This window comes from Streptomyces flaveus (assembly GCF_014647675.1).
Lineage (GTDB): Bacteria > Actinomycetota > Actinomycetes > Streptomycetales > Streptomycetaceae > Streptomyces > Streptomyces flaveus.
In genome coordinates this window covers 378449-436119 of record NZ_BMPQ01000003.1, presented here as the reverse complement: position 1 = coordinate 436119, position 57671 = coordinate 378449, and the positions used below count along the sequence as shown (strand labels likewise).

The 57671-nt window shown below is 69.7% G+C and carries 50 protein-coding genes (1 of these 50 cut by a window edge); 15 read left to right on the top strand and 35 right to left on the bottom strand.

Annotation, left to right across the window (positions count from 1 at the left end):
• The 7 genes in view from IEZ21_RS08695 to hisD are tightly spaced (at most 4 nt apart) and all read right to left on the bottom strand, a layout consistent with a single transcriptional unit that may run on beyond the window.
• Nucleotides 1-253, bottom strand: the 5' portion of a protein-coding gene (locus IEZ21_RS08695; protein ID WP_189321271.1) for a RidA family protein. 137 nt of this gene lie to the left of the window's left edge; the window shows 253 of its 390 coding nt (coding positions 1-253); it begins with the start codon at nt 251-253; the stop codon falls past the left edge of the window.
• Complete coding sequence (priA, locus tag IEZ21_RS08690; RefSeq protein WP_189321270.1) at nt 250-990, bottom strand: bifunctional 1-(5-phosphoribosyl)-5-((5-phosphoribosylamino)methylideneamino)imidazole-4-carboxamide isomerase/phosphoribosylanthranilate isomerase PriA; 741 nt, start codon at nt 988-990, stop codon at nt 250-252. Before priA ends, IEZ21_RS08695 begins: the two co-directional genes overlap by 4 nt.
• Nucleotides 990-1640, bottom strand: a complete 651-nt coding sequence (hisH, locus tag IEZ21_RS08685; protein WP_189321269.1) for an imidazole glycerol phosphate synthase subunit HisH — start codon at nt 1638-1640, stop codon at nt 990-992. Before hisH ends, priA begins: the two co-directional genes overlap by 1 nt.
• The gene (locus tag IEZ21_RS08680) at nt 1631-1795 is read right to left on the bottom strand and encodes a CG2302 family histidine operon protein (RefSeq protein ID WP_033318048.1); all 165 of its coding nucleotides are present in this window, start codon (nt 1793-1795) and stop codon (nt 1631-1633) included. The genes hisH and IEZ21_RS08680 overlap by 10 nt, the downstream gene beginning before the upstream one ends.
• 4 nt (nt 1796-1799) lie before the next feature.
• A complete protein-coding gene (gene hisB / locus IEZ21_RS08675; protein WP_151479224.1) occupies nt 1800-2393 on the bottom strand; it encodes an imidazoleglycerol-phosphate dehydratase HisB in 594 nt (197 codons plus the stop codon).
• Entirely contained in the window at nt 2390-3502 is a 1113-nt protein-coding gene (locus IEZ21_RS08670; RefSeq protein ID WP_189321268.1) for a histidinol-phosphate transaminase, read from the bottom strand. The genes hisB and IEZ21_RS08670 overlap by 4 nt, the downstream gene beginning before the upstream one ends.
• Nucleotides 3499-4839: a histidinol dehydrogenase gene (hisD, locus tag IEZ21_RS08665; protein ID WP_189321267.1), complete on the bottom strand. Its 1341-nt coding sequence runs from the start codon at nt 4837-4839 to the stop codon at nt 3499-3501. The genes IEZ21_RS08670 and hisD overlap by 4 nt, the downstream gene beginning before the upstream one ends.
• A 182-nt stretch (nt 4840-5021) precedes the next feature.
• On the opposite strand from hisD, the gene IEZ21_RS08660 reads away from it, so the two are divergent.
• The 4 genes from IEZ21_RS08660 (at nt 5022) to ybaK (ending at nt 9079) form a co-directional block, all read left to right on the top strand.
• Nucleotides 5022-6614: an oxidoreductase gene (locus IEZ21_RS08660; protein ID WP_189321266.1), complete on the top strand. Its 1593-nt coding sequence runs from the start codon at nt 5022-5024 to the stop codon at nt 6612-6614.
• A 148-nt stretch (nt 6615-6762) separates the two neighbouring features.
• Nucleotides 6763-7809: a hypothetical protein gene (locus tag IEZ21_RS08655; protein ID WP_189321265.1), complete on the top strand. Its 1047-nt coding sequence runs from the start codon at nt 6763-6765 to the stop codon at nt 7807-7809.
• 11 nt (nt 7810-7820) lie between these two features.
• On the top strand, nt 7821-8561 hold the full coding sequence (locus IEZ21_RS08650; RefSeq protein ID WP_033318054.1) for an LON peptidase substrate-binding domain-containing protein: 741 nt from the start codon (nt 7821-7823) through the stop codon (nt 8559-8561).
• A gap of 17 nt (nt 8562-8578) precedes the next feature.
• Nucleotides 8579-9079, top strand: coding sequence for a Cys-tRNA(Pro) deacylase (ybaK, locus tag IEZ21_RS08645; protein WP_189321264.1), 501 nt, complete (start codon nt 8579-8581; stop codon nt 9077-9079).
• Nucleotides 9080-9474: 395 nt separating this feature from the next.
• Here ybaK and IEZ21_RS08640 read toward each other — a convergent pair whose 3' ends face one another.
• From IEZ21_RS08640 to IEZ21_RS08625, 4 genes are all read right to left on the bottom strand, one after another.
• The gene (locus IEZ21_RS08640; RefSeq protein WP_189321263.1) at nt 9475-10161 is read right to left on the bottom strand and encodes an AAA family ATPase; all 687 of its coding nucleotides are present in this window, start codon (nt 10159-10161) and stop codon (nt 9475-9477) included.
• A gap of 34 nt (nt 10162-10195) precedes the next feature.
• Nucleotides 10196-11020: an ABC transporter permease gene (locus IEZ21_RS08635; RefSeq protein WP_189321262.1), complete on the bottom strand. Its 825-nt coding sequence runs from the start codon at nt 11018-11020 to the stop codon at nt 10196-10198.
• A 64-nt stretch (nt 11021-11084) separates the two neighbouring features.
• Complete coding sequence (locus IEZ21_RS08630; protein ID WP_189321406.1) at nt 11085-12065, bottom strand: ABC transporter ATP-binding protein; 981 nt, start codon at nt 12063-12065, stop codon at nt 11085-11087.
• A 250-nt stretch (nt 12066-12315) separates the two neighbouring features.
• Nucleotides 12316-13533, bottom strand: a complete 1218-nt coding sequence (locus IEZ21_RS08625) for an NYN domain-containing protein (protein ID WP_189321261.1) — start codon at nt 13531-13533, stop codon at nt 12316-12318.
• A 226-nt stretch (nt 13534-13759) separates the two neighbouring features.
• On the opposite strand from IEZ21_RS08625, the gene IEZ21_RS08620 reads away from it, so the two are divergent.
• Nucleotides 13760-13933, top strand: a complete 174-nt coding sequence (locus IEZ21_RS08620) for a hypothetical protein (RefSeq protein WP_189321260.1) — start codon at nt 13760-13762, stop codon at nt 13931-13933.
• A 129-nt stretch (nt 13934-14062) separates the two neighbouring features.
• Here the strand turns inward: IEZ21_RS08620 and dnaE are convergent, their stop codons facing one another.
• Nucleotides 14063-17602: a DNA polymerase III subunit alpha gene (gene dnaE / locus IEZ21_RS08615; RefSeq protein ID WP_189321259.1), complete on the bottom strand. Its 3540-nt coding sequence runs from the start codon at nt 17600-17602 to the stop codon at nt 14063-14065.
• Between the two features lie 225 nt (nt 17603-17827).
• Between dnaE and IEZ21_RS08610 the strand changes: the two genes are divergently transcribed.
• From IEZ21_RS08610 to IEZ21_RS08595, 4 genes are all read left to right on the top strand, one after another.
• Nucleotides 17828-19156, top strand: a complete 1329-nt coding sequence (locus IEZ21_RS08610; protein WP_189321258.1) for a DUF2252 domain-containing protein — start codon at nt 17828-17830, stop codon at nt 19154-19156.
• A 98-nt stretch (nt 19157-19254) separates the two neighbouring features.
• Nucleotides 19255-19944, top strand: a complete 690-nt coding sequence (locus IEZ21_RS08605) for a hypothetical protein (protein WP_189321257.1) — start codon at nt 19255-19257, stop codon at nt 19942-19944.
• Nucleotides 19945-20000: 56 nt separating this feature from the next.
• Nucleotides 20001-20813: a thioredoxin domain-containing protein gene (locus IEZ21_RS08600; protein WP_189321256.1), complete on the top strand. Its 813-nt coding sequence runs from the start codon at nt 20001-20003 to the stop codon at nt 20811-20813.
• A gap of 120 nt (nt 20814-20933) precedes the next feature.
• The gene (locus IEZ21_RS08595) at nt 20934-22625 is read left to right on the top strand and encodes an alkaline phosphatase D family protein (protein ID WP_189321255.1); all 1692 of its coding nucleotides are present in this window, start codon (nt 20934-20936) and stop codon (nt 22623-22625) included.
• Nucleotides 22626-22641: 16 nt separating this feature from the next.
• Here IEZ21_RS08595 and IEZ21_RS08590 read toward each other — a convergent pair whose 3' ends face one another.
• Nucleotides 22642-23211, bottom strand: coding sequence for a dienelactone hydrolase family protein (locus IEZ21_RS08590; protein WP_189321254.1), 570 nt, complete (start codon nt 23209-23211; stop codon nt 22642-22644).
• 102 nt (nt 23212-23313) lie between these two features.
• Between IEZ21_RS08590 and IEZ21_RS08585 the strand changes: the two genes are divergently transcribed.
• Entirely contained in the window at nt 23314-24429 is a 1116-nt protein-coding gene (locus IEZ21_RS08585) for a mechanosensitive ion channel family protein (protein ID WP_189321253.1), read from the top strand.
• Between the two features lie 354 nt (nt 24430-24783).
• Here the strand turns inward: IEZ21_RS08585 and IEZ21_RS08580 are convergent, their stop codons facing one another.
• The 4 genes from IEZ21_RS08580 to IEZ21_RS08565 form a co-directional block, all read right to left on the bottom strand.
• On the bottom strand, nt 24784-25251 hold the full coding sequence (locus tag IEZ21_RS08580) for a GNAT family N-acetyltransferase (protein WP_189321252.1): 468 nt from the start codon (nt 25249-25251) through the stop codon (nt 24784-24786).
• Nucleotides 25248-26192, bottom strand: coding sequence for an RluA family pseudouridine synthase (locus IEZ21_RS08575; protein WP_033318066.1), 945 nt, complete (start codon nt 26190-26192; stop codon nt 25248-25250). The genes IEZ21_RS08580 and IEZ21_RS08575 overlap by 4 nt, the downstream gene beginning before the upstream one ends.
• Nucleotides 26193-26262: 70 nt before the next feature.
• The gene (lspA, locus tag IEZ21_RS08570; protein ID WP_189321251.1) at nt 26263-26937 is read right to left on the bottom strand and encodes a signal peptidase II; all 675 of its coding nucleotides are present in this window, start codon (nt 26935-26937) and stop codon (nt 26263-26265) included.
• Nucleotides 26938-27024: 87 nt separating this feature from the next.
• A complete protein-coding gene (locus IEZ21_RS08565) occupies nt 27025-28053 on the bottom strand; it encodes a TraR/DksA family transcriptional regulator (protein ID WP_189321250.1) in 1029 nt (342 codons plus the stop codon).
• 612 nt (nt 28054-28665) lie between these two features.
• Here IEZ21_RS08565 and ileS point away from each other — a divergent pair.
• On the top strand, nt 28666-31830 hold the full coding sequence (gene ileS / locus IEZ21_RS08560; RefSeq protein ID WP_189321249.1) for an isoleucine--tRNA ligase: 3165 nt from the start codon (nt 28666-28668) through the stop codon (nt 31828-31830).
• Nucleotides 31831-32019: 189 nt separating this feature from the next.
• Here ileS and IEZ21_RS08555 read toward each other — a convergent pair whose 3' ends face one another.
• From IEZ21_RS08555 to rsmH, 16 genes are all read right to left on the bottom strand, one after another.
• Nucleotides 32020-33237, bottom strand: a complete 1218-nt coding sequence (locus IEZ21_RS08555) for a DivIVA domain-containing protein (protein ID WP_189321248.1) — start codon at nt 33235-33237, stop codon at nt 32020-32022.
• Nucleotides 33238-33292: 55 nt separating this feature from the next.
• Entirely contained in the window at nt 33293-33577 is a 285-nt protein-coding gene (locus tag IEZ21_RS08550) for a YggT family protein (protein ID WP_189321247.1), read from the bottom strand.
• Nucleotides 33578-33626: 49 nt separating this feature from the next.
• A complete protein-coding gene (locus IEZ21_RS08545; RefSeq protein WP_033318071.1) occupies nt 33627-34268 on the bottom strand; it encodes a cell division protein SepF in 642 nt (213 codons plus the stop codon).
• 129 nt (nt 34269-34397) lie between these two features.
• Nucleotides 34398-35117: a YggS family pyridoxal phosphate-dependent enzyme gene (locus IEZ21_RS08540; RefSeq protein ID WP_189321246.1), complete on the bottom strand. Its 720-nt coding sequence runs from the start codon at nt 35115-35117 to the stop codon at nt 34398-34400.
• A 6-nt stretch (nt 35118-35123) separates the two neighbouring features.
• A complete protein-coding gene (gene pgeF, locus IEZ21_RS08535) occupies nt 35124-35831 on the bottom strand; it encodes a peptidoglycan editing factor PgeF (RefSeq protein WP_189321245.1) in 708 nt (235 codons plus the stop codon).
• Between the two features lie 26 nt (nt 35832-35857).
• Nucleotides 35858-37048, bottom strand: a complete 1191-nt coding sequence (gene ftsZ / locus IEZ21_RS08530) for a cell division protein FtsZ (protein ID WP_189321244.1) — start codon at nt 37046-37048, stop codon at nt 35858-35860.
• 278 nt (nt 37049-37326) lie between these two features.
• Nucleotides 37327-38133, bottom strand: coding sequence for a cell division protein FtsQ/DivIB (locus IEZ21_RS08525; protein WP_189321243.1), 807 nt, complete (start codon nt 38131-38133; stop codon nt 37327-37329).
• Nucleotides 38134-38156: 23 nt separating this feature from the next.
• A complete protein-coding gene (gene murG, locus IEZ21_RS08520) occupies nt 38157-39245 on the bottom strand; it encodes an undecaprenyldiphospho-muramoylpentapeptide beta-N-acetylglucosaminyltransferase (protein ID WP_189321242.1) in 1089 nt (362 codons plus the stop codon).
• A 6-nt stretch (nt 39246-39251) separates the two neighbouring features.
• Entirely contained in the window at nt 39252-40610 is a 1359-nt protein-coding gene (gene ftsW, locus IEZ21_RS08515; RefSeq protein ID WP_189321241.1) for a putative lipid II flippase FtsW, read from the bottom strand.
• 95 nt (nt 40611-40705) lie between these two features.
• Nucleotides 40706-42127, bottom strand: a complete 1422-nt coding sequence (gene murD / locus IEZ21_RS08510) for a UDP-N-acetylmuramoyl-L-alanine--D-glutamate ligase (protein ID WP_189321240.1) — start codon at nt 42125-42127, stop codon at nt 40706-40708.
• Complete coding sequence (gene mraY, locus IEZ21_RS08505; protein ID WP_033318150.1) at nt 42124-43194, bottom strand: phospho-N-acetylmuramoyl-pentapeptide-transferase; 1071 nt, start codon at nt 43192-43194, stop codon at nt 42124-42126. Before mraY ends, murD begins: the two co-directional genes overlap by 4 nt.
• Complete coding sequence (locus tag IEZ21_RS08500) at nt 43194-44615, bottom strand: UDP-N-acetylmuramoyl-tripeptide--D-alanyl-D-alanine ligase (RefSeq protein WP_189321239.1); 1422 nt, start codon at nt 44613-44615, stop codon at nt 43194-43196. The genes mraY and IEZ21_RS08500 overlap by 1 nt, the downstream gene beginning before the upstream one ends.
• 4 nt (nt 44616-44619) lie before the next feature.
• On the bottom strand, nt 44620-46137 hold the full coding sequence (locus tag IEZ21_RS08495) for a UDP-N-acetylmuramoyl-L-alanyl-D-glutamate--2,6-diaminopimelate ligase (protein ID WP_189321238.1): 1518 nt from the start codon (nt 46135-46137) through the stop codon (nt 44620-44622).
• Between the two features lie 185 nt (nt 46138-46322).
• Entirely contained in the window at nt 46323-48281 is a 1959-nt protein-coding gene (locus tag IEZ21_RS08490) for a peptidoglycan D,D-transpeptidase FtsI family protein (protein ID WP_281399401.1), read from the bottom strand.
• A 5-nt stretch (nt 48282-48286) separates the two neighbouring features.
• Complete coding sequence (gene ftsL, locus IEZ21_RS08485; RefSeq protein WP_246567414.1) at nt 48287-48769, bottom strand: cell division protein FtsL; 483 nt, start codon at nt 48767-48769, stop codon at nt 48287-48289.
• Between the two features lie 31 nt (nt 48770-48800).
• Complete coding sequence (rsmH, locus tag IEZ21_RS08480; protein ID WP_189321236.1) at nt 48801-49802, bottom strand: 16S rRNA (cytosine(1402)-N(4))-methyltransferase RsmH; 1002 nt, start codon at nt 49800-49802, stop codon at nt 48801-48803.
• Nucleotides 49803-50228: 426 nt separating this feature from the next.
• Here rsmH and IEZ21_RS08475 point away from each other — a divergent pair, with 426 nt between their 5' ends.
• From IEZ21_RS08475 to IEZ21_RS08460, 4 genes are all read left to right on the top strand, one after another.
• A complete protein-coding gene (locus tag IEZ21_RS08475; RefSeq protein ID WP_189321235.1) occupies nt 50229-50777 on the top strand; it encodes a beta-class carbonic anhydrase in 549 nt (182 codons plus the stop codon).
• 193 nt (nt 50778-50970) lie between these two features.
• Nucleotides 50971-52008 (top strand): AAA family ATPase, encoded by a 1038-nt coding sequence (locus IEZ21_RS08470; protein ID WP_033318080.1) that lies wholly within the window; start codon nt 50971-50973, stop codon nt 52006-52008.
• Nucleotides 52008-53360: a DUF58 domain-containing protein gene (locus tag IEZ21_RS08465; protein ID WP_189321234.1), complete on the top strand. Its 1353-nt coding sequence runs from the start codon at nt 52008-52010 to the stop codon at nt 53358-53360. The genes IEZ21_RS08470 and IEZ21_RS08465 overlap by 1 nt, the downstream gene beginning before the upstream one ends.
• A complete protein-coding gene (locus tag IEZ21_RS08460; protein WP_189321233.1) occupies nt 53357-55771 on the top strand; it encodes a transglutaminase TgpA family protein in 2415 nt (804 codons plus the stop codon). The genes IEZ21_RS08465 and IEZ21_RS08460 overlap by 4 nt, the downstream gene beginning before the upstream one ends.
• Nucleotides 55772-56129: 358 nt before the next feature.
• On the opposite strand, the gene IEZ21_RS08455 is transcribed toward IEZ21_RS08460, so the two are convergent.
• A complete protein-coding gene (locus tag IEZ21_RS08455) occupies nt 56130-56537 on the bottom strand; it encodes an SCO2097 family morphological protein (RefSeq protein WP_033318083.1) in 408 nt (135 codons plus the stop codon).
• 276 nt (nt 56538-56813) lie between these two features.
• On the bottom strand, nt 56814-57584 hold the full coding sequence (locus tag IEZ21_RS08450) for a class I SAM-dependent methyltransferase (protein ID WP_189321232.1): 771 nt from the start codon (nt 57582-57584) through the stop codon (nt 56814-56816).
• Nucleotides 57585-57671 lie beyond the last annotated feature (87 nt).

Below are 57671 nucleotides of genomic sequence, written 5' to 3'. Positions count from 1 at the left end.
GTGCGTGGGTGAGATACAGCCGCGTACGGAGCACGGAGTCGACGCCGAGGCCGAACTCGCCGAGTGCGTCCAGGGCGTTGGCGAACGCCACCCTGGCCTGCTCGTACGGGTCACCCTCCCCGTACAGCACGCTGCCCTTGAAAGACGTCGTGCCCGCCACCAGGACCCGGTCGCCCGCCGCGACGGCGCGTGCGAAACCGAAGGACTCCTCCCAGGGGCTTCCGCTCTGCACGCGCCGCACGGCATCGCTCATGACGCCACAGCCTCCAAGGCCTCTTCCAGGGTGAACGCCTTCGCGTACAGGGCCTTCCCGACGATGGAGCCCTCGACACCGAGAGGTACGAGCTCGGCGATGGCCCGCAGGTCGTCCAGGGAGGACACCCCGCCGGAGGCCACCACCGGGCGGTCCGTCGCCGCGCACACGTTGCGCAGCAGTTCCAGGTTCGGGCCCTGCAGCGTGCCGTCCTTGGCGATGTCCGTCACCACGTACCGCGCGCAACCCTCCTTGTTGAGGCGCTCCAGCGTCTCGTACAGGTCGCCGCCGTCTCGGGTCCAGCCGCGCCCGCGCAGCGTCGTACCGCGTACGTCGAGACCGACCGCGATCTTGTCGCCGTGCTCGGCGATGACCTTGGCGACCCACTCGGGGGTCTCCAGGGCGGCCGTGCCCAGGTTCACGCGCGTGCAGCCGGTGGCCAGGGCGGCGGCCAGCGAGGCGTCGTCCCGAATGCCGCCGGACAGCTCGACCTTGATGTCCATCGCCTTCGCGACCTCGGCGATCAGCGTCCGGTTGTCGCCCGTTCCGAACGCCGCGTCCAGGTCCACCAGATGCAGCCACTCGGCACCCGCCCGCTGCCAGGCGAGAGCGGCCTCCAGAGGAGAGCCGTACGAGGTCTCCGTACCGGACTCGCCGTGCACCAGGCGGACCGCCTGGCCGTCACGGACGTCGACAGCGGGGAGGAGTTCGAGCTTCCCAGAGGGATTCGACGTCATCAGAGGGTTCCGATCCAGTTCTTCAGCAGCTGCGCTCCGGCGTCGCCGGACTTCTCGGGGTGGAACTGCGTCGCCCACAGGACGCCGTTCTCCACGGCCGCCACGAACGGCTTGCCGTGCGTCGACCAGGTCACCACGGGCGCCCGCATCGCCGCGTTCGCGGTCTCCATGGACCAGTCGTGGACGGCGTACGAGTGCACGAAGTAGAAGCGGGCGTCGGCGTCCAGGCCCGCGAACAGCTCCGAACCGGCCGGTGCCGTCACGGTGTTCCAGCCCATGTGCGGGACGATGTCGGCCTGGAGCGGCTCGACCGAGCCGGGCCACTCGTCCATGCCCTCGGTCTCCACGCCATGCTCGATGCCGCGCGCGAACAGGATCTGCATACCGACGCAGATGCCCATCACCGGGCGCCCGCCCGACAGTCGGCGATCGATGATCCAGTCACCGCGGGCTTCCTTCAGTCCCTGCATACAGGAGGCGAAGGCGCCGACTCCCGGCACCATCAGCCCGTCCGCGTTCATGGCCTTGTCGAAGTCGCGGGTTATCTCGACCTCGGCGCCCGCGCGCGCGAGAGCGCGTTCGGCGGACCGTACGTTCCCAAAGCCGTAGTCAAAGACGACTACTCGTTTTGAAGGGGTACTCAATTCCATACCTCCAGCCGGAGGATCCCCGCCACGAGACACATCGCGGCACCGATGGAGAGCAGCACGATGAGGCTCTTCGGCATCTGCTGCTTGGCGAAGGAGATGATGCCGCCGACCAGGAAGAGCCCGACGACGATCAGTACGGTGGACAGGCCGTTCATGGCTTTACAGGGCACCCTTCGTGGACGGAAGGATGCCGGCGGCCCGCGGGTCACGCTCGGAGGCGTAACGCAGCGCCCGCGCCAGCGCCTTGAACTGGCACTCCACGATGTGGTGCGCGTTGCGCCCGTAGGGCACGTGTACGTGCAGCGCGATCTGAGCCTGGGCGACGAAGGACTCCAGGATGTGCCGGGTCATCGTGGTGTCGTACTCGCCGATCATCGGCGCCATCTTCTCGGGCTCGGTGTGCACGAGGTAGGGGCGGCCTGAGAGGTCGACGGTCACCTGGGCGAGCGACTCGTCCAGCGGGACCGTGCAGTTGCCGAAGCGGTAGATCCCCACCTTGTCGCCGAGCGCCTGCTTGAAGGCGGCGCCCAGCGCAAGAGCCGTGTCCTCGATGGTGTGGTGCGAGTCGATGTGCAGGTCGCCCTCGGTCTTCACGGTCAGGTCGAACAGACCGTGGCGGCCGAGCTGGTCGAGCATGTGGTCGTAGAAGCCGACCCCGGTCGACACATCGACCTTTCCGCTGCCGTCGAGGTCGATCTCGACGACGACGGACGTCTCCTTGGTGTTCCGTTCGACACGGCCTACGCGGCTCATGCGTTCTGCTCCTTCTTGAGTTCACGTACCGCGTCGAGGAACGCGTCGTTCTCTTCGGGCGTACCGGCGCTGACCCGCAGCCATCCCGGTACGCCGTTGTCCCGGACCAGGACGCCCCGGTCGAGGATCTTCTGCCAGACCTCATGGGCGTCGGCGAACCGCCCGAACTGCACGAAGTTGGCGTCGGACTCGGTCACTTCGTAGCCGATCGCGCGCAGCTCGCCGACCAGCCGGTCCCGCTCGGCCTTCAGCTGCTCGACGTACTTCAGCAGCGTCTCGGTGTGCTCCAGGGCAGCCAGCGCGGTCGCCTGCGTGACCGCCGAAAGGTGATACGGCAGCCGTACGAGCTGGACGGCGTCCACCACCGCCGGGTGCGCGGCGAGATAGCCGAGGCGCAGCCCGGCCGCGCCGAACGCCTTCGACATGGTCCGCGAGACGACCAGATGCGGCCGTCCTTCGAGCAGCGGCAGCAGCGAGTCGCCGTGGCTGAACTCGATGTACGCCTCGTCCACGACCACCATGGACGGCTTCGCCGCCTGCGCGGCCTCGTACAGCGCGATGACCGTCTCGGGCGGAACCGCGTTGCCCGTGGGGTTGTTGGGGGTCGTGATGAAGACGACGTCGGGTCGGTTCTCGGCGATCGACTCCTCGGCGGCGGCGAGATCGATCGTGAAGTCCTCGTTGCGGGGCCCGGAGATCCATCCTGTCCCCGTACCGCGCGCGATCAGGCCGTGCATCGAGTACGAGGGCTCGAAGCCGATCGCCGTACGGCCGGGCCCGCCGAAGGTCTGCAGCAGCTGCTGGATGACTTCGTTCGAGCCGTTGGCCGCCCAGACGTTCTCGAGGCCGACCGCGTACTTACCGGTGTCCGTCAGGTACTTGGCCAGCTCGGTGCGCAGCTCCACCGCGTCCCGGTCGGGATAGCGGTTGAGGTTCCGGGCGGCTTCGCGCACCCGCTCGACGATCCGCTCGACGAGGGGTTCGGGCAGCGCGTACGGGTTCTCGTTGGTGTTCAGGCGTACGGGAACGTCGAGTTGGGGCGCGCCGTAGGGGGACTTGCCGCGCAGCTCGTCGCGTACGGGGAGATCGTCAATACCGAAGGAACTCACTTGCTCGGCACCTTCCAGTCGAAGCGTGCCTTGATGGCCGCACCGTGCGCCGGCAGGTCCTCGGCCTCGGCGAGCGTCACCACGTGGTGCGCCACCTCGGCGAGGGCCTCGCGCGTGTAGTCGACGATGTGAATGCCGCGCAGGAAGGACTGGACGCTGAGTCCCGAGGAGTGGCAGGCGCAACCGCCGGTCGGCAGGACGTGGTTGGAGCCCGCCGCGTAGTCGCCCAGCGAGACGGGCGCCCAGGGGCCGATGAAGATCGCGCCCGCGTTCGTCACGCGGTCGGCCACCGAGGCAGCGTCGGCCGTCTGGATCTCGAGGTGCTCCGCGCCGTACGCGTTCACGACCCGCAGGCCCTCGTCCACACCGGAGACCAGCACGATCGCGGACTGCCGGCCCGCGAGCGCCGGGGTGATCCGGTCCTCGATGTGCTTGGTGGCCGCGACCTGTGGCTGAAGCTCCTTCTCGACCGCGTCGGCCAGCGTCACGGAGTCCGTGACGAGGACGGCTGCCGCGAGCGGGTCGTGCTCGGCCTGGCTGATCAGGTCGGCGGCGACGTGCACCGGGTCGGCGGTCTCGTCCGCGAGGATCGCGATCTCGGTCGGGCCGGCCTCGGAGTCGATGCCGATCTTGCCGGTGAAGTAGCGCTTGGCGGCGGCGACCCAGATGTTGCCGGGGCCGGTGACCATGTTGGCGGGCGGGCAGGACTCGGTGCCGTACGCGAACATCGCGACGGCGGTCGCACCGCCGGCCGCGTACACCTCGTCGATCCCGAGCAGCGCGCACGCGGCGAGGATCGTGGGGTGCGGCAGGCCGCCGGCTGGGTCATTTTCAAAAGCGGAGGCCTGCGCCGGAGAGGCGAGGGCGATCGACTGGACGCCGGCCTCCTGCGCGGGCACCACGTTCATGATCACGGAGGAGGGGTAGACGGACCGGCCGCCGGGCGCGTACAGCCCGACCCGGTCGACCGGCACCCACTTCTCGGTCACCGAACCGCCGGGCACGACCTGGGTGGTGTGCGTCGTGCGGCGCTGCTCGCGGTGGACGATGCGGGCGCGGCGGATGGACTCCTCCAGGGCCGCGCGCACAGCGGGGTCGAGCTCCGCGAGGGCCCGCTCGATCGCCGCGGCGGGTACGCGCACATGGTCCAGCCGTACGCCGTCGAACTTCTCCGCGTAGTCGATCAGCGCCGCGTCGCCCCGATGATGCACGGCCTCGCAGATCGGACGCACCTTCTCCAGGGCGGCCGAGACGTCGAAGTCGGCTCGGGGCAGCAGGTCGCGCAGGGCGGGGCCCTCGGGGAGGGCGTCGCCGCGCAGATCGATTCGGGAGATCACGTGGCCAATTCTCTCAGACGGGGATCGAGCGCCGGACGGCTGTATCAATCGCTGATACGACACCCTCCCCGAACCCACCCCGACGGATCACATTCACCGTGAGTGTTCAAGCCGTCACACAGCGGGCATCACCTGAACGACTGTACGAAACCCGCGAGTAGCCAGGGGAGGAAGGAAGAGCCGTGGCCGAGGGTGCCGCCATCCGGCACGGGATCCGGGACGCGGATCCGCCGGACGATCTGACCGCCGCCGAGACGGGAATGTGGCAGGCGTTCCGCAACGGCAGCATGTACGACCTGCGCACCGGGGACACCACCGCGGACGATCCGCACGGCGGCCGTCCATGGGGCCCGGAGCGGAGTGTGCGGGCGCGCGTCGTGGCCATGCTGCTGCTGAACGGACCGCCCGCGCTGGACGGCCGCGTCTCGTCCCTGAAGCTGACCGGCATCCGGATCACCGGCGTACTCGATCTCGCGGGCGGCACGATCGTCCCGTATGTCGAGATGAAGGGCTGCCGTTTCGAGAAGGAACTCCTGCTGCCGGAGGCCCGGTTCACGACCGTGCGCCTGGTCGGCTGCTCGGTGCCGCGGTTGGAGGCGGCCCGGCTGCACACCGAGGGCGATCTGCATCTGCCGCGCTGCCGCTTCCACAACGGCGTACGCCTCACCGACGCGCACATCGGCACGGATCTGCTGCTCAACCAGGCCGTGGTCCACCGGGACCGGCACGGCCGCTCGATCACCGGCGACGGGATGACCGTAGGTCAGGACCTGCAGGCCGAAATGCTGGAGTCCGACGGCGAGTTGAGCCTGCGCGGCGCCACGGTGGGCGTCTCGCTCAGTCTGCGCGGCAGCCGGCTGAAGAACCCGCACGACCGGCTGGCGCTGAACGCCCCTCAGCTGACCGTCGAGCGCACGCTCTATATGACGCCCGCGGGCGTCGGCAATCCGCTGCAGACCAGCGGCCGGACTCCGGCGCGTGGAACGCGGGTGCAGCGGTTCGCGTGCGAGGGCGGGATCCGGCTTGACGACGGGCGGTTCGGGGACGCGGTGGACTTCGAGCAGGCCCGCTTCGTCCTCAGGGACGACCAGGAGATATCGCTGCGCCGCGTGCAGGTTCCCGAGCTGCGCTTCCTCGGGGAGCGGCCGCGACGCGGGCGGGTCGTGCTGTCCGGCGCCCGGGTCGTCAACCTCATGGACGCGGCGAGCAGTTGGCCGGGCGCGGGCCAGCTGCAGATGGGCGGCTTCCAGTACGAGAACCTCGTGCCGCGCGGCCCGTTCCCGCTGGCCCGGCGCCTGGAGTGGGTGGCCGCGGCGACCCCCGAGTACAGCCCGGAGCCGTACGAGCGCCTGGCGGCCGTGCTGCGCGACGGCGGCGAGGACGAGGACGCGCGCGAGGTGCTGCTCGCCAAGCAGCGCCACCGCCGCGAGTTCCTGCCGCCCGCGGCCAGGCTCTGGGGGTACGTACAGGACTGGACGGTCGCCTACGGGTACCGGCCGGGACGGGCCGCCGTATGGATGGCGGTGCTGTGGGCGGCGACCTCGCTCGCCTTCCGCCATGCCGACCATCCGCCGATCAAGACGGGCGAGCATCCGCCGTGGAACCCCTCCCTCTTCGCCCTGGACCTGCTCCTGCCCGTCATCGACCTCGGCCAGGTGGGCTATTGGCAGCTGCACGGCAGTTGGCAGTGGCTGGCCGCGGCGGTGATCCTGCTCGGCTGGATCCTGGCGACGGCGGTGGCAGCGGGCGCGACACGGCTCCTGCGCCGGGGCTGAACCGTAATCTGAACACGCACAACCCTGGCCGCATTTCAGCCGTCTTCTCACCGAACCATCAATTGAGCAACCACGACGGCGAGCAACCCGGTCCGCGAGAGCGGCGCCGGTTCAGGCGCAAAAGACAGTCGCAGAGGGGAGCACCTCCATGGCCTTACTGCGCGCGCTCGTCCGTACCGCCCGGATGGCACGGAACACCTCCCGGCTCGCCGCCGGTCTGCCCGGCGACGACGAGGTCCTGCTCGACGCCGCGGACGAGCGGCTCGCGCCGGCGCTGGTCGCCGCGGGCCAGGGCGAGTACGAGCCCGCGGCCAAACTGCTCGCCACCACGCGTGAAGCCGCCGAGTGGGAGAATCGCGACCGGTACGCGACGCGCCTCGCCGCCTTCGCCCGTTCCCGGCCCGAGTGGTTCGCGCTCTGGCGGTACGCGGCCCCGCACGACCCCGACGCGCTGCTGATCAAGGCCGAGCTGGCGATGTGCCGGGGCTGGGAGTCACCGGCCCGCGCCGAACTGCTGCGCCAGGTCGCGCCGTTGATCGCCACGGCCGCCGAAGGCGACCCGCGCGATCCGGTGCCGTGGCGGATCGCGCTGGACCACGCCCGGGGCACGAACGCGTCGCACACCGAGTTCGAGGAGCTGTGGGCTCAGGCCGTACGCCGCTCCCCGCACCACTACGGCTGCCACGTCTCCGCCCTCCAGTACCTGTCCGCCGCGTGGTACGGCTCGCACCGCGAGTGCTTCGACTTCGCCGAGCGGGCCGCGCAGGACGCGCTGCCGGGCTCCCTCGTCCAAGCACTGCCCGTGCGCGCGGCCTTCGCGTATCTGACCGAGGAGGGCGGCAGATCCACGGTTCCGCGCGACCGCCTGGACGCGGCGGCCGATCTCGCGATCGCCCTGTCGCGGGAGTACGCGCCCGCCGACCCGTGGCCCGCCCAGGTCCGCAACCTGCTCACCTACGTGCTGGTCCGGCTCGAACGCTGGGAGGACGCCCTGGCGCAGCTGCGCCGGATCGGGCCGTACGCCACCTCGTTCCCCTGGGACCGGATCTCGGACGACCCGCTCGGGCAGTTCCTCGAACTCCGGGACGGCGTACGGCTGGAAGTGGCCGCGCGCACGCCGTTCAAGCTACGGAGCGCGGCGCCCGCGCGTCCGCTGAGTGACCACGGCGAACCTGCCCACCCCGGAGACCATTAGGCTTTTGCGTCGTGACCACCGTCCGGCTTCCCCTCTTCCCCCTGAACACGGTGCTGTTCCCGGGGCTCGTGCTGCCCCTGAACATTTTCGAGGAGCGCTATCGCGCCATGATGCGTGAGTTGCTGAAGACTCCCGAGGACGAACCGCGCCGGTTCGCCGTCGTCGCCATCCGCGACGGCCACGAGGTCGCGCCCAGCGCGCAGGGGCTGCCGGACCAGACGGCCGTACCGGAGCGCGGGCCCGCGGCCGGTTTCGGCGACGATCCCGCGGGGGCCTTCCACAAGGTGGGCTGCATCGCGGACGCGGCGACCATCCGGGAGCGGGCCGACGGCAGCTTCGAGGTGCTGGCCACCGGGACGAGGCGCGTACGGCTGCTCTCGGTGGACGCGTCCGGCGCATTCCTGACGGCCGAGCTGGAAGAGCTGGAAGAGGACCCGGGCGAGGAGGCGGGGGCGCTGGCCGAGGGGGTACTGCGAGCCTTCCGTCAGTACCAGAAGCGGCTGGCCGGGGCGCGCGAACGGTCCCTGTCGACCGGGGGCGAGCTGCCGGACGAGCCGTCCGTCGTCTCCTACCTGGTCGCGGCGGCGGCGATGCTCGACGTACCGGCGAAGCAGCGCCTGCTCCAGGCCCCGGACACGGCGTCACGCCTGCGCGAGGAGCTGAAATTGCTGCGCGCGGAGACGGCGATCATCCGTAACCTGCCGTCACTGCCCGCGACGGAGCTGACTCGCGGGCCGACGAGTCTCAACTGACGTAAGGCTTGGTTCCGTTGGCGAAGAAGTCGAAGAAGCAGCAACCCGGGGGAACCCCCGCCACGGTGGCGCTCACCGCTGCCGGGGTCGAGTTCACGGTGCACGCGTACGAGCACGACCCCTCCCACCCCTCATACGGCGAGGAGGCGGCCGAGGCGATGGGCGTGTCCCCCGAGCGGGTCTTCAAGACCCTGGTGGCGGACGTCGACGGAGCCCTGACGGTCGCCGTGGTCCCGGTCGCGGGCTCGCTGGACCTGAAGGCGCTGGCGGCGGCGGTGGGCGGCAAACGCGCCACGATGGCCGACCCGGCGGCGGCGGAGCGCACGACCGGCTACGTCCGCGGCGGCATCTCCCCCCTCGGCCAACGCAAGAAGCTCCGCACGATCCTCGACTCCTCGGCCTCGGTCCACCCCACGATCTGCGTATCGGCAGGTCGCCGCGGCCTGGAAGTCGAACTTTCCCCGAGGGACCTGGCCAAGCTCACGGAAGCGACCTCGGCGCCGGTGGCCCGCACGTGACCTCTCGACGAATGCCGCACTTTCGGCTAAACCGAGAACATGTCGAAGAAAACACGCAAACGTAAGTGGCGCATGAAGAAGGGCCGCTCGAATCATGGGCATAGGCCCGCGTAGGGATAAGGGCGGTTGGTGCCGCTGAGGCGGCACCAACCGCCCGCCTGCACACCCGCACTCACCTGCGCTCACGTGCACTGACGTGCACTGACGTGCACTATTCAGCCAAGCCCAGCCACAACCAGCCCGTCCGGCGCTTGAGGACGAGGCCGTTCAGGCCGATAGCGGGGATCTGGGGGCGCAGCCCCCAGCGGGGTCCAGAGGCGGAGCCCCTTGGTATGGGACGGGTAAGGGCGGCGGGGGCGAAAACCCGTGGCCCAGCCCCCGCAAGAACCCCGCCCCTACGCCGGAGGCGCCCCGTAAGGGCCTTGCGGATAAGGATCCAGTTCAGGATCCCGCGGCCCGAACAACGCCGTCAGCCCCAGGTGAACCACCAGCGCCGCCACGGACCAGGCCAGCAACGCCCCCTTCGCCTCAAGCTCCAGCGGCGCCGCGAACGTGACCCCCCGGCCCACCTCCCGAGCATGCGCCGCCACATCCTGCGTAGGCCCGAGCCAGACCCCAAGCCGCCAGGCGAGCAACGAACCGAGCACACCCCCGACCGTGAGCGCGACGACGACCCCGATCCCCCCGCGTCGCCACAGAGCGAACACGACCAGCGCACTCACCAGCCCGAACCCGAGCGCGAGCAGAGTGAACGTCCCGTCCACCGCGATGGCCTGCTCCCCCTCCGTGTCCTTGAGATAGACCGCGGACGCGTCCGAGACCAACGGCACCTCAGGAGCGAGCCACCACCACAGCACCCCGAGCAACACCCCGCCGACCGCCATCGCGAACGCGATGACAGCGGCCTGACGCACTTCGGTCTTCATCCCGGGGCCGTCCTCCTGATAGCCGACGGATCCGCCCGCACCAGCAGCGGCGGCGGGCGGCGCCTGCCAGGCAGGGTGCGGAGACTGGTACTCCGGAGACTGCTGATCCGGAGAAGGGCGATGCGGCGGCTGGGGCGGAGTAAGCGGTGCGGTCACCCTGACATCGTGCCAGGCTCGGCTGTGGGCCGCGTCATCGGACGGCAGCCCGACGATAGGCCCAGGTCGCGACGGCCAGCGAGACGACCCCGACCCCCGCGCACACGGCGAGGTCGAGTACGACGATCCCCCAGTCGGGATTCGCCCCGAAGGTCAGCCCGAAGGCCTCGACACCGTACGTGGACGGCAGCAGATCCCGCGCGTACTGGACGACCGCGGGCAGCCGGTCCGCCGGCAGCACCCCGAGCAGCAGCGCCGCCGACATCCCCAACTGTCCGAGCAGCGTGGCGAGTTCGGGCCGCGGCGCCAGCAGCCCGAGCGCGGCTCCGAGCCCGGCGAGCGCCGCACCGGCGAGCGGGATCACGGCGGCGAGGATCCACAGATTCGCCATCGGCAGGCCGAACAGCACACACCCGAAGACGGCGGTGACCACGGTCCCCGGCACGGTGAAGGAGGCGTACGCACCCGCCGCACCCAGCACCACCGCCGCCGGCGGCACCGGCAACGTCGCGTAATGGTCGAGCCCACCGCTCGCACGCAGCTGCCCGAAGTACTGGGCGAGCAGATTCAGCGCGACGAACGCGACGACGAGCACCGACGAGCCCGCCACCACGGCCCGCGCCTCGCCCCCGCCGTCCACCACCCCGCGCATCAGGACCATGATCCCGATCGACTGGAAGGTGGCCACGAACAGCAGCGGAATCCGCGCGACCCGTGCCCGGGACAGCTGCGCCCGGTACACGGCGCACAGCGCGGGCCACAGCCGGGCACGCGGTCCGAGCTCGGCGGCTTCTTGCGCGACGGCGTCCTCGACGGGGAGGGCGCGGCCCGGCAGGACCTCGGCGGGTACGACACTCACGTCGAGCGGCTCCTGTTCGCTTCAGCTGTCGTCCTGTTCCGTACGGCCAGAGCGGCCCGAACACTCACGCCTTGACCAACCCCCGTACATTGCCGGCGCTCCCGCCCAGCGCCAGATACACGTCTTCGAGGCTCGGTGTGGCGAGCGTGAAGTCGTCCAGGGCGGCGAACGCGGCCCCGCCGGTGACGGCGGCGACCGCTGCGCGGGCCTCCTCCGGGGCGAGACGCAGCGCCCAGCGGCGGCCGGACTCGACGGCGCGGTCGCGCAGCGCGGCGACCTCGGGAACGTCGAGGGGCGCGCGCTCACGCCAGACGAGTTCGAGGCGCACCTCGCCCGCGACCTGCTCCTTCAGCCCGGAAGGGGTGTCGCAGGCGATGACCCGGCCCTGGTCCATCACGGCGACGCGGTCGAGAACCGTCTCGGCCTCGATGACGTTGTGGGTGACCAGGAGAACCGTCGTGCCGTTCTCGGCCCGGCGCCGGTCGACGGCTCCCCAGACGGCGCGCCGGGCGATCGGGTCCATTCCGGCGGTCGGCTCGTCGAGTACGAGCAGCGGGCGTTCACCCACAAGGGTGGCGGCGAAGCAGGCGAGCCGCCGTTGCCCGCCGGAAAGTTTCCGCAGCGGCCGTGAGGCGAGAGGAGTGAGACCCAGCTCCTCGAGGACGGTGTCCCGCTCGGCCCGCGCACTGCGCACATCGAGCCCGCGCAGCCGCCCGGTGGTCTCCGCGGCGAGCGACACCGTCAGCTCGTCGAGCGCGGTGGACTCCTGTCCGAGGTACGCGAGGATCCGCGCCGCCCGCTCGGGATGGCGCACGACGTCGTGCCCGAGGATCTCGACGCTGCCGCGATCGGGGCGCATCAGTCCGGTCAGCTGCCGTACAAGGGTGGACTTCCCGGCACCGTTGGGCCCGAGCAGCCCGAAGATCTCGCCACGCCGGATGTCGATCCGTACGCCGTCGGTGGCCCGCACCTCGGGTGTCCCGGGTGCCCCGCGCCGTCCGCGCACCGCCGGATAGGTCTTGGTCAGATCCCGCACCGCGCACACGACATCCCCACCGTGCCCTTGCCGGGCTGTCTGTGCGGTGCGCGTACTCACGAGGGACGAGCCTACGGGGTCCCCGGCGCGGAACCACGATCGGGGCACGAACGTGGTCGAAACCGGGACACCGAGGCGGGCCCGCGTCACTGTCCGCGGGCGCGTACTCCAGCGCCCCATAGGGGCGCGGGGAACTGCGCGACCAGCCACAACGAACCCGCAGTCGCCTACGAACAAAACCCCCCGAGCTACTAGGCGCTCACTCCCCCGCGGGAGCGTGCTCCGCAGCTGTCCGTACATCGATCTCCCGCCAGAACCCGGCCCGGATCGCGTACCGGTCATGCTCGTCGATCTGGTCGTCCTTGTGCGCGAGCAGCCCGAACCGCGCCGCGTACCGCAACAGCTCCCCGTCGATCCGGTGCGGCACCCGCGGATACATCGTGGACAGCTTCTGCAGCTGCACCGGGTCGGACAGCCGTCCCATCCAGCGCCGCGCGAACACCTGCCCGACCTCGTACGGATCCCCGCTCACCGCCGTGATGTCCTCCTCGCGGTCGGCCCACCGCTGCTCGGCCGTGGTGAGCTGCGCGAGCGTCGGCAACGCGGCCGCGTCCGCGGACTCGGCCGCGCCGGGCCGGTCGACCCACCCCTTGTCGGAGGACCACCGCAGCGTGGCGTTGGCGGGGGCATGCTGGGTGGCCTGCGCACCGGGCGCGCGCAACGCCGCCAGATCCTTCGGCGTCGGCACCCCCTTCGCGGCCGACCCTCGTTCCTGAGTGCCGTTCTCACTCGGCGCCGGCTGCGAGTGGTCCTGCTCCCGCGCGCCCCGCTCGCTCCTGGAGGGCATCGCGGACTCGGGCAGCGGAGCGGAGAGGATCGCGGCGATCTCGGGCCGCGGCGCGGGCGGCGGCGCGCAGATCCCGCCGAACTCCTTGGCCCGTACGGCCTTGGTGATCCATGTCCGGTCCAGTACGCGGCGCTCGTCGGCCTCCGCGACCAGGTCCTCGGACTGGTTGTAGTCGCCGTCGGCGGCCTGCACGGCCCACAGGTGTACGGCGACCCCGTGCTCCTTGGCGGCCATCATGCCCGGCAGCAGATCCCCGTCACCGGTCACCAGAACCACGTCGGAGCAGGCCCGGTTACGCGCCAGCTCGGTGAGCTCGGCGTGCATTGCCGCATCGACGCCCTTCTGCGCCCACCGCCCGTCACTGCGGGTCAGTGCACCCAGACGTACGGTAACCCTGGGCATCACGCGCAGCCTGCGGTGCTCGGGCTGCGGCACGCGGTCGGGGGCGCCGTCGAACCAGTAGATGCGCAACAGGGGCCGTTCCGTGTCGGACTCGGCGCGCTCGCGCAACCCCTGGATCAGGGCGGCGTGGTCGACGGTGATCCGGGACCTCGAAGGCTCCCCGGCCAGAAGACTGGCGGCGGCCCCGAGCAGATACCCGGCGTCCACCAGGACGATGCAGCGGTCCACGCGATCCACCCTCTTTCCGGGAGGTTTGCTTCGGGCTTCCTTCGAGTCTGCCCGACTGCGCGGAGGTTAACGGCCGGAACTCGATCTTCGGCGTGGCGTATCGGAAGTTCACTCTCCGCCGTGCCTTATTACGCACGGTAATTCTCCGACATGCGCGGCTTCAGCGCCTATGTGAATCTGATCCCGGTCCTGGCCCCTAGGTAACCCCAACAGGAGGCAGATCACCATGGCCAAGAACAAGAACCGCAAGCAGGGCGGCCCGCAACAGCGCGGCACACAGGAGCAAGCCCGGCGTGGCACCGAGGAGTTGGCGTCCGCCGCCGAGCAGACCGAATCCGCACCGGGCCCCGACCGGTTCACCTCCGGCGGCAAGCGGCAGAAGAAGTTCGGCCACAACTAGGGCCCGCCCGGCGGATCATGCCGGAGACGCGGGGTAGCACAGGGCGAGAGGGGCGCACCCGGATCGGGGGCGCCCCTCATCGTTTTCCGTACGCGGTGTGCAGTACGTGTCTGCTCAGTACGCGCCTGTTCAGCCGGCCAGGCAGGACGGGCCGAGCAGTACCTTCAAGTCCCCGAAGAGCGCCGGGTCCGGCTTGACCCGGTGCCGGTCGAGCCGCAGGACCGTCGTCTTGCGCGGGCCCTGGAGCTTGATGCGTACCTCGCTGTCGCCCTTGTGATGGCTGAGGATCTCGCCGAGCCGACTGACCATGGGCGGGGTGACCTTCAGCGCCGGAATCGTCAGGATGACGGGGGCGTTGGTCCCCGCGTTCGACAGATCCGGGACCTGGAGTTCCATGGCGACGAGGCGGGGTACGTCCTCCCGCTTGTCGAGGCGTCCCTTGACGAACACCACGGCGTCCTCGACGAGTTGGGTGGACACCAACTGGTAGGTGGCAGGGAAGAACATGCACTCCAGGGAGCCGGCCAGGTCCTCGACGGTGGCGATGGCCCAGGCGTTGCCCTGCTTGGTCATCTTGCGCTGGAGGCCGGAGATGATGCCGCCGATGGTGACGACCGCGCCGTCGCCGAAGTCGCCGCCGGTGAGCTGGGCGATGCCGGCGTCGGCCTTGTCGGACAGCACGTGTTCCAGGCCGAACAGCGGGTGGTCGGAGACGTACAGACCGAGCATCTCCCGCTCCTGGGCGAGCAGATAGGCCTTGTCCCACTCGTCGTCGGTGAAGCTGACGTCCAGGCCGAAGCCGGGCTCGCTGGTCTCCTCCTCGCCCATGCCGCCGAAGAGGTCGAACTGGCCCTCGGCCTCCTTGCGTTTGACCGCCACCACGTTGTCGATCATCGGCTCGAACTGGGCGGTCAGCCCCTTGCGGGTGTGCCCCATGGTGTCGAACGCGCCGGCCTTGATGAGCGATTCGGTGGTGCGCTTGTTGCAGACGACCGCCTCGACCTTGTCGAGGTAGTCGGGGAAGGAGGCGTACTTTCCCTTCTCCTTGCGCGAGCGGATGATCGACTCCACGACGTTCGTGCCGACGTTGCGGACGGCCGAGAGGCCGAAGAGGATCACGTCGTCGCCCTGGGCGGCGAAGTTGGACATCGACTCGTTGACGTTCGGCGGGAGCACCTTGATGCCCATGCGCCGGCATTCGTTGAGGTAGACGGCCGACTTGTCCTTGTCGTCCTTGACCGAGGTGAGCAGCGCAGCCATGTACTCGGCCGGGTAGTTCGCCTTGAGATACGCCGTCCAGTACGACACCAGCCCGTACGCGGCGGAGTGGGCCTTGTTGAAGGCGTAGCCGGCGAAGGGGACCAGAACGTCCCACAGGCCCTGGATCGCCTCGTCGCTGTAGCCGTTCTTCCGGGCGCCCGCCTGGAAGAGGACAAAGTTCTTCGCCAACTCGTCGGGCTTCTTCTTGCCCATCACCCGGCGCAGGATGTCGGCCTCGCCGAGCGAGTACCCGGCGATGATCTGGGCGGCCTTCTGCACCTGCTCCTGGTAGACGATCAGGCCGTAGGTGACCGCCAGGACCTCCTCGAGGGGCTCTTCGAGCTCCTTGTGGATCGGTGTGATCTCCTGGCGGCCGTTCTTGCGCTCCGCGTAGTTGATGTGCGAGTTCATGCCCATCGGGCCCGGCCGGTAGAGGGCCGAGACGGCGGAGATGTCCTCGAAGTTGTCGGGCTGCATCTGGCGGAGCAGCGAGCGCATCGGGCCGCCGTCGAACTGGAAGACACCGAGGGTGTCACCGCGGCAGAGCAGTTCGAAGGTCTTGGGGTCGTCCAGCGAAAGGGAGAGCATCTCGAGGTCGATGCCCTTGTTGGCCTTCACCATCTTGATGGCGTCGTCCATGATCGTGAGGTTGCGCAGGCCCAGGAAGTCCATCTTCAGCAGGCCGAGCGACTCGCACTGCGGGTAGTCCCACTGCGTGATGGTCACGCCGTCGGTGTGCCGCACCCAGACCGGGGCGTGGTCGACGATGGGCTCGCTGGACATGATCACGCCGGCCGCGTGCACGCCCATCTGCCGGACCAGGCCCTCCACGCCCTTGGCGGTGTCGATGACCTTCTTCACGTCCGGCTCGTTCTCGTACATCGACCGGATCTCGCCCGCCTCGCTGTAGCGGGGGTGCGAGGGATCGGTGATGCCGTTCAGGTCGATGCCCTTGCCGAGTACATCGGCGGGCATCGCCTTGGTGAGCCGGTCGCCCATCGCGTACGGGTAACCCAGCACGCGCGCGGAGTCCTTGATGGCGTTCTTCGCCTTGATCTTGCCGTACGTGCCGATCATGGCGACCTTGTCGGCGCCGTACTTCTCCGTCACATACCTGATCACCTCCACGCGCCTGCGCTCGTCGAAGTCGATGTCGACATCGGGCATGGAGACACGCTCGGGGTTCAGGAACCGCTCGAAGATCAGGCCGTGCGGGATCGGGTCCAGGTCGGTGATGCCCATGGCGTACGCCACGATCGAACCGGCCGCGGAGCCACGGCCTGGTCCGACGGCGATGCCCTGCTCCTTGGCCCACATGATGAAGTCGGCGACGACGAGGAAGTACCCCGGGAACCCCATCTGGATGATGACGTCCATCTCGTACTCGGCCTGCTTCTGCCGGTCCTCAGGGATGCCGCCGGGGAAGCGGCGCTCCATGCCCCGGCGCACCTCCTCCTGGAACCAGGTGACCTCGGTGAAGCCCTCCGGGATGTCGAACTTCGGCATCAGGTTCTTCGCCTCGAACATGCCGGCGGTGTCGACCTGCTCGGCCACCAGCAGCGTGTTCGCACACCCCTGCTGCCAGGCGTCCGAGGAGTCGATCGCATACATCTCGTCGGTCGACTTCAGGTAGTAGCCGGTACCGTCGAACTTGAAGCGGTCCGGATCCGAGACGTTCTTGCCGGTCTGGATGCACAGCAGGGCGTCATGCGCGGCCGACTCGTGCGCGTACGTGTAGTGCGAGTCGTTGGTCACCAGCGGCGGAATACCCAGCTTCTTGCCGATCTCCAGCAGCCCGTCGCGCACCCGGCGCTCGATCTCGATGCCGTGGTCCATCAGCTCCAGGAAGTACCGCTCCTTGCCGAAGATGTCCTGGTACTCGGCGGCCGCCTTCAGCGCCTCGTCGAACTGGCCGAGCCGCAGCCGGGTCTGCAACTCTCCCGACGGACACCCGGTGGAGGCGATCAGCCCCTCCGACCACTGGGAGATCGTCTCCTTGTCCATCCGCGGCCACTTCTGCAGCCAGCCCTCCGCATACGCGTCCGAGGACAGCTTGAACAGGTTGTGCAGGCCGGTCTTGTTCGCCGCCCAGATCGTCTTGTGCGTGTAACCACCGGAGCCGGACACGTCGTCCCGCTTCTGGTGCGGCTGGCCCCACTGGATCTTCCGCTTGTTGCGCCGTGACTCCGGCGCCACGTACGCCTCGATCCCGATGATCGGCGTCACCCCGGCCTTCTTGGCGGAGTGGAAGAAGTCGTACGCCCCGTGCAAGTTGCCGTGGTCGGACATCGCGATGTGCGTCATGCCCATCTCGTTGCACGCGTCGAACATGTCCTTCAGCCGCGCGGCACCGTCCAGCAGCGAGTACTGGGTGTGGACGTGCAGGTGCGTGAACGGCGGCTTTGACACGGTTTCGGCCTCCAAGAAGAACACGGGTCGACGGGGATCCGACAGGCTGCGGACAGTCTGGGGTCAGCGTCGAAGTCTATGCCTCGGCACTGACAATTCGAGGCGTCCCCCGCGTACGTTCACATGCGGGAAACGGGCACTCCCGCGTACCTTCGTCCGTTGGAAGAGGACGGACGATTCTGTCCCACTTGTCATGCATCACCCTGCACCTGGAGGCACCCCGCGATGTCGGATCCGCAGCTCAGCGCCGAGCACCGCGGCGAACAGATCCTCGCCGTCTTCGACACCGCCTTCGGCGAGCTGCTTGCCGCCGACCCGGCCGCGTTCCGCGTGAAGTTCCGGAAGATGGCCGCTTCGGCCTTCGCCTTCTACCGGGGCACGGCGTGCCTCTTCTACCACGACCTGGAGGAAGAAAAGCGGGGCGGCCCCTACCTGGACGAGCGGACGTCCCGCGTCTGGGTCCACGGCGACCTGCACGCCGAGAACTTCGGCACGTACATGGATGCCCAGGGCCGCCTGATCTTCAACGTCAACGACTTCGACGAGGCGTACGTCGGCCCCTTTACCTGGGACCTCAAGCGCCTCGCGGCCTCCGTGGCACTGATCGGGTACGCGAAGGCGCTCAGCGACGAGCAGATCACCGAGCTGGTGCGGATCTACGCGGCCTCGTACCGCGACCGGATCCACGCGCTCGCGACGGGCGCCAAGAGCGACGAGGTGCCTCCCTTCACGCTGGACACCGCCCAGGGCCCGCTCCTGGACGCGCTGCGCGACGCCCGCTCGCTGACCCGCTTCGGGCTGCTCGAGTCGATGACGGAGATCCGCGACTTCGAGCGCCGTTTCGCGCCGGGCGGCGGCTCCATCGAGCTGGACGCGGCCACGCGCTACAAGGTGCTCGCGGCCTTCGACGGCTACCTGGAGACGCTGCCGGAGTCTTCTCTGGCCCGCCCGGACTCGTATCGCGTGAAGGACGTCGTGGGCCGCCGCGGCATCGGTATCGGCTCGGCCGGTCTGCCCTCGTACAACATCCTTCTGGAGGGCGCCACCGACGCCCTGGAGAACGATGTGGTGATCTACATCAAGCAGGCCCAGACCCCGGCCGTCTCCCGGCACATCACGGACCCGGCGATCCGCGAGTACTTCCAGCACGAGGGCCACCGCACGGTGATCTCGCAGCGCGCCCTCCAGGCGCACGCGGACCCGTGGCTCGGCTGGACCGAGCTGGACGGCGCGGGCCAGCTGGTCGCGGAGGTCTCGCCGTACGCGGTGGACCTGGACTGGGGCGACATCGACGACCCGGAGGAGATCGCGGCGGTCGTCGCCGACCTGGGGCGGGCCACGGCCACCATGCACGCGGCGGCGGACGACGAGAGCGGCCACTCCGATCTGGTGCCGTTCTCCACGGAGCGGGCCATCGACGCGGCGATCGCGGCGGACGAGTCCGGCTTCGGGGACCTCCTGGTGGACTTCGCCCACGCGTACGGGACACGCGCGCGTGCCGACCACCAGATCTTCGTGGACCTGTTCCGCAACGGAAGGATTCCGGGGTTGTAGACCTGCCGTAGATCTGCGGCAGGCCGGTGACCGCCCACCCGCTCACAGGGAGCTTTTAGCGCTCCCTTACAGGAGTACGTGACACACTCTCCACCGCTATGGACATATCCGGGACCCAGCTGAGAGCCGTACGCGCGGCACTGTTCACGGCAGTCGTCGTGACACTGTCCGTCGCGTCGCACGTGCTGCTGTCCCGGGCCCCGCTGCCGCTGGCCACCGTGGCCGCGCTCACCGCCGCCGTCTTCGTCATCTCGTACGCGTTGGCAGGACACGAGCGCGGCTTCGGGCGGATCGCCGCCCTGCTGATCCCGCTGGAGCTGGCCGCCGACACGCTGTTCACAGCGGGCCAGCACGCCTGTTACGGCAGGGCGGGCGGCCCGGTGGCGGGACCGTTGCGTTCGGTCGGCTTCGACTTCCTGTGCGCCGGCGAGGTCGGCACTCCGCTGGCACGGGTGACTGGCGAAGGCGACGGTGCCGCCGCCTTCCTCGCCCATGCCGATCCGGCCGCCGCCTGGGTGCTGCTCGCCGCACACGTCGGCGTCGGCCTCCTCGCGGCCGCCTGGCTGCGGCGCGGCGAGCGGGCCCTGGCCCAACTCCTGTGCGCGGCCGTCGCCTCCACGTTCCGGCCGCTGCTGGTCGCCGTCGCCATGGTGACCGTGCGGCCGGCGCCGGTACACCGGCTGTCGCGCCCCGTGCGCCGTACGAGCGCGCCCCGCAGCCACTTCTTCGTGCACTCCCTGGGACGGCGTGGACCGCCGTGTTCGCTCGTTCCCGCCTCAACGGCGTGAACCACGGCTGAGCCCAGCAGTCCACATCCCCATGCCTTCACACGGAGAAAACGATCATGAGCAAGAGGAACAGCCAGGCAGCAAAGACGGCGGCCCGTGAGCGGCTGCGCGCCGAGCGCGAGCGCCAGGCCAAGCGCGCCAAGGTCAAGCGGCAGATCGTCGTCGCCGGCTCCGTCGTCGGTGTCCTCGCGATAGCCGGCGGCATCAGTTACGCCGTCGTCCAGGGCAACAAGCCCGGCTACTGGGAGGCCGCGAAGGACGACAAGCTCGTCAAGCCCGCCCACACCACCGGTGAGAACGGCACGACCGTCGTCATCGGCAAGAGCAGTGCCAAGAAGACCCTGGAGATGTACGAGGACCCGCGCTGCCCGATCTGTGCGCAGTTCGAGCAGACGGTCGGCTCGACGGTCGACAAGGGCATCGAGGACGGGAAGTACAAGGTCCAGTTCATCGGCGCCACGTTCATCGACGACGCCACCCAGGGCGAGGGCTCCAAGAACGCGCTCAGCGCGATGGGCGCCGCCCTGAACGTCAGCACGGACGCCTTCCTGGAGTACAAGGCCGCGCTCTACTCGGCGAAGTACCACCCCGAGGAGAGCCAGGACAAGTTCAAGGACGACTCGTACCTGATCGAGGTGGCCGACACCGTCGACGCGCTGAAGGACAACAAGAAGTTCCAGACGGCGGTGGAGAACGGCACCTACGACAAGTGGGCACTGCTCATGTCGGAGAAGTTCGACGACAGCGGTGTCCAGGGCACGCCGACGCTGAAGATGGACGGCAAGACGCTCACCGGCTCCGACGGCAAGAACGCGCCGATGACCGTCGCCGACTACGAGGCGGCGATCAGCAAGGCACTGGCAGCCTGAGCCGCCCAGAGAGCGCTCAGGCCCTTTGCTCGGGTCCCTGAGCGAACCCGCGCCGAAGAGCGGGCGAACTTTCCGAGTTCGCCCGCTCTCGCCATGTACTGATCAGTAATCTGAGCGCCCGTGACCAGTCGCATCAGATCCCACTCCAACCCCAATCCCCCCAACTCTCTCAATTCCCCCAACTCGCCCGCCCCGCGCCGCCGTACGGTCGTCAAGGCGGCAGCGGCGACCGCCGCGCTCGCGGGCACGCTCGCCGCCGCGACACCCGCCCGGGCCGCCGCCGAGGCCCCCGCGTTCCTGCACGGTGTCGCCTCCGGTGACCCTCTGCCCGACGGCATCCTGCTGTGGACCCGGGTGACGCCCACGCCGGAGGCCGTGCCCGGCTCCGGGCTCGGCCCGGACGTCGAGGTGAGCTGGACCGTCGCCCTGGACAAGGCGTTCATGAATGTTGTCGCCAAGGGCTCCACCACCGCGTCCGCCGCCTCCGACCACACCGTGAAGGCGGACATACGCAGCTTGAAGCCCGCCACGGACTACTGGTTCCGCTTCTCCAGCGCGGGCACCGACTCCCCGGCCGCCCGCACCCGCACCGCCCCGGCCACCGACGCGGCCGTGGCCGGCCTGCGCTTCGGCGTGGTGTCCTGCGCCAACTGGGAGGCCGGCCACTTCTCGGCGTACCGGCACCTGGCCGCACGCGGCGACCTGGACGCCTGGCTGCATCTGGGCGACTACATCTACGAGTACGGCACGGGCGAGTACGGGACGCGCGGCACCGTCGTACGCCCGCACGCTCCCGCCCACGAGATCCTCACGCTCGCCGACTACCGCACGCGGCACGGCCGTTACAAGACCGACCCCGATCTACAAGCTCTGCACGCCGCCGCCCCCGTCATCGCCATCTGGGACGACCACGAAATCGCCAACGACGCGTGGTCGGGCGGCGCCGAGAACCACACCGAGGGCGCGGAGGGCACCTACTCGGCCCGCCAAGCGGCCGCCAAGCAGGCCTACTTCGAGTGGATGCCGGTCCGCCCGGCGATCGAGGGCACGACCTATCGTCGGCTGCGCTTCGGCAAGTTGGCCGATCTCTCGCTGCTCGACCTGCGGTCCTTCCGTTCGCAGCAGGTGTCGGTCGGCAACGGTGGTGTCGACGATCCGAACCGTACGCTCACGGGCCGGCCCCAACTCGACTGGCTGAAGGCGGGGTTGACGGCGTCCGACACCACCTGGCGGCTGGTCGGCAACTCGGTGATGATCGCGCCGTTCGCCATCGGCTCGCTCTCCGCCGAGATCCTGAAACCGCTCGCGGAGCTGCTCGGCCTGCCCAAGGAGGGACTGGCCCTCATCACCGACCAGTGGGACGGCTACACCGACGACCGCCGCGAACTGCTCGCGCATCTGCGCAGCAACGCCATCCGCAACACCGTCTTCCTCACCGGCGACATCCACATGGCCTGGGCCAACGACGTGCCGTACAACGCCGGTACATACCCCCTGTCCCCCTCCGCCGCCACCGAGTTCGTCGTCACATCGGTCACCTCCGACAACCTGGACGACCTCGTCAACGTCCCCGAGGGCACCCTCTCCGCCGTGGCCGCACCCGTGATCCGCGCCGCCAACCGGCACGTCCACTGGGTCGACACCGACCGGCACGGCTACGGCGTACTGGACCTCACCGCCGAGCGCACGCAGATGGACTACTACGTCCTCTCCAACCGCACGAGCGCCAACGCCACAGCGTCCTGGGCCCGTTCGTACCGCACACGCAGCGGCACGCAGAAGGTCGAGCGGGTGTACGCGCCGGTGAACTGACCCCTTCTTCTGTCCCTCAGAGGCTCTCGAGGAAGCCGAGCGCCACCCGCCAGGTGGCCTCGGCCGCCTCCTTGTCGTAGTCCGGCAGACCGGGATCCGTGTAGAGGTGACCGGCTCCCGCGTATCTGTGGACCTCCACGTCGGCGCCCGCCCTGCCCATCCGGAGATACCAGGCGTTCAGCCAGTCGTCGGGCTCGAAGGCGTCCGGCTCGGCCACGTGCAGCTGGACCGGCAGCTCGTCCACCGACGCGTTCTCGGCGATGTCCGAGGTGCCGTGCAGCAGCAGGAGCCCTCGCGCCTTCTCATCGCCCAGCGCCAGCGTCTGGGCGGTCGCGGCGCCGAGAGAGAACCCGGCGTAGACGAGACCTCGCTCCGAGTAGGGCGCGGCGGCCAGAATCGCGCGCTTGAGCAGCTCGTCCTTGCCTATCTCATCCTTGAAGGCCATGCCCTCCTCGACGGTCTCGAAGGTCCGCCCCTCGAAAAGGTCGGGCGTCCACACCTCGTGGCCCGCTGCGCGCAGCCGGTCCGCCGCATCACGCACCGCGGGCCGCAGCCCGTAGGTCGAGTGGAAGAGCACAATGTCCATGAGGCCATCGTGCCAGCCGCCACTGACATCAACGGCGCCGGACGGAAGCCCGGGCCGGGGCTACATGTTCATGACGGGCCGGAGCCGGTTACCGTCGAGGGCATGGAGAACGTACTGCGCCCGCTGATCGTCGTCGGCGGCTCCGTCGTCCTCACCCTGGTGATCGGCTGGGCCGTGGACCGGACGATGCGACGCATCGACGACCGGCACAGCGAGACCCCACTGTGGGGCCTGCTGCGCCGCGCCCGCATCCCCTTCCAGGTCGTACTGCTCACGGCCTTCCTGAGAGGCTCGTACGACCAGGCGCGAATCTTCCCGTCCCACTCCTCCGCGATAGGCCGAGCCCTGACGCTGGTGCTCATCGGATCCGCCGCCTGGCTGGTGGTACGTATCGCGGCGGCGATCGTCGAGACGTCGTACGCCCGTTACGCGTCCACCCACCGCGACCCGGCCCGGGTCCGCCGCGTGCGCACGCAGGTGTCGCTGATCATGCGCGTGGTCACGGCGATCGTCGGTGTGGTCGCGATCGCCGCGATGCTGTTCACCTTCCCCGCGATGCGGGCGGCCGGGGCCTCACTGCTCGCCTCGGCCGGCATCCTCGGCATCGTCGCCGGTGTGGCCGCACAGTCCACGCTCGGCAATCTCTTCGCGGGGATGCAGATCGCCTTCGGCGACATGGTGCGGCTCGGCGACGTGGTGGTGGTGGACGGCGAATGGGGCACGGTCGACGAGATCACACTGACATTCCTGACCGTACGCACCTGGGACGAGCGCCGGATCACCATGCCGGTCTCGTACTTCACGTCCAAGCCCTTCGAGAACTGGTCCCGCGGCGGCGTCCAGATGACCGGCACGGTCTTCCTGCACGTGGACCACAGCACGCCCCTGGAGGCGATGCGAGAGCGGCTCCGCGACATCCTGCGCGAGTGCCCGGCCTGGGACGGCCGCCACTACGATCTGACCGTCACCGACTCGACGCCCACCACCATGGAGCTACGCGCCCTGGTGACCGCCAAGGACCCCGACGACCTGTGGACGGTCCGCGTCACAGTCCGCGAACACCTCCTCCGCTGGCTCACCGAACACCACCCCTACGGGCTCCCCCGCGTCAACACAGCCGACGCGATCCTGCCCCCGGGCTCCCCGCCGGACGGTTCGATACCACGCACAAACCGAGGCCGCATCCATGCCCCACCACGAACGGACCGCGCCCCTTAGCCAAGACACACGCTCCCGCACTCGCCCGCCGACGGAAAACACCCCGACGTGCCCGCACTTGCCCACCGGCGGGAGGGGTCGTGGGCCGGTGCGTCCTATGCCCGTCGCTTAGCTTCGGTCTCGGAGAACCCGCACCCTGTACCAGCTAAGGGCCGTATGCCCGCCCTGCGACGGGCTGACGCACCGGCCCACGACCCCGACCCACCCACCCAGGGGCGCGGGGAACTGCGCGACCAGCCACCCACACACCCGCACCCGCCAACGAACCCAACCGCCGGAGGCAACCGGCTCAGTGGCTACATTCCACCCCACCATTGACCTGGACGACCTGGGCAGCCAAAGCCAGAACAGCAGCTAAAGAGAGCGCCTCATCGCCTGATGAGGAATCCCCGCTTCGAGATATTCCGGGCCGTACGCCACATACCCCAGCCGCTCGTAGAACCCCAGCGCATGCGTCTGTGCGTGCAGATCGACCGCCGTCAGCCCACGCGCGCGTGCCGCGTCCTCGATGCCCCGGACGAGCGCGATACCGACACCGAGTCCGCGCGCGGACTTCAGGACGGCGAGCCGCCCCAGGGACCCGACGGCCCGGTCACCGCCGGTCTTGGCGGCCGCCGCCTCGCCGTACAGCAGGCGCCCCGCGCCGATCGGCACCCCGTCCTCGCGGATGGCGAGGACATGCACAGCGTCGGCGTCGTACACGTCGTACTCCAGGTCCTCGGGGACCTGCTGCTCGCTGACGAAAACCTCCTTGCGCACCGCGAAGCAGGCCTCACGGTCGGCGGGGTCCTCGGCCACCCTCACCGCGTACGACGCGCTCATGCGTAGGTCTCTTCCCGCACCTGGTCCAGCGCCTGCTGCAGGTCCGCGGGGTAGTCGCAGGCGAACTCCGCCCACTGCCCGTCCCCTGGGTGCTCGAAGCCGAGCCGCACGGCGTGCAGCCACTGCCGGGTCAGCCCGAGCCGCTTGGCGAGCGTCGGGTCCGCGCCGTACGTCAGGTCACCCACGCACGGATGCCGGTGGGCGGCCATGTGGACGCGGATCTGATGCGTGCGCCCGGTCTCCAGCTTGATGTCGAGCAAGGAGGCCGCCCGGAACGCCTCGACCAGGTCGTAATGCGTCACGGAGGGCTTGCCCTCGGCCGTGACCGCCCACTTGTAGTCGTGGGTCGGGTGGCGGCCGATGGGCGCGTCGATGGTGCCGCTGGTCGGGTCCGGATGGCCCTGGACCAGCGCGTGGTAGCGCTTGTCGACCGTGCGCTCTTTGAACTGGCGCTTCAGCGACGTGTACGCGTACTCCGACTTGGCCACCACCATCAGGCCCGAGGTGCCCACGTCCAGGCGGTGCACGATGCCCTGGCGCTCGGCGGCGCCCGAGGTCGAGATGCGGTATCCGGCAGCTGCGAGCCCGCCGATCACCGTGGGGCCCGACCAGCCGGGGCTGGGGTGCGCGGCGACCCCGACGGGCTTGACGATCACCACCACGTCCTCGTCGTCGTGCACGATCTCCATGCCTTCGACGGGCTCGGCGACGATCTGCACGGGCGCGGGCGCCTGTGGCATCTCGACCTCCAGCCACGCACCGCCCTGCACCCGCTCGGACTTGCCGACCGCCGTGCCGTCGACCAGCACCTTGCCTGCCGCGGCCAGTTCCGCCGCCTTCGTACGGGAGAAGCCGAACATGCGTGATATGGCGGCGTCGACGCGCTCGCCCTCCAGGCCGTCGGGCACGGGCAGGGTACGGATCTCGGGACTTGTGCTCACCCGTCGAGTATGCCGGACGGGTCCGACATCCCCTGACGCGAGCCGAAGAGCGCCAGGGTCCGACGGACTCTCAGTCCTTGTGGACGGTCCCGTCCGGGTCGAGGCCTCGGAACGACAGCAGCACGATCAGGATGCCGCCGCAGACGATCGCCGAGTCGGCGAGGTTGAAGACCGCGAAGCCCTTGGGGGCGATGAAGTCGACGACCGCGCCCTCGAAAACGCCCGGCGAGCGGAAGATGCGGTCGGTGAGGTTGCCGAGCGCGCCACCGAGCAGCAGGCCGAGCGCGATCGCCCAGGGCAGGCTGTAGAGCTTGCGCGCGAGGCGGGCGATCACCACGATCACAGCCGTCGCGATCACCGTGAAGATCACGGTGAAGGCCTCCCCGAAGCCGAAGGCCGCGCCCGCGTTGCGGATCGCCTCGAACCTCAGCCAGTCCCCGATGATCTCGATCGGCTCATGGTGCTCCAGCTTCGCGACCACGATGATCTTGCTGACCAGATCCAGGGCATACGCCAGGGCGGCGACCGAGAACAGCACGGCGATCCGGCGCTTGCCCCTGGGCCGCTCGGCCTGCGCCGCCTTCTCCTCGGAACCGGAGTCGGAGCCGGACGGCTCGGCCGGCTCTCGCGCCCCTGAGGAGTCGGACCGCTCGTCCGACGCCGCGCTCTTGTCGGTGTGCTCCGGCTCGGCCCCAGCCGCCCCCGGGATATCCGGCGTACCGATGATGCGCTCCGCCTCTGCCACGTGTGTCCCTCAACCTAGGTGCCTGACTGAGGAGAGGGTACGGCACGGTTCCCCGCTCCCATGTGCCCCTTGGACGCACTGTGCCGCTCAGTGACGGCGCTCCGTCTTCTGCTTGCACTCGACGCACAGGGTGGCGCGCGGGAAGGCCTGCATACGGGCCTTGCCGATGGGATTGCCGCAGCTCTCGCAGAGGCCGTATGTGCCCGCGTCCAGGCGCTCGAGGGCGCGCTCGGTCTGCTCCAGCATCTCCCGGGCGTTGGCCGCGAGCGCCATCTCGTGCTCGCGCGTGATGTTCTTGGTGCCGGTGTCCGCCTGATCGTCTCCGGCGCCGTCCCCGGAGTCGCGCATCAGGCCCGCCAGGGACTCCTCGGAGTTCGTGATCTCGGCGCGCAGTCGCACCACCTCCGCGAGCAGCTCCGCACGTGCCTCCGCGACCTCTTCCGGGGTCCAGGGGTCCTCACCGGGGCGTACGGCGAGCTCGCCGGGTTCCGCCGCGGAGAGCCGTGCCTTGGGAACCGCGGTGGCCTTGCCCGCCGCCGTGGCCGTACCAGGAGTCTTCTTCGCAACCACCGTCGTGGCTCCCGTCGTCTTCGCGGCCTCGGCCGCACCTTTGGCCGCGGAGGCGACCGCTTTCCTGGCCGTACGCGTGCTCTTCCTGACCGCACTCTTGGAGGACCTCTTCGTGGGAGCACCCGCAGTGACGGCACTCTCCGCGCTCTTCATGACGCCGCCCTCCTTGACGGCGCCCTTCTCGGCGACCTCCTTCTTGCCGGCCCTCTTCTTGGTGACTCTCTTCTTGGTGGCCGCCTTCGAAGCCGTCTCCTTCTTGGCGGCCGTTTTCTCACCAGCCCTCTTCGTAGCGGCCGATTTCGTACTCGCGGTCTTCGAAGCAGCTGTTTTCGTACCCTCCGGCTTCCCGCCCCCAACAGCACCACCGGCACGGGCGTCGGCACGACCTCCAGTACCGGAACCACCCCGTACGGTCTTCACCGGCTTCGCGGCACCCCGCGTGCTCTTCTTGCCGCTCACATCCTTGGCCGCCGCTCCGGCACCGCCTGCCGCCCCCGTGGTTCTGCCGGACACCGACTGCGGTACGGCCGTCTTCTTCGCCATCATGGCCGCGGCCCCTTCACATATTGTGATCTTGTTCGCGAATCGTGCTGGGACGATAAATCGACTTCTGACCCGCGGCAACGGGGCACGCTGCCCGATTCACCCGCCTCTCAGGTGCCACGTGGCGAGCCTGCAAGCGTTGTGCCCAGCTCCCCGCCAGGTAATCCGCCGAGTCGGCCGTACCGGGACGCGAACCCCGACCCCTGGCCATTCGGGTCAGTCCGTGCGCCGCCCCCACGCCCCGTGAACCCCTGCCCACGAGTCCCGGAAAACCGGTCGGCCGCTGTCTGTCCGGCGCCGTACACTGGGCGGAGCGAAAAGCGTGGATGGGGACGAGTAGCGGCGTACGCAGCCATGAGCGACCCGGGGACGGTGCGAGCCCGGGGGCGAGCGCGACGTGAAAATCACCCCGGAGCCGCCGGAAGAAAGCCGCAGTGACCAGCCGCGGCCAGTAGACCCGGCATCGCGACCCCAATGAGGGGGCTCACCGGAGCACAGCGCCCCGGAGGGCCAAGGAGGGTGGTACCGCGGGAGCGCGCCGCACACGGCGTAGGTGGCAACACGACTCTCGTCCCTCCGACGGAAGGCAGAAAGTCCGCCGGAGGAAGCTCGCCGATGAAACCGACGCAGTACCGCCAGGTGCCCGCCCAGGTCGACCTGCCCGCCCTCGAGCACGCCGTGCTCGACTTCTGGCGTGAGCAGAAGATCTTCGCCAAGAGCCTGGAGCAGTCCGAGGGCCGCCCTGAGTGGGTGTTCTTCGAGGGCCCGCCCACCGCCAACGGCATGCCGGGCACCCACCACATCGAGGCCCGCGTCTTCAAGGACGTCTTCCCGCGCTTCCGCACCATGCGCGGCTACCACGTGGCCCGCAAGGCCGGCTGGGACTGCCACGGCCTGCCGGTGGAGATCGCGGTGGAGAAGGAGCTCGGCTTCAGCGGCAAGCAGGACATCGAGGCGTACGGCATCGCCGCGTTCAACGCCAGGTGCCGCGAGTCCGTGACCCGCCACACCGACGCCTTCGAAGAGCTCACGACCCGCATGGGGTACTGGACCGACCTCAGCGACCCGTACCGCACGATGGACCCGGAGTACATCGAGTCGGTCTGGTGGTCGCTCAAGGAGATCTTCAACAAGGGCCTGCTGGTCCAGAACCACCGCGTCGCCCCCTGGTGCCCGCGCTGCGGCACGGGCCTGTCGGACCACGAACTGGCGCAGGGCTACGAGACGGTCGTCGATCCCTCGGTGTACGTCCGTTTCCCACTCACCTCCGGTCCGCTCGCGGGCGAGGCCGCGCTCCTGGTCTGGACGACGACGCCGTGGACCCTGGTCTCCAACACGGCCGTCGCCGCGCACGCCGAGGTGACGTACGTGGTCGCGACGAACGGCGAGGAGAAGCTCGTCGTCGCCGAGCCGCTCGTCGAGAAGGCCCTGGGCGAGGGCTGGGAGACCACCGGACAGTCCTTCACGGGCGCCGAGATGGAGCGCTGGTCGTATCAACGTCCGTTCGAGCTCGTGGAGTTCCCGGCGGACGTGCCGACCCACTACGTGGTGAACGCCGAGTACGTCACGACCGAGGACGGTACGGGTCTGGTCCACCAGTCCCCCGCCTTCGGTGAGGACGACCTCAGGGTCTGCCGCGAGTACGGCCTGCCGGTGGTCAACCCCGTCCGTCCCGACGGCACCTTCGAAGAGGACGTCCCGCTCGTAGGCGGCATCTTCTTCAAGAAGGCCGACGAAAAGCTCACGGAGGACCTCCAGAACCGCGGTCTGCTCTTCAAGCACATCCCGTACGAGCACAGCTACCCGCACTGCTGGCGCTGCCACACCGCGCTCCTCTACTACGCGCAGCCGTCCTGGTACATCCGCACCACGGCCGTCAAGGACCGCCTCCTCCAGGAGAACGAGAAGACCAACTGGTTCCCGGATACGGTCAAGCACGGCCGCTACGGCGACTGGCTGAACAACAACATCGACTGGGCCCTGTCCCGCAACCGCTACTGGGGCACCCCGCTGCCCATCTGGCGCTGCGAGGCCGACCACCTCACCTGCGTGGGCTCCCGGACCGAGCTGACCGAGCTGACCGGCACGGACCAGTCGAACCTCGACCCGCACCGCCCGTTCATCGACGAGGTCACCTTCGCCTGCCCCCAGGACGGCTGCGGACAGCCGGCCACACGCGTTCCGGAGGTCATCGACGCCTGGTACGACTCGGGTTCGATGCCGTTCGCGCAGTGGGGCTACCCGTACAAGAACAAGGAGCTCTTCGAGCAGCGCTACCCGGCGCAGTTCATCTGCGAGGCCATCGACCAGACGCGTGGCTGGTTCTACACGCTGATGGCCGTCGGCACGCTGGTCTTCGACAAGTCCTCGTACGAGAACGTCGTCTGTCTGGGCCACATCCTCGCCGAGGACGGCCGCAAGATGTCCAAGCACCTGGGCAACCTGCTCCCGCCGATCCCGCTGATGGACCAGCACGGCGCGGACGCGGTCCGCTGGTTCATGGCGGCCGGCGGCTCCCCCTGGGCGGCCCGCCGCGTCGGCCACAACACCATCCAGGAGGTCGTCCGCAAGACGCTCCTGACGTACTGGAACACGGTCGCCTTCCAGGCCCTGTACGCCCGCACCTCGAACTGGACGCCCAGTGAGGCGGACCCGGCCCCGGCCGACCGCCCGGTCCTGGACCGCTGGCTCCTTTCCGAACTCCACGCGCTCACCGACCAGGTGACCCAGTCCCTGGAGGCGTACGACACCCAGCGCGCCGGAAAGCTCCTGTCGGCGTTCGTCGACGACCTGTCCAACTGGTACGTACGCCGCTCTCGTCGCCGCTTCTGGCAGGGTGACAAGGCGGCGCTGCGCACCCTGCACGAGGTCCTCGAGACCGTCACGCGCCTGATGGCCCCGCTGACGCCGTTCATCACCGAGCGGGTCTGGCAGGACCTGGTGGTGCCGGTAGCGCCGGGCGCCCCCGAGTCCGTACACCTGTCGTCCTGGCCGGATGCGGACCTGTCCGCCATCGACCCGGAGCTGTCGAAGCAGATGGTGCTGGTGCGCCGTCTCGTGGAGCTGGGCCGTGCCACGCGCGCGGAGTCGGGTGTGAAGACGCGGCAGCCGCTGTCGCGCGCGCTGGTCGCGGCGAGCGGGTTCGAGGCGCTCAACCCCGAACTGCACGCGCAGATCACGGAGGAGCTGAACGTCTCCTCGCTGGCGTCTCTGAGCGAGGTGGGCGGCTCGCTGGTCGACACGACCGCCAAGGCCAACTTCCGTGCGCTGGGCAAGAGGTTCGGCAAGCGCGTCCAGGACGTGGCCAAGGCCGTCGCCAACGCGGACGCGGCCGCTCTGTCCCTGGCCCTGCGCGAGGGCACGGCGTCGGTCGAGGTCGACGGCGAGACGGTGACGCTGGCCCCGGACGAGGTCATCATCACGGAGACCCCGCGCGAGGGCTGGTCCGTCGCCTCGGACTCCGGTGCGACGGTCGCCCTCGACCTGGAGCTCACCGAGGAGCTGCGCCAGGCGGGCCTGGCCCGTGATGCGATCCGCCTGATCCAGGAGGCCCGCAAGAACAGCGGCCTCGACGTGGCCGACCGCATCGCCCTGCGCTGGACCTCCACGGACCCGAAGGTCACCGCGGCCCTCACGGAGCACTCCGGCCTCATCGCGGACGAAGTCCTCGCCGCGGACTTCTTGAATGAACACAGCGCGTCCGGCGAGGCGGACGACACATACGGCGCCCCGTTCACGGACGAGTCGCTGTCGCTGACGTTCCGCCTCCGCAAGGCGTAAGCACGCACAGCACGCACAAAGGCCCGGGCCCACCGAACTTCTTCCGTGGGCCCGGGCCTTCGGCGTTGCGTACCCACGTACAGACGCTCGCCGGGTCAGCACAAAAGCGCGAGACAAAAGGGCGAGGCCCCCGGAAATCCGGGGGCCTCGCCCTGAACGCTGCCGACGCCTAAGGCGTATTAGAGGCCGTCAGTTGTCGTCCTCGTCGATCAGGAACCCACGCATCGGGGAGGGAGCCTGTCCCATCGGCGACGGGCCCTGCGGCCGGACCGGCGCCATCGGCTGGGTCATGGCCGGCGACATCTGCTGCTGGCCGCCGTAGGACGGAGCAGCGGGGGCCGGGCCACCCATCGACTGGTTGCCGCCGTACGACGGCGCGCTCGCACCGGCCGGCGCCATGGACGGCGACGACGACGGCAGCGAGGCGGCCGCGGGCTGACGCGGCGGAGCCAACGAGTCGTCCGCCTGAGTCTCCAGCTGACGCAGCTGGGACTCGAGGTAGGACTTCAGCCGCGTACGGTACTCGCGCTCGAAGCCGCGCAGGTCCTCGACCTTGCGCTCCAGCGTGGCGCGAGCGGACTCCAGGGAGCCCATCGCGACGCGGTGCTTCTCCTGCGCGTCCCGCTCCAGGGCGTCCGCCTTGGCACGAGCGTCACGCTCCAGACCCTCGGCACGGCTGCGGGCCTCACCGACGATCTTGTTGGCCTCGGAACGCGCCTCGGCGATCGCCTGGTCGGCGGTCTGCTGAGCCAGCGACAGCACGCGGGCGGCGCTGTCGCCACCGGGACCGCCCTGACCGGGGCCGCCCATCTGCTGCGGGGGGCCACCCATCGGGCCGCCCATCTGCTGCGGGGGACCGCCCATCGGGCCGCCCATCTGCTGCGGCAGCTGCCCCTGCATCGGGCCGGGACCCTGGCCCATCGGCCCCTGACCCATCTGGCCCTGACCCATCTGGCCCTGACCCATCTGGCCCTGACCCATCTGCCCCTGGCCCATCTGGCCGGGACCCTGCTGACCGCCCTGCCCGCTGGGACCCGCGGGCAGCTGCGGTGCACCGCTCGGCAGCTGGGGCGGACCACCCATGGGGCCACCCATCTGCTGCTGCGGCGGGCCCGATATGCCGGCGGGCACAGGAGCACCCGGACCACCGCGCATACCCTGCGGCGGCCCTTGCTGCTGCTGGTCCTGCTGTTCAGGCGGCTTGCGCATGCCCTGCTGCTGGTTCTGCGCGGCGGCACGCGTGGCGGCGGCCAGCTTGGCGCGCAAGTCCTCGTTCTCGCGGAGCAGGCGGGTCAGTTCGGCTTCGACCTCGTCGAGGAAGGCATCGACCTCGTCCTCGTCATAGCCTTCTCGGAGGCGGACGGTCGTGAACTGCTTGTTCCGCACGTCCTCGGGGGTCAACGGCATCTCTTCACCTCAACGTAGTCGTCGGCATCGTCGGCGTTCGGCAAGACCGTATCGTTCACAGCCGGCTCACAACGGAGATCAGGATGTAGACGATGATCATCAGTACGAAGAAGGACAGGTCGAGCGCCACGCCCCCGAGACGCAGCGGCGGGATGAACCGCCGCAGAAGCTTGAGCGGTGGATCCGTGACAGTGTAGGTGGCCTCCAGAACGACCACCATCGCCTTGCCGGGTTTCCATGAGCGGGCGAACTGGAAGACGTAGTCCATGACGAGCCGGAAGATCAGCACGATGAGGAAACACATCAGCGCGATGTAGACAACATCCAAGACCACGCTCATGATCCGCGTTTCCCTCTCCCCTGTTTCCGACTCTGTCCGGTCCTGCGTCTCAGCTCTGGTTGAAGAACCCGCCCTCTGCGATGCGGGCCTTGTCCTCCGCCGTGACATCGACGTTAGCAGGCGACAACAGGAACACCTTCTGCGTCACCCGCTCGATGCTCCCATGAAGACCAAACACCAAACCGGCGGCAAAGTCGACAAGTCGCTTGGCATCGGTGTCATCCATCTCGGTCAAGTTCATGATCACCGGGGTGCCTTCGCGGAAGTGTTCCCCGATGGTACGGGCCTCGTTGTAGGTCCGGGGGTGCAGTGTGGTGATCCGGTACGGCTCTCGTTCCGACACGACCTTGGGCATGATCACCGGTGCGTTCTTCTCCAGGCTTTGACGTTCTTGTGTGATGGATGCCACGGGGGCGATTCGTGCCGGACGTCCCGATTCCGCCGATAGCGAAGCGGAATGTGACACGGGGTCACGCTGCACCGGGGGCTGCACCACCCGTACCGATTCGTCCCGTTGGGACTGATGCGGCTGGTGCGACTGATGCGGCGGCTCATGCCGCCGGCGGTCCCGATCGGGCTCCGGATCAAGCTCGGGCTCGAAGTCGTCGTCGGGGTCGAAGCCCCTGCCGTCGTACCCATCGTCCTCCACGAGGCCGAGGTAGACCGCCATCTTGCGCATCGCGCCGGCCATTGCTCTGAGTCCTCCGCTCTGTGGTGGATCGGCTGACTATTGCCAAGTGCCCGCGATCCACTAGGTCGTTATGCCCGCTTTCGGCGGTAATGACCATATTTTCTGCTGTGGTCCGACTTCTTGGCGACGTTACCCGAGCCCGGGACGGACTCCGAGTACCGCGGTGCCGACGCGTACATGTGTCGCTCCGGCCGCCACGGCCTGTTCGAGGTCCGAACTCATCCCTGCCGAGACCATGTTCGCAGCCGGATGAGTCCGGCGCAGGTCAGTCGACAAATCCATCAGCCGCTCGAACGCCGCCTGTTCACGCCCTGCGTACGGTCCGGTGAGCGGAGCGACGGTCATCAGTCCGTCAAGTCGCAACCCCGGAGCCTTCGCGACAAGCTCGCCCAACTCCTCGATTCCGTCCGGCCCTACGCCCCCGCGCGCCCCCCGGCCGCTCTCGTCCGCGTCGAGCGCGATCTGGATGAGACAGCCCACCTCTCGTCCGGTACGTACGGCTTCCTTCGACAGAGCCGTGACGAGCCTGGCCCGGTCGACCGACTGCACAATTCCCGCATAACCGACCACGGAACGTACCTTGTTGGTCTGCAACTGACCGACGAAGTGCCAGGTGAGGGGCAGACCCGAACACTCTGCGGCCTTGGGCGCCGCATCCTGGTCCCGGTTCTCGGCGACGTGACGCACGCCGAGTTCCGACAGGATCCGCACATCGCTCGCGGGGTAGGTCTTGGTGACCACGATCAGGGTCACCTCTTCGCGCTTGCGGCCCGCGGCCACACAGGCCGCCGTGATGCGCTCTTCAACTTGCGTGAGGTTTCTGGCGATTTGCGCCTTACGGTCCGTCATGTCCCATCAGTCCAGCCACACATAGCCCGCGAGCCGACCGGTGATGCGATCGCGGCGGTACGAGAAGTGGTCGCCCGATTCGAGCGTGCACACCGGCGACTGCGCCCGGTCGCACACCCCGAGCCGCTCCAGTTGCGCGTGCACTCCGGCGGTCACATCGACTGCCGGAGTGCCCCAACTGGTCTCGGCGTACGCCGCCGGCTCGACGGCGGCGACCTCGGCGCGCATCTCGTCCGGCACTTCGTAGCAACGGCCGCAGACGGCGGGGCCGGTGCGGGCGACGATCCGGCCCGGCTCCGCGCCGAGTTCGACCATCGCCGCGACGGCTGCGGGCACGACTCCGGCGACCATGCCGGGCCGCCCCGCGTGAGCGGCGGCCGCGATCCCGGCGACCGGGTCGGCCAGCAGGACCGGCGTGCAGTCGGCGGTGAGGACGGCGAGGGCAAGACTGCGGCGGGTGGTGACGACGGCGTCGACCTCCGGCACGGGACGGTCTCCCCAGGGTTCGCCGATCACTGCCACGTCCGGCCCGTGCACCTGGTTCATCCAGACGACCCGGGCCGGGTCGAGACCGAGGGACTTGGCGGCCAGTTCACGATTGGTGCGTACGGCGTCGGGGTCGTCACCAACCGCTCCGCCGAGGTTGAGCTCCTCGTACGGAACGGCGCTCACCCCGCCCCACCGGTCGGTGAAGGCGAAGTGGGCGCCGCCCACTGTGCTCGTTTCGGAGCGGTGTCCTATCACTTGAGGAAGTCCGGCACGTCCAGCTCTTCGGCCGCGCTGTCGGAGTAGGTCCGCGACGGCGGGACCGGCGGGGAGACCGGCAGTTCGTTCACGGGCTCGGGGGCGGGCTCCGGGGCGTCCTCGCGCGGCGTGACGCTGCCGAGCGAACCGAAGGACGGGCGGCTCTCGGAGGGCCGTACCGGCGCGGACTCCTCGCGCTTGGCGGAGGAGCCGAGGACGTTGTCCCGCTTGGACGGGGGCTGTCCGCCGTCGAAGCCGGCCGCGATGACCGTGACCCGGACCTCGTCGCCCAGCGCGTCGTCGATGACCGCGCCGAAGATGATGTTGGCCTCGGGGTGTGCGGCCTCGCTCACCAGCTGGGCGGCCTCGTTGATCTCGAACAGGCCGAGGTCGGAGCCGCCGGAGATGGAGAGCAGTACGCCACGGGCGCCGTCGATGGAGGCTTCCAGGAGCGGCGAGGAGATCGCCATCTCGGCGGCGGCCACCGCGCGGTCGTCGCCGCGGGCCGAGCCGATGCCCATGAGCGCCGAACCCGCCTCGGACATCACGGACTTGACGTCGGCGAAGTCGAGGTTGATGAGGCCAGGGGTGGTGATGAGGTCGGTGATGCCCTGGACACCGGAGAGCAGTACCTGGTCGGCGGACTTGAAGGCGTCGAGCACGCTGACCTGGCGGTCCGAGATGGACAGCAGCCGGTCGTTCGGGATGACGATGAGGGTGTCGACCTCTTCGCGGAGTTCGGCGATGCCGTCCTCGGCCTGGTTGGCGCGGCGCCGGCCCTCGAAGGTGAACGGGCGCGTGACCACGCCGATGGTGAGGGCGCCGAGGGAACGGGCGATGTTGGCCACGACGGGCGCGCCGCCGGTGCCGGTGCCGCCGCCTTCACCGGCCGTCACGAAGACCATGTCGGCCCCCTTGAGGACCTCCTCGATCTCCTCGCGGTGATCCTCGGCGGCCTTGCGGCCGACGGCCGGGTTGGCTCCGGCGCCGAGTCCGCGGGTGAGTTCACGGCCGACGTCGAGCTTGACGTCGGCGTCGCTCATCAACAGGGCTTGCGCGTCGGTGTTGATGGCGATGAACTCGACGCCCTTGAGACCGACCTCGATCATCCGGTTGATGGCATTGACACCACCGCCGCCGACACCGATGACTTTGATGACTGCGAGGTAGTTCTGCGGTGCTGCCACGTCGAAGGCCTCTCGCCTCGAGTTACGTGTCGTCGCCTCGCGGTGGCCCGCGATCCGACGACTGATGCCGAATGGGACGGTCCGTTTCGCCGACCCGAACCCTAACGTTGAAGTTTAGGGTTACCAGTATGTCTGTTCCCTGGACTCTTCCGAACAGGACACTAAGTCGACAAGTGGCGCACGTTCAACGAACACGCCGAACCTCCCGTTTTTCTTTTCACCCTATGTGATCAGCCGTAGCGCTGCCCAACCAGGGTGCTGGCCTGCGCGTATGTGCGTCAACTCCCTGAGGATGCAGGGGCGGTGGGAACGCTGACGTCGAAGTGCCGTGCCTCGGGAGCGGCTTTCAGGAGAGCGGTCAGCGTTCTCGCCTTCGCCCGGCCCTCCTCTGCACTGCCCCACGCGACGGTCCGGTTTCCGCTCAACTCCAGTGAGATGGCGTCGTATGAGCGGACCTTGACGGCACGGGCGTCGCGCGCGACGGCGGCCGGAAGGGCACCCGCGACGCGCACCGCCTCGCGCACGAGCCGGTCTGTTCCGAAGCGTCGCAGGCTCGCGGACTGCGAGGTTCCGGAAGGCGACTCAGGCACAGTCAATTTCAGTTCGGGTACGCCCTTGGGGGCGCGCGAAACCGTGGCAAATCGCACTCCCTTGGCGTCCACTTCGACAAACTTTCCACCTTTTTTCACCATCAGAACCGGAGTGCGTTCGTTCACTTTTATCCCGATTTCGTTAGGCCAAGAACGGGTGACATCAACCGAGTCAATTCGGGACAATTTATTGCGCAGAACTGCTTCAATCGCATCGGTGTCGATGGAAATCAACGGCGATCCGACCGGAACGTCCGCCGCCGCGAGCACCTGCTCGTCCGACAGGACCCGCATCCCCGAAGCCGATACGCGCTCCACCCGCAGCCACCCCGAGCCGTAGAGCACCCAGACGCCGCCCACGGCGAGCAGTACGACGCAGACGAGCAGCACGACGAGCGTACGAGGCCGGGGCAGCCTGTCGAGACGGGGCGGCCAGGGCGGGCCGGACTGAGGGCGCTGGCGTTCGCCTCGCTCTGCGGTCGTCGGTCCGGCCACGCTCCCCTGCCTTCTGCCACGCGCTAACGGCGTGACGCGATCGCCTCGTACACCATCCCGACGAGCAGCTCGTCGGCGTCCCGGCGGCCGAACTCCGCGGCGGCACGGGACATCTCGAACAGCCGGTGCGGATCCGCGAGCACGGGCAGGACGTTGGCCTGGATCCACTGCGGCGTCAGCTCCGCGTCGTCGACCAGCAGCCCGCCGCCGGCCTTGACCACCGGCTGGGCGTTCAGCCGCTGTTCGCCGTTGCCGATCGGCAGCGGGACGTACGCGGCGGGCAGTCCGACGGCGGAGAGTTCGGCGACGGTCATCGCGCCCGCCCGGCAGAGCATCATGTCGGCCGCGGCGTACGCGAGATCCATCCGGTCCACGTACGGTACCGGGATGTACGGGGGCATCCCCGGCATCTGCTGGACCTGCGGCAGTTCGTTCTTGGGGCCGACCGCGTGCAGGACCTGGATGCCGGCCTGCTGGAGGTACGGGGCGACCTGCTGGACCACCTCGTTGAGGCGGCGGGCGCCCTGCGAGCCGCCGGAGACCAGCAGGGTCGGCAGGTTCGGGTCGAGCCCGAAGGCGGCGCGGGCCTCGGGGCGTACGGCGGCACGGTCGAGGGTGGCGATGGTGCGGCGCAGCGGGATGCCGATGTAGCGGGCGCCGCGGAGCTTGCTGTCCGGAGTCGAGACGGCGACCTGGGCCGCGTACCGCGAACCGATCTTGTTGGCCAGGCCGGGTCGGGCGTTGGCCTCGTGGACGATGATCGGGACGCCTAGACGCTTGGCCGCGAGGTAGCCGGGCAGGGCGACATAGCCGCCGAAGCCGACGACCGCGTCCGCTTTGGTGCGCTCCATGATCTGCTCGGCCGCCTTGATCGTGCCGCGCAGCCGCCCGGGGACGGTGATCAGCTCGGGGGTGGGTTTGCGGGGCAGCGGGACGGCGGGGATCAGCGCGAGTTCATAGCCCCGCTCGGGTACGAGCCGGGTCTCGAGTCCGCGCTCCGTGCCCAGGGCTGTGATGCCCACGGTCGGGTCCTGCCTGCGCAGGGCGTCCGCGAGGGCGAGCGCGGGCTCGATGTGGCCGGCGGTCCCCCCACCGGCGAGTACGACATGCACCGAAATTCACCGCTCTCCGGACGAACGCGCCGAGGCGCGCCGTCGCATCGTGTTCCAGCTCCGAGGTCTCCGACTGTTTCCGGAACCTCCAGCCCGCTTTCTACCAAAGCGTGGTTGTCGCATCGCAAGCGCCGCCCGCGCAGCGGGATCCTCCCGCGCGAAGGCGATCAGGAGCCCGATGGCGAACATGGTCGGCAGCAAAGCGGAACCCCCGTAGGAGAACAGCGGGAGCGGGACTCCGGCGATCGGCAGCAGGCCGAGCACCGCACCGATGTTGATCACGGCCTGGGCCGTGATCCAGGTGGTCACGCCACCCGCGGCGTACCTCACGAAGGGGTCCTCCGTGCGTCCGGCCACGCGGATACCCGCATAGCCTAGAGCCGCGAAGAGGGCGAGTACCGACAGCGTCCCCGCCAGGCCCAGTTCCTCCCCGGTGATGGCGAAGATGAAGTCGGTGTGCGCTTCGGGGAGTTGGCCCCATTTCTCCACGCTCGCACCGAGACCGGAACCGAAAATTCCGCCGGAGGCGAGAGCGTAGATTCCGTGCACGGCCTGCCAGCAGTCGACGGGTCCTGACTGGGGTTCGGTGGCGCCGATGCAGGAGAGTCGTGCCATGCGGTTCGGGCTGCTCGTGATCAGCATCAGGCCGATCGTCCCGGCGATGGCCAGTACGCCCGCGAAGAGCCGCGTCGGGGCTCCGGCCAGCCAGAGCAGCCCGAACAGGATCGCGGTGAGGATGATCGCCGTGCCCATGTCGCCGCCGAGCATGATCAGTCCGAGCAGCATGAAGGCCGCCGGCACGAGCGGCACCAGCATGTGCTTCCACTGGGTCAGCAGCCGCTTTTCCTGTTTGCGGGCGAGCAGATCGGCACCCCACAGCACGAGCGCGAGCTTGCCGAACTCGCTGGGCTGGAGCTGGAACGGGCCGCCGATGGAGATCCAGTTCTGGTTGCCGTTCACCGCCACCCCTATCCCCGGGATCTGCACCAGGACCATCAGGAAGACCGAGCCCAGGAGCATCGGATACGCCAGCGCGCGGTGCAGCTTGGACGGCATCCGTGAGGCGATCAGCAGCAGTACGGTGCCCAGCACGGCCGCCAGGAACTGCTTCCGGAAGAAGTACGTTCCCGGCAGCGACAGTTGCAGCGCCTTGATCTGGGAGGCCGAGTACACCATCACGATCCCCAGCACGGTGATCAGCATGCTGCTGCCGAGGATCAGGTAGTACGCGGTCAGCGGCCGGTCCCAGGCGCGGCGCGCACGCGTGTAAAGGCGGCGCACGGGGTTGTCGCCCGGCGGGCGGGAGACGGCGGGGCGCCCGGTGGCGCGCGGAGCGGAGGACCGGCCGGTGCGGTTACCGGCCATCGGTACCGCCCGGCCGCCCACGATGCACCGGCCACGATGGCGTCACGCGTCCCTCCCAGAGGTACCGGGCGCCTCCCGGCGCGGCAACGGCCGAGTCAGGCGCTCGCGGCGCCGAGTTCGCGGACGGCCTCCGCGAACATGTCGCCGCGCTGGTTGTAGTTGGTGAACATGTCCATGGAGGCACAGGCGGGAGCCATGAGCACCGTGTCTCCCGCGCGGGCGAGCCGCGTCGCCTCCTGGACGGCCTCGAGCATCGCCCCAGTGTCGGTCCGGTCGAGGTCGACGACCGGCACTTCGGGCGCGTGTCGCGCCAGCGCCTGCCGGATCAGGTCCCGGTCGGCGCCGAACAGGACGACGCCCCTAAGTCGCTTTGCCGACTTGGCGACCAGCTCGTCGAAGGTCGCACCCTTGGCGAGCCCGCCCGCGATCCACACGATCGACTCGTACGCCGCCAAAGAGGCTTCCGCGGCATGCGTGTTGGTGGCCTTGGAGTCGTCGATGTACGCGACGTCGCCGACATCGGCGATGTGCTGGATGCGGTGCGCGTCCGGACGGAACGCCCGCAGACCGTCGCGTACGGCCGCGGCGGGCACTCCGTAGGCGCGCGCGAGGGCCGCCGCCGCAAGGGCGTTGGCGATGTTGTGCGGGGCGGGCGGCTGGACGTCGCCGACCTCCGCGAGCTCCTGGGCCTGCTTGTGCCGGTCCTCGACGAAGGCGCGGTCGACCAGGAGGCCCTCCACGACGCCGAGTTGGGACGGCCCGGGCGTACCCAGCGTGAAGCCGACCGCCCGGCAGCCCTCCTCGACGTCCGCCGCGCGCACCAGGTCCTCGGTGGCCTTGTCCGCGACGTTGTAGACGCAGGCGACCCGATTGCCCTCGTAGATAAGGCCCTTGTCGGCGGCGTACGCCTCCATGGAGCCGTGCCAGTCGAGGTGGTCGGGCGCGAGGTTGAGGACGGCGGCGGAGTGGGCGCGCAGGGAGGGCGCCCAGTGCAGCTGGTAGCTGGAGAGTTCGACGGCGAGGACGTCAAGAGCGCTGTACGGCTCCTCGCCCAGCACGACATCGATGATCGGCGTGCCGATGTTGCCCACGGCGGCCGTACGCAGGCCCGCGGCGCTCAGGATCGACGCGAGCATCTGCGTGGTGGTCGTCTTGCCGTTGGTGCCCGTGACGGCGAGCCAGGGCGCCGCGTCGGGGCCGCGCAGAAGCCAGGCGATCTCCACGTCACCGACGACGTCCACGCCCGCCTTCGCGGCTGCGGCGAAGAGCGGCGAGGTGGGCTTCCAGCCCGGCGAGGTGACCACGAGGTCGGTGCCCTCAGGAAGGGTCTCGGCGTCCGCGAGACGTACCGAAATGCCTTCTCCCTCAAGGGAGTCGGCCCGCTCCCGGAGTGCCGGGGAGGAGCCCCCGTCGACGACCGTGACGGACGCGCCGAGGCCGGCCAGGGCGCGGGCGGCACTGATGCCGCTCACGCCGAGGCCGGCGACGGTGATGTTCCGGCCCTGCCAAGTGGTCACTTGTCGGCTGCCCACCCTGCGTAGAAGAGACCCAGACCCACGATCACGCACATGCCCTGGATGATCCAGAAGCGGACCACCACAAGGACTTCGGACCACCCCTTGAGTTCGAAGTGGTGCTGGAGCGGGGCCATACGGAAGACGCGCTTCCCGGTCAGCCGGAAGGAGCCGACCTGGATGACGACCGACATGGTGATCAGGACGAAGAGACCGCCGAGCAGCGCGAGCAGCAGCTCGGTGCGGGAGCAGATGGCGAGTCCGGCGAGCGCGCCGCCGAGCGCCAGAGAGCCGGTGTCGCCCATGAAGATCTTGGCGGGCGAGGTGTTCCACCACAGGAAGCCGAAGCAGGCGCCCATCAGCGCGGAGGCGACGACCGCGAGGTCGAGCGGATCGCGTACTTCGAAGCAGGCGGCCGGGTTGGTGAGGGTCTGCGCGTTGGCGCAGGACTCCTGGAACTGCCAGACGCCGATGAAGGTGTACGCCCCGAAGACCATCACGGACGCGCCGGTGGCGAGGCCGTCCAGGCCGTCCGTCAGGTTCACGCCGTTCGACATCGCGAGGATCATGAAGAGCGCCCAGACGACGAACAGCACCGGGCCGATGGTCCAGCCGAAGTCCTGGACGAAGGAGATCTTGGTGGAGGCCGGCGTCTGGCCCTGGGCGTCCGCGAACTGCAGCGAGAGCACCGCGAAGGTGACACCGACGATCAGCTGACCGGTCATCTTCGCCTTGGCCCGCAGACCGAGCGAACGGCGCTTGACGATCTTGATGTAGTCGTCGAGGAAGCCGACCAGGCCCATGCCCGCCATCAGACCGAGCACCAGCACTCCGGAGAGCCTCGGCGGCTCGCCGCTGATCACCTTGCTGAGGAAGTACGCCAGGATCGTGGCCAGGATGAAGGCGATACCGCCCATGGTCGGCGTACCGCGCTTGGCATGGTGTTCGCGCGGGCCGTCGTCGCGGATGTACTGGCCGTAGCCCTTGCGGGCCAGGAGTTTGATCAGCAGCGGGGTGCCGATCAGGGTCAGGAAGAGGCCGATGGCGCCCGCGAACAGGATCTGGTTCATCATCGGGCGGAAACCTCACCCTCGGCACCGCCGTCGAGCAGCGCCAGTGCCACCCGTTCGAGCCCGACCGATCTGGACGCCTTCACGAGCACGACGTCCCCCGGGCGCAGCTCATTGCGCAACAGGTCGACAGCCGCCTGTGCGTCGGACACGTGCACCGACTCCTCACCCCACGAACCCTCGTTATATGCGCCCAGTTGGAGCCAGGACGCTTCCCTGCCCCCGACCGCGACGAGCTTGCTGACGTTGAGCCGGACGGCGAGCCGTCCGACCGCGTCGTGCTCGGCGAGCGCCTCGTCCCCGAGCTCGGCCATCTTGCCGAGCACCGCCCAGGTCCGGCCCCCCCTTGCCCGTGAGGCTCCGCCCATGGCAGCCAGCGCGCGCAGAGCCGCCCGCATGGATTCGGGGTTCGCGTTGTAGGCGTCGTTGACGACCGTCACGCCGTCCGGGCGCTCGGTGACCTCCATCCGCCAGCGGGAGAGGGAGCCCGCCTCGGAGAGCGCGACGGCGATCTCGTCTGCGGACATGCCCAGCTCATGGGCGACGGCGGCCGCGGCGAGCGCGTTCGACACGTGGTGCTCACCGTACAGGCGCATGGTCACATCACTTGCACCGGAGGGTGTGTGAAGCCTGAACGCGGGCTGTCCGCTCTCCGTGAGCCGCACGTTCTCGGCCCGTACGTCCGCTTCGCCGGACTCCCCGAAGAGGAGCACGCGTGCCTTCGTACGGGATGCCATGGCGCGTACGAGGGGATCGTCGGCGTTGAGAATCGCGGCGCCGTCCTCCGGAAGGCCCTCCACCAGCTCACCCTTGGCCTGGGCGATCTGCTCCCGTCCGCCGAACTCGCCGATGTGGGCGGTGCCGACGTTCAGGACGAGGCCGATCTTCGGCGGGGTCAGCTCCGCGAGGTAGCGGATGTGGCCGATACCGCGGGCGCCCATCTCCAGGACGAGGAACTTCGTGTCCCCGGTGGCGCTGAGCGCGGTGAGCGGCAACCCGATCTCGTTGTTGAGCGAGCCCGGCGTGAACACGGTCGGGGCCTTGCGCTGGAGTACCTGCGCGATCAGGTCCTTGGTGCTGGTCTTGCCCGCGGAGCCGGTGAGGGCCACGAGGGTCGCGCCGAGCCGCTGGACGACATGGCGGGCGAGGGCTCCCAGGGCCGCCTGGACGTCGTCCACGACGATCGCGGGCACGCCGACGGGCCGGGACGCCAGAACGGCGGCAGCGCCCTGCTCGACGACCTGCACGGCGAAGTCGTGACCGTCCACGCGCTCGCCCACGAAGGCGACGAACAGGCTGCCTGGCTCCACCTCACGGGAGTCCCTGACGACCGGTCCGGTGATCCGGACCGACGGATCCGGTATGTCGTACGTCTGCCCGCCGACGACTGAGGCGATCTCGGCGAGAGAGAGGGCGATCACAAGTTCATCCCTGGGTCTTCTGGATAGCTTCGCGAAGCACCTGGCGGTCGTCGAAGGGACGGACCACTCCGGCGATGTCCTGGCCCTGCTCATGGCCCTTGCCCGCGACCAGCACGGTGTCGCCGGGCTCGGCGCGGGCGACGGCCGCGGCGATGGCGGCGGCCCGGTCCTCGAAGACCGCGACCTCGCCGCGCTCGTGCGCCGGCACCTCGGCGGCGCCCGCGAGCATCGTGGCGAGGATCGCGAGGGGGTCCTCGGAGCGGGGGTTGTCCGACGTCAGTACGGCGGTGTCGGCGAGGCGGGCCGCCGCGGCACCCATCGGCATCCGCTTGGACTTGTCGCGGTCTCCGCCACAGCCGAGCACGATGTGCAGCTTGCCCTCGGTGACCTTGCGCAGCGCCCGCAGCACCGATTCCACGGCGTCCGTCTTGTGCGCGTAGTCGACGACCGCGAAGTACGGCTGACCGGCGTCCACGCGTTCCAGGCGGCCGGGCACACCCGGTACGGCCGCGATGCCGTCGGCCGCGGTCTGCGCGTCGAGCCCGGCAGCGGCCAGGGCGACGATCGCGGCGAGCGTGTTGGCGACGTTGAAGGGGCCCGCGAGCGGCGACTTGGCGCTGATCCGCTCCCCCTTGGGGCCGATCGCGACGAACGTCGAGTCCAGCGGACCCACCTCGACGTCCTCGGCGCGCCAGTCGGCGTCCGGGTGCCCCTCGGCGGAAAACGTCACCACAGGGACGATGGCTTCCTTGACGAGCCTCCGTCCGTACTCGTCGTCAAAGTTGACTACGCCGAACCTGCTGCGTTTCGGCGTGAACAGCTGTGCCTTGGCCCGGAAGTAGTCCTCCATGTCGGAGTGGAACTCCATGTGCTCCGGGCTGAGGTTGGTGAAGACGGCGATGTCGAAGACGCAGCCGTCGACCCGGCCGAGGACCAGCGCGTGGCTGGAGACCTCCATGGCGACCGCGTCCACGCCGCGCTCCCGCATCACCGCGAACAGCGCCTGGAGGTCGGTGGCCTCGGGAGTGGTCCGCTCCGACTTGATGCGCTCGTCGCCGATACGCGTCTCGACCGTGCCGATGAGTCCGGTGCTGCGGACCGTCTTGAGGCCGCCCTCGATGAGGTACGCCGTCGTGGTCTTGCCCGAGGTGCCGGTGATGCCGATCTGGAGGAGGTCGCGGCCTGGGTGGCCGTAGATCGTGGCCGCCAGCTCGCCCATCCGTCCGCGCGGATCGTCGACGACGAGGGCCGGGAGGCCGGTCGCGGCGGCGCGCTCGGCGCCGGTCGGGTCCGTGAGCACCGCCACCGCGCCCAGGCCCGCGGCCTGCGTCACGAAGTCGGCGCCGTGCAGCCGGGCGCCGGGCAGGGCGGCGTAGAGGTCACCCGGGCGCACGGCCCGGGAGTCGTGGGTGATGCCCGTGACCTCGGCCGCAGCGGGGGCGGTGACACCCAGCTGATCGGCGAGGTCCGCCAGGTCTGTGGCGGAGACCTGAACCGGTCGCGGCGGCCCCGGAAATGTCACAGGAACGCCCTTCTGGGTGATTTGGGACTGATCAGCGTGTGGCACGGCGGTGAGCGTACCGGGCGCGCCCCTGGCTGAGCGAAGCGAGGGGCTGGGCTCCGGATGTTTCCCCGGGTCGGGAGTGATCGTTGTCACGAATTGGTTCCTGCTCGGTGTTCCGGGTGACCGGACGTGTCCGGTGCTGATCAGGGTGTGAAGGTGACAGGAAGTCGGGCGGGTGCGTCCCCGGTCGGCGGCACATGGAGGGTCTTGAGGGCGAACTCCAGGACCTCCTTGTAGACGGGCCCGCAGATCTGGCCGCCGAAATAGCTGCCCTGGGTGGCGTTCTGGATCGCGCAGTACACGGTCACGCGGGGGTTGTCGGCGGGAGCGAATCCGGCGAACGAGGAGGTGTAGCCGCGGTAGCGGCCGGTGGCCGGATCCACTCGGTTGGCGGTGCCCGTCTTCCCCGCGACACGGTAGCCGGGGATACGGGCCTTGGTGCCGGTGCCCTCCTCGTCGTCCACGACGGACTCCAGCATCTGCGCCAGCGTCTTCGCCGTCTTCTCGCTCACAACCCTTGCCTTCTGGGGCTTCGGGGCCGGTATGAAGCGGCCGTCCGCTCCCTTGGTGCCTCGTACGAGGGTCGGCTCGACGCGTACGCCTCCGTTCGCGATCGCCGAGTAGACGGAGGCCGCCTGCATCGCGTTGATCGACACACCCTGGCCGAAAGGAATCGTGTACTGCTGCGAGGTCGACCACTTGTCGGCAGGTGCGAGGATGCCGTTCGTCTCGCCGGGGAAGCCGAGTCCGGTCTCGCGGCCGATGCCGAACTTGCGCAGATACGAGTGGAGGACCTGGTTGGCCTGCTTCTGGGTCTTGCCGAGCTGGCCGGTCGCCAGGATGGTGCCGATGTTGCTGGACTTGGCGAGGACGCCGTTGAGCGTCAGATACCAGGTCGGGTGGTCGATGTCGTCCCGGAAGAGCCGGTCGCCGCGGTGCAGCCGGTTGGGCACGACCACATGCGTCCCGGGCGTGGCGACGTTCTCCTCCAGGACGGCCGCCATCGACATGACCTTCGCGGTGGAGCCGGGTTCGTACGCGTCCTGGAGGGCCGCGTTGCCGAGTGCCGCCGAGCCGGCCTGGGAGAGGTCGTTCGGGTCGAAGCCGGGCGAGTTGGCCATCGCGAGGATCTCGCCGGTCTTGTTGTCCTGCACGATCACATAGCCGCGGTCCGCCTTGGACTCCTTCACCTGCTCCGTGATGGCGTTCTGCGCGGCCCACTGGATGTCGCGGTCGATGGTCAGCTCGACCTCGGAACCGGCCACGGCGGGCGTCTCCGTACTGCCCGCGGTCGGGACCCGGTGGCCGCCGGCCTGGGCGTAGCGGATCTCGCCGTCCTTGCCGGTCAGTTCCTCGTTCAGCTGCTGCTCGATACCGCCGCCGCCCTTGCCGTCGGCGTTGACCCAGCCCAGTATCCCGGCGCCGAGGCCGCCGTTCGGATAGACCCGCTTGCTGCTGGGCTCCTGGAAGACGCCCGCCAGCACGTTCGCGGCCGTCCTGTCCTTCTGGGCCTTCTCGGCGAGCGTCGTCTTCAGGTCGTTGATCTGTGTCCAGACCTGCGGGGTCTGGCGACGGGCCAGCAGGACGTACTGGGTGCCCTTCGTACGGAGCTTCTCGGCGAGCTCGGCGGGTTCCCTGCCGAGGATCGGGCCGAGCAGCGCGGCGGCCTGCTCAGGAGCGTCGCCGATCTTCGTCGCCTTCCGCGTGAACATCGTGGGGTCGGCCGTGATGTCGTTCGCGTCCACGCTTGTGGCCAGCTCGACGCCGTTGCGGTCGGTGATCCCGCCGCGCTCGGCGGCCAGGGTGCGGCTGAAGTACCGGTTCTGCTCGGCCTTGGCCGAGTACACGCTCGCGTCGACCGCCTGCACCTGAAGCAGCCGCACCACGAAGGCGATCACCACCAGCGTCAGGGCGAGGCTGACCAGGCGCAGCCGCGGGCGGGGGCTGCCCAGCCGGATCATCCGCGGCCCCGGTGCCCGCCCGGCGCGGGGCGTGGCCGGGCGGCGCGCGGGGCGGGCACCGGGCCCCGGGCGCCGGCTGCCGGGGTGTACGGGCCTGTCGGGCGACGGAACGCGGCGGCGCGGGGGTTCCTTGTCGGACACTTCCGTCACCTGCCGGGGGTTGTAGGGGGCTGCTTGGACGGGGTGGGCATCAGTGGCAGCTTCGGCTTCGGCGTGGAGTCGGGCTTCTCGGGCCTCGGCACCATGGGGACGCGTACCGAGGACCGCTGGGCTGCTTCAGGAACGCCTCGTACCGTGCCGTCGGGGTTGAGGAAGGCGGGGTCGCCGCCGGGGACCATGCCCAGCTCGCGGGCGCGGCGCTGGAGGGCGTCGGGGGCGGAGTAGGAGTCCACGTCCCGCTGGAGCGCCTGCTCCTCGTCGGTGAGGCTCTTCGTGTCGTCCTGGAGGTCGTCGAGCTTGAACGCCCCTTCACTGAGAGCGGAGTTCAGCACCAGCAGCATGATGAGGCCGCCGCCCAGGAGGAGCACGACGAGGAGGACGAAGGGGGTACGGGCGGCCTGTCCGGAACCGGACGGGATGAGCCGGGCGAGCCGGGCGGCCCGCCCCCTCAGTTCGGGTTTCCTACTCACTCGCCCGCTCCCTTCTTGTGCCTCACGCCCCTCATTCCATGGACTCCCTGATGCGCTGTGCCCCGCGCAGCCGCGCCGGTGCGGCCCGCCGGTTCTGAGCGACCTCTTCCTCCGTGGGAAGCTCCGCACCGCGCGTCAGCAGCTTCAGCCGGGGCTGATAGCGCTCGGGCACCACCGGCAGGCCGGGCGGCGCGGTGATGGCGGCACCGGCCGCGAACACCTGCTTGACCAGACGGTCCTCCAGCGAGTGATACGACAGGACGGCGATCCGGCCACCGACGGCGAGCGCCTTCACGGCCGCCGGAATCGCCCTCTCCAGGACGGTGAGTTCGCCGTTGACCTCGATACGCAGCGCCTGGAAGGTCCGCTTGGCCGGGTTGCCGCCGGTGCGCTTGGCGGCCTGCGGCAGTGCGTCCCGGATCAGCTCGACGAGACGCGCGCTGTTGCTGAAGGGCTCCTTCTCGCGCTCACGCACGATCGCGGACACGATCCGCTTGGCCTGCTTCTCCTCGCCGTACACCCTCAGGATCCGGACGAGCTCGCCCGGCGGGTACGTGTTGAGCACCTCGGCCGCGCTCACGCCGGTCGTCTGGTCCATACGCATGTCGAGCGGGGCGTCCTGGGCGTACGCGAACCCGCGGTCCGCCTCGTCGAGCTGCATGGAGGAGACGCCGAGGTCGAAGAGGACGCCCTGGACCCGCGGGAGCCCGAGCCGGTCGAGTACGTCGGGGAGTTCGTCGTAGACCGCGTGCACCAGGGTGGCCCGGTCACCGAAGGGATCGAGCCGCTCTCCGGAGAGGCGCAACGCCTCCTTGTCGCGGTCCAGGGCGACGAGGCGGGCCTCGGGGAACCGGGTGAGCAGGGCCTCGCTGTGGCCGCCGAGGCCGAGCGTGCAGTCGACGACGACGGCTCCGGGCCGCTCCAGCGCCGGGGCCAACAGGTCCAGGCACCGCTGGAGCATCACCGGGACATGTCGAGTCTGTCCCTCCTGTCGCCCGCCACCACCCCTGTTCGAATGCGCTTCGCGCCCCATTTGATCTGGGCCCTCTCAGTTCCGGCGCGGCGTACGTACCACCGGGTCCCCTCTCGCTCGGTGAAGGGGAGGGCCTGCCGGCGCCGGAAGCGTCGTCGACCGGGAGCGGGAGGAGGCCGAGCCGTACGTACGCGCCGCGCACGCGGGGAGATTCCGGCACGTCGCCGGGCCCTCCGGGGGACAACAGTCCAGATGGGAGGGTCTCGCCTCCCAGTTCGCGTCACTTTAGTCCACCGTGTCTCACGGTCAATCAACCGGCCTGCGCGTCGCGGGACCCCGCCGCCACCGACGCGGCACATCGCGGAGAACCAGCCTTACGGGATCCTCGCGGCACCCATGTGGGTTAGCTCACAACAACGCTTGTTGATGTTCTTTGTCCCCTCTCACAGAAGGGACGGAGGGACTGTGACGATTACCGTCATGGGTATGACGACTTCCGCACCCGTTCCCACCGAGCCCGAAGGCGCCATAGCCGGCGGCGGCACCGTCACCGACCGTCTCGTCGAGGCCAACGAGCGGTACGCCGCCGCGTTCACCGACCCGGGCATGGATGCCCGCCCTGTGCTGCAGGTAGCGGTCGTGGCCTGCATGGACGCCCGACTCGACCTGCACGACGCGCTCGGCCTGGAGCTGGGCGACTGCCACACGATCCGTAACGCGGGCGGTGTCGTCACCGACGACGTGATCCGCTCCCTCACCATCAGCCAGCGGGCGCTCGGCACCCGCAGCGTGGTGCTCATCCATCACACCGGCTGCGGTCTGGAATCCCTCACCGAGGACTTCCGGCACGACCTGGAGATGGAGGTCGGCCAGCGTCCCGCCTGGGCGGTGGAGGCCTTCCGAGACGTCGAACAGGACGTGCGGCAGTCCATGCAGCGGGTGCGCACTTCTCCGTTCCTTGTCCACACCGACGACGTACGTGGTTTTGTGTTCGATGTGAAAACGGGACTGCTGCGTGAGATTGACCCCACCTGACCCCACCCAAAGGCCGCAAGCCCCGACATATCACAGCCAGTTATCCACAGGCGAGTGACACGAACCGGTAACGGCAACAAGAATGCGGGTGTGGCGTCACGCGGAACTTTTCACGCGTGGTGTCCGTGTTCGAGGTGGGCCGGTTCGCGTCGTGAGCGTCGGCCCGGAGAAAGAACGGGCCGAGGAGGGCCGGGTGACGACCTATGACGATCGAGCGAGCCTTACAGATCTGACCACCACTGTGGAGCGAGTCCGCAGTTCGGTGGAGGGAGTGATCGAGGGCAAGCCTGAGGTCGTGCGGCTTTCGCTGACCGTACTGCTCGCCGAGGGACATCTCCTGATCGAGGATGTGCCCGGTGTCGGCAAGACCATGCTGGCCAAGGCACTGGCGCGGTCCATCGACTGCTCGGTGCGGCGTATTCAGTTCACGCCGGACCTGCTGCCCTCGGACATCACCGGAGTGTCCATCTGGGATCAGCAGCGCAGCGAATTCGAGTTCAAGCCGGGCGCGATCTTCGCGCAGATCGTGATCGGAGACGAGATCAACCGCGCGTCGCCCAAGACGCAGTCCGCGCTCCTGGAGTCCATGGAGGAGCGCCAGGTCACCATCGACGGGCATACCTACGAGCTGCCCAGCCCCTTCATGGTGGTGGCCACGCAGAACCCGGTCGAGATGGAGGGCACGTACCCGCTGCCGGAGGCACAGCGCGACCGCTTCATGGCCCGTGTCTCCATCGGTTATCCCAGCGCGGAGGCCGAGCTGGAGATGCTGGACATTCACGGCGGCGTCTCCCCGCTGGACGACCTCCAGCCGGTGGCGCACGCGCACGACGTCGTCAAGCTCATAGACGCGGTCCGCACGGTCCATGTCGCCGACCCGGTGCGGCGTTACGCGGTGGATCTGGTCGCCGCCACGCGTGCTCACCCCGACCTGAGGCTGGGCGCCTCCCCGCGCGCGACGCTGCACCTGCTGCGTGCGTCGAAGGCATCCGCGGCGCTCAGCGGCCGGGACTACGCACTGCCGGACGACGTCCAGGCGCTCGCGGTGGCGGTCCTCGCCCACCGTCTGCTGCCGACCGCGCAGGCCCAGCTGAACCGCCGTACGGCCGAGCAGGTCGTGCTGGAGATCCTGCAGCGCACCCCTGTGCCCGCGGCGCCTGCGTCGCAGAGCGGTCTGACGATGGGCCGGCCGGTTCCGGAGTTCGGCCAGCAGCCGCCCCGGAGGCTGTGATGACCACCGGGGGCATGCCGGCGGCGCAGGCCGAGGAGGACAAGGGCGGGCTGCGCACGGCACTCGCCGGGCTCACCACGCGCGGTCGGTCCTTCCTGGCGGCGGGCGTGGCGGCCGCGGTGTGCGCATACGTCCTGGGGCAGAGCGATCTGCTCCGGGTCGGGCTGCTGCTGGCCGTGCTGCCGCTGGTGTGCGCGGCCGTGCTGTACCGCACGCGCTACCGGGTGGCGGGCAGCCGCCGGCTTTCGCCCGGGCGCGTGCCCGCGGGGTCCGAGGCCCGGGTCCATCTGCGGATGGACAACGTCTCGCGGCTGCCCACGGGACTGCTGATGCTCCAGGACCGGGTGCCGTACGTGCTGGGGCCGCGTCCCCGGTTCGTACTGGACCGGATGGAGGCGGGCGGCCGGCGCGAGGTGTCGTACCGCGTGCGCTCCGACCTGCGGGGCCGTTATCCGCTGGGCCCGCTCCAGCTGCGGCTCAGCGACCCGTTCGGAATGTGCGAGCTGACCCGCTCCTTCTCGACGTACGACACCCTGACGGTCATCCCGCGCGTGGAGCCACTGCCGCCGGTGCGGCTGACCGGCGAGGCCAAGGGGTACGGCGACGGGCGGAACCGCTCGCTTGCTCTGGCCGGCGAGGACGACATCATCCCGCGCGGGTACCGCTACGGCGACGATCTGCGCCGGGTCCACTGGCGCTCGACCGCGCGCTACGGCGAGTTGATGGTGCGCCGCGAGGAGCAGCCGCAGCGGGCCCGCTGCACGGTGCTCCTCGACACCCGGGGCATCGCCTTCGAGGGCGCGGGCCCGGACTCGGCCTTCGAGTGGGCCGTCTCGGGCGCGGCGTCCACGCTGGTGCACATGCTCGAACGGGGCTTTTCGGTGCGGCTGTTGACGGACACCGGCAATTCGGTGCCCGGCGAGGGGGCCGACGGGTTCGCGGGCGCCAACCAGGAGTCGGCGGACGCGGCCGGGCTGATGATGGACACCCTGGCGGTGATCGACCACTCCGACGATACGGGCCTGTCCCGGGCGTACGACGTGCTGCGCGGGGGGAACGAAGGGCTTCTGGTGGCTTTTCTCGGCGACCTCGACGAGGAGCAGGCGACGGTGCTCGCCAAGATGCGGCAGCGCAGCGGCGGGGCGGTCGCCTTCCTGCTGGACAGTGAATCGTGGGTGCAGGGCGAAGCCCACGAGGACAGCGAGGAGCGGCTTCGGATGCTGCGGGAGGCGGGCTGGACCGCTGTGACCGCGCCGCCGGGTGCGGACCTCACCGATCTGTGGCGGGAGGCGGACCAGCAGCGCAATCAGGTCACGCCGACGGGTAGTACGGCGGGAGGCGGTGGCTCATGAGCGGGCGCGCGCGACTGGCGCTGTGCGCCGCGGCGGCGACACTGATGGCGGCGAGCGCGCTGCTGCCGCTGGTCACCCCGGCGACCTGGCTGCTGCAGGCGGCGTTCCTGCTCGCTGTGCAGACCGGTGTGGGCGCGGCGGCCCGGCGGGTTCCGCTGGCCCGGCCGCTGACGATCACGGCGCAGGCCCTGGTGAGCCTGATACTGCTGACGCTGATGTTCGCCCGTGAGCAGGCCATCTTCGGGATCATCCCGGGCCCGGAGGTGTTCCAGCACTTCGGGGTGCTGCTGCAGACGGGCGGGGAGGACGTCGGGCGGTATGCGATCCCGGCGCCGCTGTCCGACGGCATCCGGCTGATGATGGTCGGCGGTGTCCTGGTGATCGGGCTGGCGGTGGACGCGCTCGCGGTGACGCTGCGCAGCGCTGCCCCGGCCGGGCTGCCGCTGCTCGCGCTGTACTCGGTCGCCGCCGGGCTCTCGGACGGCGGCGCCGGATGGCTGTGGTTCCTGCTGGCGGCCGCCGGTTATCTGCTACTGCTGCTGGCCGAGGGCCGCGACCGGCTCTCGCAGTGGGGCCGCGTCTTCGGCGGCGCACCCCGCATGCCGGGCCCCGACCCGTCGCCGGGCGCGGTCGCGCCGATCCGCACGGGCCGGCGCATCGGTGCCGTCGCCCTCGGCATAGCCCTGGTGGTGCCGCTCGGTCTGCCGTCCCTCGACGGCGGCCTGCTGGACGGTACGGGGACAGGTGTCGGCTCGGGCTCCGGAGGCGGCGGCACGATCTCCGCGGTGAACCCGCTGGTCTCGCTCCGCGACAGTCTGAACGTGGACGAGGACCGCCAGGTCATGTCGTACAAGACCAACTCCGAGGAGACGCAGGACCTCTATCTGCGGATCGTCTCGCTCGACGAGTTCGACGGCACGGCGTGGAAGCCCTCCAAGCGCAGCATCACGGATGTACCGGAGACCTTCCAGACACCACCCGGTCTCGGGGACGAGGTCCAACGCACCGAGGTCGAGACGAATATCGCGGCGGCGGACTGGTACGCGCAGGACTGGCTGCCCATGCCCTACCCGGCCAGCCAGGTGGACATCAGCGGCAAGTGGCGGTATGAGCCCGTCGGGCGCACGCTCGTCGGCGACCACGGCCAGACCACGCGCGGCCTTGAGTACTCCGTCAAGAGCCTGATCGTGCAGCCGACCGCCAAGCAGCTCGCCGATGCGCAGGAGCCACCCGGGTGGCTGCGGCGCGAGTTCACCGATGTGCCGGAATCGCTGCCCCCGATGGTCTACGACACGGCACGGCAGGTCACGGCGGGCGCGAGCAACGACTACGAGCGCGCGGTGAAGCTCCAGGACTGGTTCGCCCTGGAGGGCGGCTTCGTGTACGACACGGAGGTGCAGGTCGGCAGTGGTTCGCAGGCGATCGAGCGCTTCCTGAGGGACAAGGAGGGCTTCTGCGTCCACTTCTCCTTCGCGATGGCCTCGATGGCCCGCACGCTGGGCATACCGGCCCGCGTCGCGGTCGGCTTCACACCCGGCTCGCCCCAGTCGGACGGCACGATGTCCGTGGGCCTGCGGGACGCGCACGCCTGGCCCGAGCTGTACTTCGAGGGCGTGGGCTGGACCCGCTTCGAGCCGACGCCGAACCGCGGCACGGTTCCGGAGTACACCCGGACGACCACGCCGGGCACCACCCTCCCCGAGCCGGGCACTTCGCAGGAGGTCGCGCCTCGGCCCTCCTCGGCCGCCCCGTCGACCAGCGAGAGCTGCACGGCGGAGCAGCGGAGGCTGCAGGAGCCGTGCGGCAGCGAGTCTCCCGAGGCGGCGATCACGGCGACGGACGACGGTCCGCCGTGGCCGCAGATCCTGCTGTGGGTTCTGGGCGGTCTCGCCGTGCTCGCGATACCACTGCTGCCGATGATGTGGCGGGCGAGAGTACGGTCCGTACGGCTCGGCACGCATGGCCGCACCGAGGCGGACGCGGCGGCTCACACACTGGCGGCGTGGCATGAAGTGACCGATACGGCCTGGGACTTCGGTATCGCGCCGGATGAGTCCCAGACGCCCCGCAAGGCGGCGGCCCGGATCGTCCGGCTCGGGCACCTCGACCCGGCGACCGCGACATCCGTGCACCGGATCGCGGACGCCGTGGAGCAGGTCCTGTATGCGCCGCGGCCCCGGCCCACACCGGGTCTGGCCGACGACGTCCGCAGGATGACCGACGGCCTGCGTGCCACGGTCAGCAGCGGCACCCGCCTGAGGGCACTGCTGGCGCCCCGCTCGGCTGTACGGGTGGTGTGGGCGGCCTCGGAGAGCTGGGCGTCGCTCAAGTCCCGAGTACTCAAGTCCCGGGTGGTGGCTCGCTGGACGACGCTGGTCCGGCGACCGTCGGCCGGGCAGGGCAGCGGCTGAGGGGGCCTGGCCCTTGCAGAGGGGGCGCCCACCCGGTCTCGGGTGGGCGCCCTCGGTCGTTTCGGCGGGGTGCGGTGTCGGGGGATTCGACGGGCCACTCGGACCGGGCCGTGCCCAGCTTCAGCGCGGCTCGGTGCCGAACACCGATGCGGCGTGGCGCCGTATGCCGGTGCCGTATGCCGGTGAGGTGTGGTGCCGTACGCCTCGTGAGCGAGGGCCGGTGGGAGACCTCGCGTACGCGAAGCTCAGTCGGGCAGCAACTCCGGGGCTACGCCGGGGCGTTCGCAGGCATGCCGAAAGGGGCGGCCACCCGCGGGTGGCCGCCCCTTTCGCGCTGTGTTGGCTCTCCGCCCGGGGGCTAATGGCCTTGTTCGTCGCGGCGCCGCTGCCAGCGCTCTTCGATGCGGTCCATCATGGAGCGCCGCTGCCGGCCCTGACGGCGGGCTTGCGGAGCGCCCGGCGCACCGGCACCCGCGGCGGGCTGCTCGCCCGGCTTGGGGGCTTTGCGCCAACCGGTGACGGCGAGCACCGCGCAGCCCAGCATGACGAGGAATCCCACCACGCTGACCCAAATCTGCTGTGCGACCATTCCGGCCATGAGGAGCGCGATACCAACCAGGAAGCCAACGACCGCCTGGTAAACCCGTTTCCGGGTGTACGTACGCAGCCCGCTTCCCTCAAGCGCTGTCGCGAACTTGGGATCTTCGGCGTACAGCGCTCGCTCCATCTGCTCGAGCATTCGCTGCTCGTGCTCCGAGAGCGGCACGGAGTCCTCCTCATCGTGCAGTCGCCGGGGCGACCGGGGGTCCCCTTCAGGATAGGCAGGGAATCGCCCCCGTGAAACCCGCCCCTCTACGCCAATTAGCCAACCGGATTCCGCCATGGCACTCCGGTTCACTGAAGCGTGCATTCCCCAGCGACCGGCCCGTCATGCCGGACGGTCTCCTCCGATCATACGGCTCCGAGCGCGCGATCGGGGGCGCTGTGGCGTACTCCATCTGCCGCCGAGCTCCTGATCAGCGACGGGGGCACGGGAGCCGGCTCAGGCCTCGGCGGCTTCCCTGGTCTCGCCGAGCACGTGGAGCTGGGTCGCCACGGAGTGGAAGGCTGGCAGCTCAGCCGCCGCGGCCTCCAGCTTGAGCAGGGCGTCCAGGGCTCCCGGCTCGGTGTCCACGAGGACTCCGGGGACGAGGTCCGCGAAGACCCGTACGCCGTGCACGGCGCCGACGCGCAGACCGGCGCCCTCGACGAGAGCGGTGAGCTGTTCGGCGGTGAAGCGCCGAGGAACGGGATCGCCCTCGCCCCAGCGGCCGTCCGGGTCGCTGAGTGCTTGCCGGGCCTCGGTGAAGTGCCCGGCGAGGGCGCGCGCGAGCACCGCGCCGCCGAGGCCCGAGGCGAGCAGGCTGAGGACTCCCTCGGGGCGCAGCGCGGCCACGGCGTTGGCGACGCCCTCGGCGGGGTCGTCCATGTACTCGAGCACGCCGTGGCACAGCACCACGTCGTAGCCGCCGCGCTCTACGACGTCGAAGAGGCCGTGGGCGTCGCCCTGGACGCCCTGGACCCGGTCGGCGACATCGGCCTCGGCGGCCCGGCGCTCCAGCGCGAACAGCGCGTTCGGGCTGGGGTCCACGACGGTGACGCGGTGGCCGAGTCGGGCGGCGGGCACCGCGAACCTGCCGCTGCCGCCTCCCGTGTCGAGCACGTCGAGCGACTCCCGGCCGGTGGCCTTGACCCGGCGGTCGAGGGCGTCCTTCAGGACGTCCCAGACCACGGCGGTACGGAGAGAAGCGCGGGGGCGCGACGGGTCCGACACGGCAGTTGACTCCTCGGCGCGGCGCCGCCTCGGCTATGGCGGAGCGATCGGGATGCCTTCCCCGGACCTGTGCGGCCAGGGGAAGGC

Coding starts and splice junctions, on each gene's coding strand:
- IEZ21_RS08550 (WP_189321247.1), bottom strand. CDS start 33,577: ATGAGCGTGGTCTTGGATGTTGTCTACATCGCGCTGATGTGTTTCCTC.
- priA (WP_189321270.1), bottom strand. CDS start 990: ATGACGTCGAATCCCTCTGGGAAGCTCGAACTCCTCCCCGCTGTCGAC.
- IEZ21_RS08680 (WP_033318048.1), bottom strand. CDS start 1,795: ATGAACGGCCTGTCCACCGTACTGATCGTCGTCGGGCTCTTCCTGGTC.
- IEZ21_RS08540 (WP_189321246.1), bottom strand. CDS start 35,117: ATGACGGACCGTAAGGCGCAAATCGCCAGAAACCTCACGCAAGTTGAA.
- IEZ21_RS08460 (WP_189321233.1), top strand. CDS start 53,357: ATGAGCGGGCGCGCGCGACTGGCGCTGTGCGCCGCGGCGGCGACACTG.
- ftsW (WP_189321241.1), bottom strand. CDS start 40,610: ATGGCCGGTAACCGCACCGGCCGGTCCTCCGCTCCGCGCGCCACCGGG.
- hisH (WP_189321269.1), bottom strand. CDS start 1,640: ATGGAATTGAGTACCCCTTCAAAACGAGTAGTCGTCTTTGACTACGGC.
- IEZ21_RS08655 (WP_189321265.1), top strand. CDS start 6,763: ATGGCCTTACTGCGCGCGCTCGTCCGTACCGCCCGGATGGCACGGAAC.
- IEZ21_RS08585 (WP_189321253.1), top strand. CDS start 23,314: ATGGAGAACGTACTGCGCCCGCTGATCGTCGTCGGCGGCTCCGTCGTC.
- IEZ21_RS08565 (WP_189321250.1), bottom strand. CDS start 28,053: ATGATGGCGAAGAAGACGGCCGTACCGCAGTCGGTGTCCGGCAGAACC.
- IEZ21_RS08465 (WP_189321234.1), top strand. CDS start 52,008: ATGACCACCGGGGGCATGCCGGCGGCGCAGGCCGAGGAGGACAAGGGC.
- IEZ21_RS08590 (WP_189321254.1), bottom strand. CDS start 23,211: ATGGACATTGTGCTCTTCCACTCGACCTACGGGCTGCGGCCCGCGGTG.
- IEZ21_RS08600 (WP_189321256.1), top strand. CDS start 20,001: ATGAGCAAGAGGAACAGCCAGGCAGCAAAGACGGCGGCCCGTGAGCGG.
- IEZ21_RS08580 (WP_189321252.1), bottom strand. CDS start 25,251: ATGAGCGCGTCGTACGCGGTGAGGGTGGCCGAGGACCCCGCCGACCGT.
- ileS (WP_189321249.1), top strand. CDS start 28,666: ATGAAACCGACGCAGTACCGCCAGGTGCCCGCCCAGGTCGACCTGCCC.
- IEZ21_RS08475 (WP_189321235.1), top strand. CDS start 50,229: ATGACGACTTCCGCACCCGTTCCCACCGAGCCCGAAGGCGCCATAGCC.
- rsmH (WP_189321236.1), bottom strand. CDS start 49,802: ATGGGGCGCGAAGCGCATTCGAACAGGGGTGGTGGCGGGCGACAGGAG.
- IEZ21_RS08610 (WP_189321258.1), top strand. CDS start 17,828: ATGTCGGATCCGCAGCTCAGCGCCGAGCACCGCGGCGAACAGATCCTC.
- hisB (WP_151479224.1), bottom strand. CDS start 2,393: ATGAGCCGCGTAGGCCGTGTCGAACGGAACACCAAGGAGACGTCCGTC.
- IEZ21_RS08555 (WP_189321248.1), bottom strand. CDS start 33,237: ATGCCGTTGACCCCCGAGGACGTGCGGAACAAGCAGTTCACGACCGTC.
- IEZ21_RS08620 (WP_189321260.1), top strand. CDS start 13,760: ATGGCCAAGAACAAGAACCGCAAGCAGGGCGGCCCGCAACAGCGCGGC.
- IEZ21_RS08605 (WP_189321257.1), top strand. CDS start 19,255: ATGGACATATCCGGGACCCAGCTGAGAGCCGTACGCGCGGCACTGTTC.
- mraY (WP_033318150.1), bottom strand. CDS start 43,194: ATGAACCAGATCCTGTTCGCGGGCGCCATCGGCCTCTTCCTGACCCTG.
- IEZ21_RS08545 (WP_033318071.1), bottom strand. CDS start 34,268: ATGGCCGGCGCGATGCGCAAGATGGCGGTCTACCTCGGCCTCGTGGAG.